The organism is Methylorubrum sp. SL192 (assembly GCF_026672325.1).
GTDB classification, from domain to species: domain Bacteria; phylum Pseudomonadota; class Alphaproteobacteria; order Rhizobiales; family Beijerinckiaceae; genus Methylobacterium; species Methylobacterium extorquens.
In genome coordinates this window covers 3,269,365-3,325,507 of record NZ_JAPPQV010000003.1, presented here as the reverse complement: position 1 = coordinate 3,325,507, position 56,143 = coordinate 3,269,365, and the positions used below count along the sequence as shown (strand labels likewise).

Here is a 56,143-nt window from a genome sequence, read left to right as displayed (position 1 = left end):
GGCCGTGACGTAAAAACGGTCCGCTCGATCGTCTCCGAGGTCGGCGTGCTGCCCCGCGCCCACGGTTCGTCGCTGTTCACCCGCGGCGAGACCCAGGCGCTGGTCGTGGCCACGCTCGGCACCGGCGAGGACGAGCAGTTCATCGACGCGCTGGAGGGGACCTACAAGGAGCGCTTCCTGCTCCACTACAACTTCCCTCCCTACTCCGTCGGCGAGACCGGCCGCATGGGTTCGCCCGGCCGCCGCGAGATCGGCCACGGCAAGCTCGCCTGGCGCGCGATCCGGCCCGTTCTGCCGCCGGCTCACGAGTTCCCGTACACGATCCGCGTGGTCTCCGAGATCACCGAGTCGAACGGCTCGTCCTCGATGGCCTCGGTCTGCGGCGGCTCGCTGTCGCTGATGGATGCGGGCGTGCCCCTGCGCCGTCCGGTTGCCGGCATCGCCATGGGCCTCATCCTCGAAGGTGAGCGCTTCGCGGTGCTGTCCGACATCCTCGGCGACGAGGATCACCTCGGCGACATGGACTTCAAGGTGGCCGGCTCGGAGGAGGGCATCACCTCCCTCCAGATGGACATCAAGATCGCCGGCATCACCGAGGAGATCATGAAGATCGCCCTCGCCCAGGCCAAGGACGGCCGCGCCCACATCCTGGGCGAGATGTCCAAGGCCCTGACCGCGGCCCGTCCGGAGCTCGGCGAATACGCGCCGCGCATCGAGACGATGCAGATCCCCACCGACAAGATCCGTGACGTGATCGGCACCGGCGGCAAGATCATCCGCGAGATCGTCGAGAAGACCGGCGCCAAAATCAACATCGAGGATACCGGCATCGTCAAGATCGCCTCCTCCGACGGCAAGGCGATCAAGGCGGCCTATAACTGGATCCGCTCCATCGTCGCCGAGCCCGAGGCCGGCACGATCTACGACGGCACGATCGTCAAGATCATGGAGTTCGGCGCCTTCGTGAACTTCTTCGGCGCGAAGGACGGCCTCGTCCACATCTCGGAGCTGGCCGCCCAGCGCGTCGCCAAGGTCGGCGACGTCGTGAAGGAGGGCCAGAAGGTCAAGGTGAAGTTCCTCGGTGCCGACGAGCGCGGCAAGATCCGCCTCTCGATGAAGGTCGTCGATCAGGAGACCGGCGAGGACCTCACCGAGAAGCTGAAGGCCGAGCGGGCTGAGCGCGGCGAGCCGGAGCGCGAGGAGCGCAGCGACCGCGGTGATCGTGGTGACCGCGGCCCCCGCCGCGACCGCGGCGAGCGCCGCCGGGAATCGTCGGGCGAATAAGCCCCGTCCCGCACGCCATACCGGACGTTTGAAGAGCGCGGTCCCTCCGGGGGCCGCGCTCTTTGCTTGTGGCCCTCGGCCATTTTGCTCAATGGCAAAGTATCGATTGCCTATTTTCCATATCAAATCGGTAAATACGGAATAATTCAACCTTCGCCAAGCTGAGCCGGATTAGGACCAAGACTTCCCCGTCTATTCTAATAAAATAAGGGGAAGCTTATGAGAAACGCTCGCCAGTGCCGCGCTATGCTGCGGCCGATGCTGCTTGGCTCCGTTGCCTGTACAAGCATCGCTGCGGCTTTCATCCACCCGGCGCGGGCGCAAGTCACAGACATCAATACCGGCCTGCCGACCGCTCAGGCGGTCCATCCGCTCGCCGCGTCTCCCTCGGTCGGCGGCGTCACCCTCGATATGATCAGCGTCGCCGGGTCCGGGGCCGGGCGCGGCCTCGTCGTCGACAGCTCCGGTTCGCAGGTCGGCTACCTCGCCCGGCGCCTGCGCTCCTCGACCAAGACCGATACGCCGCTGATCGACACGCCGCAGGCGATCTCGGTGGTGACGGAGGCGCAGATCCGCGACCAGAACGTGCAGAGCATCGGCGAGGCGCTGCGCTACGTCCCCGGCGTCGCCATCGCCCAGGGCGAGGGCCACCGCGACGAGATCCTGATCCGCGGCCAGCGCACGACGGCCGACTTCTTCGTCAACGGCATCCGCGACGACGCGCGCTACTTCCGCGACCTCTACAACACCCAGCGCATCGAGGTGTTGAAGGGCCCCAATGCGATGATCTTCGGCCGCGGCGGCGGCGGCGGCGTGGTCAACCGCGTGCTCAAGGAGGCCGACGGGGTGCCGATCCGCGAGGTGCTGGTGCAGGGCGGCCAGTTCGGGAACAAGCGCATGGCGGTGGATCTCGGCGACCGCGTCTCCGACAGCGCCTTCTTCCGCCTCAACGGCGTGTTCGAGGATACCGGCACCTATCGCGACTTCATCGACATCCGCCGCTACGGCGTGAACCCGACGATGACCTTCCTGCTCGGGCCGCAGACGACGCTGCGCCTGTCCTACGAGCTCTTCTCCGACAACCGCATCGCCGACCGCGGCATCCCCTCGCAGTTCGGGCGCCCCTGGCGCTATCGCGAGAACACCAGCACGCTGTTCGGCGCGCCCTTGATCTCGAACGGCTTCGTCGATGCCCATATCGGCAACGCGCAGTTGGACCACGTCTTCGAGAGCGGCGTCGTGATGCGCAGCCAGACGCGGATCGCCGACTACGCGAAGTACCATCAGAACGCCTACCCCAACAGTCCGGTCAGTGCCGACGAGACCGCGTTCGTGATGCGCGGCTACGGCAGCCAGACCGACCGCACGAACACCTTCAACCAGACCGACTTCACCTACAAATTCAACACCGGCCCCCTCGCCCACACCGTGGTGGCCGGCCTGGAACTCGGCTTTCAGGAGGGGATCGACTTCCGGCGCGACTTCATCTGGAATTCGACCGGCACCCGCAACCTCCCCGTCAATCCCTTCGCGCCGACCACGACCGAGGGGGCAACGCTGCGGAATCTCGCGTCGGGCCGCAACAACACCTATCGGCTCGGCGTGTTCTCCGCCTTCGCCCAGGACCAGATCGAGATCGACGAGCATCTGCAGTTCATCGTCGGCGCACGCTTCGACCGCTTCGATTTCCAATCGCGCGACCGTCGTCCCGACGCCGCGACCGGCCTCCCTGCCCAACCGAACAGCCGCATCGACAATCTCGTCTCGCCGCGGGTCGGCGTCGTGGTGAAGCCGCTGCCGAATCTCGCCTTCTACGGCAGCTATTCGGTGTCCTTCCTGCCGAGCGCCGGCGATCAGTTCCGCGTGCTGGACCCGACAACCGCCTTGTCCGCACCCGAGCGGTTCGAGAACGCGGAAATCGGCGTGAAATACGAGATCACGCCGGCCCTGATCCTCACCGCTGCGCTGTTCAACCTCGATCGCGACAACCAGCCGATCCCCTCATCCACCGAAGCGGGTTTCTCCGCCGGCCCAGGCAAGACGAACACAAGGGGGGCCGAGATCGGCATTGCCGGCTACGCGACCGATTGGTGGCAGATCTCCGGCGGCTACGCCTATACCGAGCCGCGCATCGTCGCCGACATTGATGACGACGGCGACGTGATCCAGGCCGGCAACCTTGTCGGCGGCGTTCCGCTCAACACCTTCAGCCTGTGGAACAAATTCGACATCGGCGAGCGATTCTCCGTCGGCGTCGGCTACCTCTACCAGGATGCCAGCTTCGCATCGTCGGACAACGCGGTGCGCCTGCCGAGCTTCTCGCGCTTCGATGCCGGCGTGTTCTACGCGTTCAGCGAGACCATGCGCGCTCAGGTCAACATCGAGAATCTGTTCGACCGGCGCTACGTCATCTCCGCGCACAACAACAACAACATCCTGCCCGGCGCGCCTCGGACCGTGCGCTTCCAGCTCATCGCGCGGTTCTGACCTGCGAGGGCGCCCGAGGCTTCCGCGCCCGCGCGCCCTCCCCTAACACCGGGGTGACGCCCGCCGCGCGGGTGCCTCGCCCCGGAGCCCTCATGTCCGACGATCTCGTCTTCTACACCAACCCGATGTCCCGCGGCCGGATCGTCCGCTGGATGCTGGAGGAGGTCGGCGCGCCCTACCGCACCGAGATCCTCGGCTACGGCAGCTCCATGAAGGCGCCGGCCTACCGGGCGATCAACCCGATGGGGAAGGTGCCGGCGCTGCGCCACGGCGAGACGGTGGTGACCGAATGCCCCGCAATCCTCGCCTATCTCGCCGACGCCTTCCCGCAGGCCGGGCTCGCCCCTGAGCCTAGCCACCACGACCGCGGCCCCTATTACCGCTGGCTATTCTTCTGCGCCGGCCCCCTCGAGGCGGCGGTCACGAACGGCGTGCTCAAAGTGAGCGTCCCCGACGACCCGCGCATGCAGGGCATGGTCGGCTATGGCAGCCTGGAAACGGCCCTCGACACGCTCGAAACCGCCGTCTCCGGGGTGGAGTTCGTGGCGGGCGACCGGTTCAGCGCCGCCGACCTCTACGTCGCCGCGCATCTCGGCTGGGGCATGCAGTTCGGTACGATCCCGAAGCGCCCGGCCTTCGAGGCCTATGCCGGGCGCCACCTCGCTCGCGAGGCAGCCGCGCGGGCGCGGGCGATCGATGACGCTTTGCTCGCCGAGGCGCAGGCGGCGTCATAGTCACCGACCGACGGAACGGCCCCGCCCGCCCCGCGTTCGCCCCGCGAAGTCGCACGAGCGTCGAGAAGGAGTGCGTTGACCGTGAACGAGATGATCGAGGACATTTTTTCGGGCGAACCGAACCTGAGCATGACCGAGCGGGCGGTCTCCGTTGCGCTGGGGCTCGGCATCGCCGCCGCGGCGGCTCAGCCCCGGCCGAACAAGCTCCTGAGCCTCGCCGCCCTTGTGGTTGGCGTCGGGCTTGCCGTGCGCGGTGCCACCGGCCATTGCGCGGTCAAGGCGGTCACCGCGGGCGGGCGCGACCTGACCGGCTGATCTCGCGCGTTCCGCGATCGAAGCTGCGTGTGGTCGCGACGCGATCAGGCGCAGCCTCAATCGGCCGAGACGTCGGCCGAAGACCGGGGCGCGAACGCGTCCGGTTTCCCGTCTGGAACGGAGCCGGCCTCGAAACGCTGCCGCGCCTCTTGAATGGCCGCATGGTTCTGCTCGGCCCAGCCGACGAGGTGAGCGAGCGGATCAAGGAGCGCGCTTCCCAACGGCGTCAACCGGTACTCGACACTCGGCGGCTTCGTCGGGAACACCGTCCGTGAAATGAGGCCGTCCCGTTCGAGGTCGCGAAACGTCTGCGTCAGCATCCGCTTGGAGATGTCGGGGATCATGCGGGCAACCGCGCTAAACCGGCCCGGCCCTGCGGCCAATGCGATCAAGATCAGCATCGACCACTTGTCGCCGACCCGATCCAGCACATCGCGGACCGGACATGACGCGATCTCCGTAAAACTGGACTGCCAAACGGCAAATTTCCGTGCCAGCTCGCTTTGACCCGGCCGGAGGGCGGTTCCGTCGCTGTCACCTTGTCCCAAAGAAGTGCCTCCTTCACGGCTCACACGGTCTCAATTAGGTACCTTGTACCGCATGGGAACCGAGTGGGACCACCATGATGAGCACATCCGAACCGCGTCTTTTCGTGACCGGTGCCACCGGCCAGCTCGGCCGGCTGGTGATCGAAGCCTTGCTGAAGCGGGTGCCGGCCGACACCATCGTGGCGGGTGTCCGCTCGCTGAAGAGTGCTGCGGCTGAGGACCTGCGCGCGCAAGGCGTCACGCTCCGCGTGGCCGACTACGCGCGTCCCGAGACATTGGCGGAAGCCTTTCGCGGCATCGACCGCCTGCTGCTCATCTCATCCAGTGAGATCGGCCAGCGCGTTGCCCAGCACCAGAACGTCATCCAAGCCGCCCGGCAATCCGGCGTGAACCTGATCGCCTATACCAGCCTGCTTCGCGCCGACACCTCGCCACTCGCACTAGCGGACGAGCATCGGCGGACGGAAGACGCACTGAAGGCTTCCGGCCTGTCCTTCGCCGTGCTGCGCAATGGCTGGTACACCGAGAACTACGCGGCCTCGATCGCGCCGGCCCTGGCCCATGGGGTCCTTCTGGGCAGTGCGGGCGAGGGCCGGATCGCCTCCGCCGCGCGGGCGGACTTCGCCGAGGCCGCCGCCGTCGTACTGACGACAGATGGCCATGACGGACGCGTCTACGAACTGGCGGGGGATGACGCCTACACCCTGGACGAGTTCGCGGCAGCGGTGAGCGTGCTGTCCGGCCAGACGGCCGTCTACCGGAACCTGACGGAGGCTGAGTTCAAGGCAGCCCTGGTCGCCGCCGGCCTGCCGGAGGACTTCGCGGCGCTGCTCGCCGATTCGGACATGGCAGCGGCCCAGGGCGGACTCAACGATACGAACCGCCAGTTGAGCGGGCTGATCGGCCGACCGACGACCCCGTATCGCACCACAATCGCCGGAACGATCAGCGGGATGGCGGCCCAAGGCTGACGCTTTCGGCGCGCCGGTGGCCGCGGCTTCGGCTTCGGCTTCCGGGCCCAACGAAAAAAAGAGGCGCCCCGCGAGGAGCGCCTCCTTTTTCTTCAAAGCGGGCTGCCGCCTGTCAGAGCGAGCGGCTGCTAGTCCGGCCGGCGATGAAGCCGTAGATCGCCAGCACCACGCAGGCGCCGACGATGGAGCCGATGAAGCGCGCGCCCTCGTTGGGCCCGTACCAGCCGACCGCCTGACCGATGAAGGTCGCGACGAAGGCGCCGACGATGCCGAGGATCGTCGTCAGGATGAAGCCGGACGGCTCCTTGTCACCGGGCATGATGAACTTGGCGATGATGCCGGCCACGAAGCCGATGATGATGGTCCAGAGAATTTCCATGTCGTCCCAACCCCGAAAGTCGTCGTCGATCTGAAGCTCCGGCCGGAAGACCCGGAAGACTTGGCCGTATTCGGATGACAAACGCGCGAGCGACGACGCCGGTTGCCTTGGGAAATGCGGGACCGTCCAAAAAATCCGGGCCTGCGCGACCGGCCCCGCCTCCGGCATTCCGGCGCGCCGCTCGAACCCCTTTACGGGGTACCGCTCCGGGCGGCAGAAGGGTTCGCTTCCTTCACGAATCGAGACCGGCGACCCTACGATGACCATCGAACGCTACGAGACCGGCCCGCGCATGTCCCAGGCGGTCGCCCACGGCGACCTCGTGTTCCTGGCAGGTCAGGTGGCCGCCGACGTGGTCGGCACCGGCGTCACCGCACAGACGCAGCAGATCCTGGAACAGATCGACCGGCTGCTGATGGCGACGGGCAGCGACAAGGCCCGCATCCTCTCGGCGACCGTCTATCTCGCCGATATCGGGAGCTTTGCCGAGATGAACGCCGCCTGGGACGCCTGGGTCGACAAGGGGAACCCGCCCGCCCGCGCCACCGTCGAGGCGCGGCTCGCCGGGCCGGAATACCTCGTCGAGATCGTGGTCACGGCCGTCCGGGGCAAATCGTGATCCGGCGGCTTCTGCTGGGAGGGCTCGCCGCCCTCCCCCTCCTCCTCTGCGCGACCGGCGGGGTGCGGGCCGAGGAGCGGGTCGTCAACATCTACAACTGGTCGGACTACATCGACCCGAAGGTGCTCGACGACTTCACCAAGGAGACGGGGATCAAGGTCGTCTACGACACCTACGACAACAACGAGATCCTCGAGACGAAGCTCTTGGCCGGCAAGTCCGGCTACGACATCGTCGTGCCCTCCGGCCCCTTCCTTCAGCGCCTGATCAAGGCGGGCGTGTTCCTGCCGCTCGACAAGGCGAAGATCCCGAACCTCAAACACGCTTGGCCCGAGATCAGCACCCGGCTTCAAGCCTATGATCCGGGCAACACGTTCGCCGTCGATTACATGTGGGGCACCACCGGCATCGGTGTGAACGTCTCGGCCGTGCGCGAGCGGCTGGGCGCCAACGCCCCCCTCAATAGCTGGAGCCTCGTGCTCAATCCCGGCTCGATCGCGAAGCTGAAGGATTGCGGAGTCATGCTCCTCGACTCCCCCGAGGACCTGATTCCCTCGATCCTGCCCTTCTACGGCTTCAAGTCGGATTCGAAGCGTTGGGATGACATCACCGCGGTGACCGACGCGCTCTACAAGGTCCGCGGCGCGGTGCGGAAATTCCACTCCTCGGAATATGTCAACGGGCTTGCCAACGGCGATGTCTGCCTCGCGGTCGGCTATTCCGGCGACGTGATGCAGGCGAAGAAGCGCGCCGAGGAATCGAAGAACGGCATCGAGATCGCCTACTTCATCCCGAAGGAAGGTGCGCTGATGTGGTTCGACGCCTTCGCGATCCCGAAGGATGCCGCCCACCCGGCCGAGGCGCACGCCTTCATCGACTACATGATGCGCACCGAAGTGGCGGCGGCCAACACCAACTTCGTCTCCTTCGCCAACGGCAACCTCGCCGCGCGCAAGCTCGTGAAGCCGGAGCTTCTCAACAATCCCGGCATCTACCCGGACGAGACGACGATGCAGCGGCTCTCGGTCAACACCGCCTGGAACGACTCGACCCAGCGCTTCGTCACGCGAGCCTGGACGCGGGTGCGCACCGGCCGCTAGAGCATCATCTAGAGCATCATCCGGAAAGGTGGTTGCCGGCTTTCGGAAAAAGATGATGCAAAAACAAAAGCTTAGAGCATCGTCCTGGATCTGATATCCAGGACGATGCTCTAAGCGCCCTTTCGCGGAGCCCGACCCTCCCCTCGGCGGGGGTGCCGAGGCAGCGCCCCGGCCGAACGAGAAAGGCCCCGGCTCTTCCGAGCCGGGGCCTTTCTCATGTCGTGGGTCCGGAAAGGAGCGGCCGATTACTCGGCCGCCGCCGGGGGCAGCTCGCTGAGTTCGGCGGCGTTGGCCGCGTTCTCGGCGGAGCGCTGCTGAAGGATCAGGTTGTCACGGCGGCGCGCGATGGAGCGGATGTCCGCCGCGAGCGAGCCGGTGCCGGCCGGGATGAGCGAACCGACGATGACGTTCTCCTTCAGGCCGTCCAAGGTATCGACCTTGCCGTTGACCGCCGCCTCCGTGAGGACGCGGGTGGTCTCCTGGAACGAGGCCGCCGAGATGAACGACTTGGTCTGCAGCGACGCCTTGGTGATGCCGAGCAGGACGGGCACGCCCTGGATCGGCTTCTTGCCCTCGGCGAGGAGCTTCTCGTTGAAGTCGGCCAGTTCGGTGCGGTCGATCTGATCGCCCGTGAGGATGTCGGAGTCGCCGCCGTCGGTGATTTCCACCTTCTGCAGCATCTGCCGGACGATGACCTCGATGTGCTTGTCGTTGATCGACACGCCCTGGAGCCGGTAGACCTCCTGGATCTCGTTGACGAGGTAGGCGGCAAGCTCCTCCACGCCCTTGATCGCCAGGATGTCGTGCGGCGCCGGGTTGCCGTCGACGATGTAGTCGCCGAGTTCCACCACGTCCCCGTCCTGCAAGTGGATGTGCTTGCCCTTCGGGATCAGGTACTCGACGGCATCGGAGCCGTCATGCGGCGTCAGCGTCAGACGACGCTTGTTCTTGTAGTCGCGGCCGAAGGCGATCGAGCCCGACTTCTCGGCGATGATCGCCGCATCCTTCGGACGACGCGCCTCGAACAGCTCCGCCACCCGCGGCAGACCGCCGGTGATGTCGCGGGTCTTGGCCGAGTCCGTCGAGACACGGGCGAGCACGTCGCCGGCCCGCACCTTCGCACCCGGATCGAGACCGATGATGGCATCGACCGGCAGGTAGTAGCGGGCGTCCGAACCGCGGGCCAGCTTCACCGGCTTGCCGTCCTGATCCAGCACGAGCATGGCCGGCTTCAGGTCGGAGGTGCGGGACGAACCGCGCCAGTCGATGACGACGCGCTTGGCGATGCCGGTCGACTCGTCGGTGGTCTCGGTGATGGACTGGCCATCATAGAGATCCTCGTAGCCGACGATACCGTCCACCTCGGCGACGATCGGACGGGTGTAGGGGTCCCACTCCGCGATCCGCTGGCCGCGCTTGATCGTGTCGCCCTCGTCGACGCGCACACGGGCACCATATTGCAGGCGGTGAACCGCCCGCTCGGTCCCGTCCGGCCCGACGATCACCACCGCGACTGAACGGCCGGTGGCGATGAGGTCGCCATCCGAGTTCTTGGCCAGCGAGCGGTTGCGGATCTTGATCGTGCCCTCGAAGCTCGACTCGACGAAGGACGAATCCGCGATCTGCGCCGCACCGCCGATGTGGAAGGTACGCATGGTGAGCTGGGTGCCCGGCTCGCCGATCGACTGCGCCGCGATGACGCCGACCGCCTCGCCCATGTTGACGGGCGTGCCGCGGGCCAGATCGCGCCCGTAGCAGGTGGCGCAGACGCCGCTCTTGGTCTGGCAGACCAGCACCGAGCGGATCTTCACCTCCTGGATGCCGGCGGCGTTGATCGCCGGCAGGTGACGCTCCTCGATCGTCTCGTTCGTCTTGACGATAACGGTGCCGTCCTGCGCCACCAGATCCTCGGCCGTGGCGCGGCCCAGGATACGGATGGAGAGCGGGGCGACGACCTGGCCGGCATCGATGATGGCGCGCATCTTGATGCCGTTGGTCGTGCCGCAATCGACCTCGCGGATGACCGCGTCCTGCGCCACGTCGACCAGACGACGCGTCAGGTAGCCCGAGTTCGCGGTCTTCAACGCCGTGTCCGCGAGACCCTTACGGGCGCCGTGGGTGGAGTTGAAGTACTCGAGAACGTCGAGGCCTTCCTTGAAGTTCGAGATGATCGGCGTCTCGATGATCTCACCCGACGGCTTGGCCATGAGGCCGCGCATCGCCGCGAGCTGCTTCATCTGCGCGGGCGAACCACGGGCGCCCGAGTGGCTCATCATGTAGATCGAGTTGACCTGCTTGTCGGCCCCGTTCTCGTCCTTCTGGACGGCGGAGATCCGGCCCATCATCTCGGCGGCGAGCTTGTCCGAGCACTTGGCCCAGGCATCGACGACCTTGTTGTACTTCTCGCCCTGGGTGATCAGGCCGTCGTTGTACTGCTGCTCGTAATCCTTCACGAGCGTGCGGGTGTCCTCGACGATCGACCACTTGTTCTCCGGCACGACCATGTCGTCCTTGCCGAACGAGATGCCGGCCTTGAACGCGTGGCTGAAGCCGAGCGCCATGATGCGGTCGCAGAAGATCACCGACTCCTTCTGACCGCAGTGGCGGTAGACGGTGTCGATCATCGCCGAAATTTCCTTCTTGGTCATCAGCTTGTTGACGACGTCGAAGGGCACCTTCGGGTGCATCGGCAGCACGCCGGACAGGATCACGCGGCCCGGCGTGGTGTCGTAGATCCGGGAGACCGGCTCGCCATCGGGACCGAGGCCGCGCCAGCGCCACTTGATCTTCGAGTGCAGCGAGACGGACTTGGCTGCGAGCGCGTGCTCGAGCTGACCGATATCGCCGAACACACCCTGCATCGGGTTGTTCTTGTCGTCGGCCTTGTGCTCGCCGACCGAGCCGTCGGCGACGATCGAGAGGTAGTAGAGGCCCAGCACGATGTCCTGCGACGGCACGATGATCGGCTGACCATTGGCCGGGTGCAGGATGTTGTTGGTCGACATCATCAGGACGCGCGCCTCCAACTGAGCCTCGAGGCTCAGGGGAACGTGCACGGCCATCTGGTCGCCGTCGAAGTCGGCGTTGAACGCGGCGCAGACCAGCGGGTGAAGCTGGATCGCCTTGCCCTCGATCAGCTTCGGCTCGAACGCCTGAATGCCGAGGCGGTGAAGCGTCGGCGCGCGGTTGAGCATGACGGGATGCTCGCGGATGACCTCATCCAGGATATCCCAAACCTCGGGCTTCTCCTTCTCGACGAGCTTCTTCGCCTGCTTGACGGTGGCGGAGAATCCCTTGGCGTCGAGGCGCGCGTAGATGAACGGCTTGAACAGCTCGAGCGCCATCTTCTTCGGAAGGCCGCACTGGTGCAGCTTCAGCTCGGGACCGACCACGATGACCGAACGGCCGGAGTAATCGACGCGCTTGCCGAGCAGGTTCTGGCGGAAGCGGCCCTGCTTGCCCTTCAGCATGTCGGCGAGCGACTTCAGCGGACGCTTGTTGGCACCCGTGATGACGCGGCCGCGGCGGCCGTTGTCGAACAGCGCATCGACCGCTTCCTGAAGCATGCGCTTCTCGTTGCGGATGATGATGTCCGGCGCGCGCAGCTCGATCAGCCGCTTGAGGCGGTTGTTGCGGTTGATGACGCGGCGATAGAGGTCGTTGAGGTCGGACGTGGCGAAGCGGCCGCCGTCCAGCGGGACCAACGGGCGCAGGTCCGGCGGGATGACGGGCACGACCGTCAGGATCATCCACTCGGGCTTGTTGCCCGAGAGCTGGAACGCCTCGATGATCTTGAGGCGCTTCATCAGCTTCTTGGGCTTCAGCTCGGAGGTCGTCGTCGCGATCTCCTCCTTGAGCGACGTCGCGATGCCCTCGAGGTCGAGTTCCATCAGGATGCGCCGGATCGCCTCGGCGCCGATCATCGCCGTGAACGAATCCTCGCCGTACTCCTCCTGCGCGCGCAGGTACTCTTCCTCCGAGAGGAGCTGACGCTCCTTCAGGGGGGTGAGGCCCGGCTCGATGACGACGTAGGACTCGAAGTACAGGATCCGCTCAAGGTCCTTGAGCGCCATGTCGAGCAGCAGGCCGATGCGGCTCGGCAGCGACTTCAGGAACCAAATATGGGCGACGGGGGCGGCCAGCTCGATATGGCCCATGCGGTCGCGACGGACGCGCGCGAGGGTGACCTCGACGCCGCACTTCTCGCAGATGACGCCCTTGTACTTCATGCGCTTGTACTTGCCGCACAAGCACTCGTAATCCTTGATCGGCCCGAAGATGCGCGCACAGAACAGGCCGTCGCGCTCGGGCTTGAAGGTACGGTAGTTGATCGTCTCGGGCTTCTTGATCTCGCCGTAGGACCAAGACAGAATTTTCTCGGGCGACGAGATCGAGATCTTGATCTGGTCGAAGCTCTGCGGCTGGGCCTGCTGATTGAAAAGGTTCATGACCTCTTGGTTCATGATCCGCTCCTTGCTCGCCGGCTGCCCCGCGCCTGGGCAGTCACGGCTTGATCCTCATGGCGCCGCGCTCGTCCGGAGCGCCGCTGGCCGTCGTCGTGCTTGGGAAGGCCCCGCCCCTTCCTGCTCGACCGCGGCGGGGCCTCGGGAAAGGCACCGCCGCGGGAGGTGATGGCTGTCGTTACTCGGCGGCGTCGGCCGGCGGCTCGATCTGGTCGTTGGCCGCCTGCTGCTGCTTGGAGGAGGTGAGCTCGACGTTGAGGCCGAGCGAACGCATCTCCTTGACGAGCACGTTGAAGGATTCGGGGATGCCGGCCTCGAACGTGTCGTCGCCGCGGACGATCGCCTCGTAGACCTTGGTGCGGCCGGCCACGTCGTCCGACTTCACCGTGAGCATCTCCTGCAGCGTGTAGGCCGCGCCATAGGCCTCCAGCGCCCAGACCTCCATCTCACCGAAGCGCTGACCGCCGAACTGCGCCTTACCGCCCAACGGCTGCTGGGTGACGAGCGAGTACGGGCCGATCGAGCGCGCGTGGATCTTGTCGTCCACGAGGTGGTGCAGCTTCAGCATGTAGATGTAGCCCATGGTGACCTTGCGGTCGAAGGGCTCGCCGGTCCGCCCGTCGTAGAGCGTCGACTGCGCCGAGCGATCGAGCCCGGCCATCTCCAGCATCGTCTCGATGTCGGCTTCCTTGGCGCCGTTGAACACCGGGGTGGCCATCGGCACGCCGCGGCGCACGTTGTTGCCCGCCTCGGCCAAAGCCTCGTCGGACAGCCCCTCGAGTTCGGACGGCGAGTAGATCGCTTCCATCTCAGCCCGCAGCGGCGCGATGTCCTGGTTCTTCAGATAGGCATCGACCGCCTTGGAGACCTTGCGACCCAAGCCCGCAGCCGCCCAGCCCAGATGGGTTTCCAGGATCTGGCCGACATTCATGCGCGAAGGCACGCCGAGCGGGTTGAGCACGATGTCGGCATGCGTGCCGTCTTCAAGGAACGGCATGTCCTCGATCGGCACGATGCGCGACACGACACCCTTGTTGCCGTGGCGGCCAGCCATCTTGTCGCCGGGCTGGATCTTGCGCTTCACCGCCACGAAGACCTTGACCATCTTCATGACGCCGGGCGGAAGCTCGTCGCCGCGCTGCAGCTTCTCGACCTTGTCGAGGAAGCGCTGCTCGAGGCGCTTCTTCGACTCGTCGTACTGCTTCTGCATCGCCTCGATTTCCGTCATCATACGGTCGTCGACGACGGCGAACTGCCACCATTGCGAGCGGGGATACTCGCTGATGATCTCGCGGGTCAGCGTGGTGTCCTTGCGGAAGCCCTTCGGGCCGGCGATCGGCGACTGACCGATCAGCACCTCGGCCAAGCGGGCGTAGGTGTTGCGGTCGAGGATGGTCTGCTCGTCGTCGCGGTCCTTGGCGAGACGCTCGATCTCCTCGCGCTCGATCGCCTGGGCGCGCTCGTCCTTGTCGACGCCGTGGCGGTTGAACACCCGCACCTCGACGATCGTGCCGGTCACGCCCGGGGGAACCCGGAGCGAGGTGTCGCGCACGTCCGAGGCCTTCTCGCCGAAGATGGCGCGCAGGAGCTTCTCCTCCGGCGTCATCGGGCTCTCGCCCTTCGGCGTGATCTTGCCGACGAGGATGTCGCCGGCATGCACCTCGGCGCCGATATAGACGATGCCGGCCTCGTCGAGGTTCTTAAGCGCCTCTTCCGAGACGTTCGGGATGTCGCGGGTGATCTCCTCCGGACCCAGCTTGGTGTCGCGGGCCATCACCTCGAATTCTTCGATGTGGATCGAGGTGAACACATCATCCTTCACAATCCGCTCGGAGAGCAGGATCGAGTCCTCGAAGTTGTAGCCGTTCCACGGCATGAACGCGACGAGCACGTTGCGGCCGAGCGCGAGTTCGCCGAACTCGGTCGAGGGACCGTCGGCGATGATCTCGCCCTTCTTCACCGGCTCGCCGACGCGCACCAGCGGCTTCTGCGTGATGCAGGTCGACTGGTTGGAGCGCTGGAACTTCTGCAGGCGGTAGATGTCGACGCCGGGCTTGGTCGGGTCGGTCTCTTCCGAGGCGCGGATGACGATACGGGTGGCGTCCACCTGATCGACGATGCCGGAGCGGCGAGCAGCGATGGCGGCACCCGAGTCGCGGGCGACCACGGCCTCCATGCCGGTGCCGACGAAGGGCGCGTCGGCGCGAACCAGCGGCACCGCCTGGCGCTGCATGTTCGAGCCCATCAGCGCGCGGTTGGCGTCGTCGTTCTCGAGGAACGGGATCAGCGCCGCGGCGACCGAGACGAGCTGCTTCGGCGACACGTCCATGAGATCGACGCGGTCGGGGGCGACCACGATAACCTCACCCGCGCGGCGGCAGACCACGAGGTCGTCCGTCAGCTTGCGGCCCTCGTCCATGCCGGCATTGGCCTGGGCGACGTAGTACTTCGCCTCTTCCATGGCGGAGAGGTAGGCGACCTCGTCGGTCACCACGCCGTCCTTCACCCGGCGGAACGGCGTCTCGATGAAGCCGTACTTGTTCACGCGGGCGAAGGTCGCCAGCGAGTTGATCAGGCCGATATTCGGGCCTTCCGGGGTCTCGATCGGGCAGATGCGGCCGTAATGGGTCGGGTGCACGTCGCGCACCTCGAAGCCGGCGCGCTCGCGGGTCAGACCGCCTGGGCCAAGCGCCGAGAGGCGGCGCTTGTGCGTCACTTCCGACAGCGGGTTGGTCTGGTCCATGAACTGCGAGAGCTGCGACGAGCCGAAGAACTCGCGCACCGCCGCCGCGGCGGGCTTCGCGTTGATGAGATCCTGCGGCATCACCGTGTCGATATCGACCGAGGACATGCGCTCCTTGATGGCGCGCTCCATCCGCAGGAGGCCCAGACGGTACTGGTTCTCCATCAGCTCGCCGACCGAGCGGACGCGGCGGTTGCCGAGGTGGTCGATATCGTCGATCTCACCCTTGCCGTCGCGTAGGTCGACCAGCGCCTTGACGACCGCGAGCATGTCCTCGCGGCGCAGCGTCCGCACGGTGTCGGCGGCGTCGAGGTCGAGGCGCATGTTCATCTTCACGCGGCCGACCGCCGAGAGGTCGTAGCGCTCGGAATCGAAGAACAGCGAGTGGAACATCGCCTCGGCGGTGTCGAGCGTCGGCGGCTCGCCGGGACGCATCACGCGGTAGATGTCGAACAGCGCACCCTCGCGGGCCGAGTTCTTGTCCACCGCCAGCGTGTTGCGGATGTAGGGGCCGACATTGACGTGGTCGATGTCGAGCACGGGCAGCTCGGTGACGCCGACATCGTCGAGGCTCTTGAGGAGCTTCTCGGAGATCTCGTCGCCGGCCTCGGCCCAGATCTCGCCCGTCTTCATGTTGACGAGGTCTTCGGCGATGTACTGGCCGATCAGATCCTCGTCCGCGGCGCGCAGGAACTTGGTGCCCTTCTCGCCGATCAGACGCGCGTTGCGGGCGTTGAGCTTCTTGCCCGCCTCCAGCACGACCTCGCCGGAATCGGCGTCGATGAGATCGACCGAGGCCTTGAAGCCCTTGAGGCGCTCGGCGTCGAACGGCACGCGCCAATCCGCCCCGTCACGCTGGTAGGCGACGCGGTTGTAGAAGGTCGAGAGGATCTCTTCGCCGTCGAGGCCGAGCGCGAACAGCAGCGAGGTGACCGGCAGCTTGCGCTTGCGGTCGATACGCACGTGCACGATGTCCTTGGCGTCGAACTCGACGTCGAGCCAGGAGCCCCGGTAGGGGATGATGCGGGCGGCGAACAGCAGCTTGCCGGACGAGTGGGTCTTGCCCTTGTCGTGGTCGAAGAACACGCCCGGGGAGCGGTGCATCTGCGAGACGATGACGCGCTCGGTGCCGTTGACGATGAAGGTGCCGTTGTCCGTCATGAGCGGCATGTCGCCCATGTAGACATCCTGCTCCTTGATGTCCTTGACCGACTTGGCGCCGGTATCGGGGTCCACATCGAACACGATGAGCCGCAGCGTCACCTTGAGCGGGGCCGCGAAGGTAATGCCGCGCTGGCGGCACTCGTCGACGTCGTATTTCGGCTGTTCGAAGGTGTACCGCACGAACTCGAGCAGCGCCGTCGAGGCGAAGTCGGAGATCGGGAAGACCGACTTGAAGACGCTCTGCAGGCCCTCGTCGGCACGCCCGCCCTCGGGCTCGTCCACCATCAGGAACTGGTCGTAGGACGCCTTTTGAACCTCGATGAGGTTCGGCATCTCGGCGACTTCCCGGATCTTACCGAAGAACTTGCGAATGCGCTTGCGACCGACCAGCGTATTGGCCATGAGACCTCGCTCCACCACCTCAGCGTAGGGTGCCCGGGGAAGGCGGACCGCCTCCCATCACCGGACCCGAAGGGCCGTCCCGCCGGACGATCAGCCCACCCGAACCGAATTTGTCTCCGTTCGCCGCCCATTCCTGCCTTCAGGAACGACGGCCGCCCGAAGCAGCGTTAGCCCGCGAGCCGGAGCCCGCGGGCGTCTGGCCGGCGCGCCCTCGAGGAGAGCGCGCCGGATGCGATGGGCCGGTCTCGGCCCATCGACGGATTACTTGAGCTCGACCTTGGCGCCGGCCTTCTCGAGCTGGGCCTTGAGCTTCTCGGCCTCGTCCTTGGTCGCGCCTTCCTTGACGGGCTTGGGCGCGCCCTCGACGAGGTCCTTGGCTTCCTTGAGGCCGAGGCCGGTGATCGCGCGGACCTCCTTGATGACCTCGATCTTCTTGTCGCCGGCCGAAGCGAGCACGACCGTGAACTCGGTCTGCTCTTCGACGGCAGCGGCGCCAGCACCGGCGGCCGGGCCAGCGGCGACGGCGACGGCGGCAGCAGCCGAGACGCCCCACTTCTCTTCGAGGAGCTTGGCGAGCTCGGCGGCCTCGAGAACGGTCAGCGAGGAGAGGTCCTCGACGATCTTGGCGAGATCAGCCATGTGCGTGTTCCTTTGGTGTATCGGTTTGAACGGGTCGGTTTGTGGGGGAGAAACGGCTCAGGCCGCCTCGTCCTTCTTGGCATAGGCCCCGAACACGCGGGCGAGCTTGGCCGCCGGCGCGTTGACGACCTGGGCGACCTTGGTCGCGGGAGCCTGGATGAGGCCCACGAGCTTGGCGCGCAGTTCGTCGAGGGACGGGAGCGAGGCGAGCGCCTTCACGCCGTCCGGGTTCAGGGCAGTCGTTCCCATGGCGCCGCCGAGAATCACGAGCTTGTCGTTCGTCTTGGCGAAGTCCACCGCAACCTTGGCGGCCGCGACCGGATCGCTCGAGTAAGCGAGCAGGGTCGGGCCCTTCAGGAGGGGCTTGATGGAGGCGACGTCCGTGCCATCGAGAGCGATGCTGGCGAGCCGGTTCTTGGCGACCTTCACGGTGGCGCCGGCCTGCTTCATCTGCGAGCGCAGCTTCTGCATGTCGGCGACCGTGAGGCCTTTGTAGTGGGCCACGACGACCACGGCGTTCGCATTGAACACGCCGTTGAGCGTCGAGACGAGATCAGCTTTAGCTGTCCGGTCCACTGTGCTCTCTCCGGTTGGCGGAACCTGAGACAGGCCCGCCGGTTGCACTTGCCGCCCGGAACGGATCTCGGCGTAGAAGCCGGAACCGTCGCGGACGACGTCTCACGGCCCTGTCCCTTTGAAGCGCCGCTGGGGCCCCTCGCGGGTGAGATTGGTTCAAACCGAGGTCTCCCGCCGGTGCCTGACGGCCCCGGAGGAAGACGTAGAAAAATTCGGTCTTCCCCGTCTGTGCAGGCTGTCGCCGATTAAGCCGGTCGCCCGGCGCCTGCAGTCTCGGACAGGACATAGCCGGAAACGGCGCTCGGAGCAGAAGCTCCAAGACCATCCCGGCCATCACCGTCCGGTTGCCCGAACGGCATCTCGAATGGAAACCGACCGATTGGCCGATCCCTTTCAATGGTTGAAATCGTGGAGCGCGGTCTATAGCGGCGTGCAAGCCGCCTGCCAAGTCCCGCAATGCGACTTTTCCGTCGCAGGCAAGGAAGCAGACGAGGGCCCGAGCGCGTGCGGGCAGGGATGGGCCACGGCCGGAGGCATGCCCTCGCCTTAACCGATCCTTGACTCTGCCCGCGCCGCGTCCGCCGCGGCGCGGAGCCCGTGTGCGCCAGCGCATCCCCGACCACGGGCGGCGGCCTTACACCGCAGCGCACAAAAGCAGGGGATCTCGCGGGCGATGGCCTCGAAGGTGTTGTTGGCGCTGGTGGTGTTCGTGTTCCTCGTGGACGGCCACCTGCCGGGAATGCGCGAGCTGCGCAATCCGGACAGCGAGGGCGGGAAGGGCGCAGGCCGCGCCGCGCTGCTGTCGAAGCGGTCCGAGGCCTGAGCCTCGGACCGCCCGGGGCGGCTCGCGCGGGCCCCGCTCTGGGATCAATAGTTGATCTGGAGCTGTCCGCGGAACAGGTCGCCCTCGGCCCGGCCGAAGCGGCTGCTGCTGGCCTCGCGGCGCTTCATGTTGGCGTAGGCGAGCGTCAGCTCCACCGACTTGATCGGCTGGAACTCGACGCCGAGCTCCACTTCGTCGGTGTCGAGGCGCGGCGCGTTCGTCCCGACCTTCCAGCCGCCATCATAGGTCTGCCAGCGGATGTAGGGCATGAACGGGCCGACCGGCGAATGATCGACCTTGTACATCGCCTGGACGTAGCCGCCCTGGAGCGGCTTGGTCAGGATCGCCCGGGCCACGGGATCGAATTCGGGACCGCGTCCCCAGTTCCACTCCGCCTGAAGGCCGAAGGGCTGCGGGTACAGGATCGCGTGCACGCCGACGCGCTCATCGTCGAAGGCGTTGCCCAGGGTGGTGGTGGACCCGAAGGTCGCTTCGGGCCGGAAGCGGTTGCGGTAGGCCGAGCCGCCGACTTCCACCACCTGCCCCTTGAACGCCTCGCCGAGCCCGTCGAGTTCGAACGGCCAGGTCGCCATCATGACCGTCATCAGGTCGTTGTTGCCCTCGACCCGGTTGATGGTCTGGCCGTTGTAGATGCCGACGCCCAGGGCACCGTAATTGCCGAACAGCTTCTGGCCGCCCTTGGCCAGACGATCCCAGATGCGCTGCACGTGCGCAGGGGTGTAGTAGAACGTGATACCGATATCGCGCTCGCCGGGCACGCCGCTGTTGATCGCGTCGGAACGGTCGAGTGTCAGGCGGTTCTGTGAGGATTGCAGGTTTTCCCAGCCGTAGGGCACCTTCTGCTGGCCGAAGCGCAGTTTGGTGCGGCGCTCGTCGTCGAGGAACACGTCGGCATAGGCGTCGCGCAGCTGCGTGAAGTGCTGGCGGTCGCCCACGCCGACCGCGAAGTCGGGCTGGATGTACAGGAACACCCGCTCGTGGATGTCGCCCTGCAGGACCAAGCGCACCCGGCGGAAGGTGAAGTTGTTGCGGTCGGTGATGCCGCTGTCGTGGACCGAGCGCAGGCGCGAGACGCCGGCGGGCGCCGTATCGTCACCGGACAGGAACTCGTTGCCGCGCAGCTGGGTGTAGCCGCGCAGCGAGAGGCGCTCGAACCAGGTCTTGGGCCGGGCGCTGTGGTTCGGCCCGTCGGCCAGCAGCTGCGGCGCGGGCGGCACCAGCGCATCGTACCACGTCTCCGGCTCGTCGATGGCGAAGCGGTGCGGGACCGGGCCGGGCGCGGCCGGCTGCCCGATCGCGGATTCCTTCGGGCGCCCGGCTGCCGGGAAGGTGCCGGCATCGGTGTTGCGGGCGTTCGCCTGCCGTAGCGGCCCCCGCCCACCTCTGCCCTGCGCCTCCGACTGCGCCTTGATCAGCGCCTTGAGTTCGTTGATCTGCCGCTGAAGCTCAGCGACCGTCTGAGCCTGCGCCTGAGCGCATGGCAGCACCAGAGCGCTCGATAAGAGCAGCGCGGTCAGAAGACGTCGTTTCATCTCTCGAACCCCCTTTGCCGCGTTCCGGGCCGGCGTGATGACGCTCGCCGTGTTGTGTTGGAACGCGCCCAGTCCTCGGTTGCGGATCTTCTGGCGCAGCGCGAACCCCGGACGTCCGATCGAACCACCCGCGCCGACCGGCCCGCAGCATCTGCGGCGCCCGGCGAAGTCGTTAGTCGGCTCAATCGCTTAGCGATCCCGGCGGCCTGCCCCACAGCCATGCTTGGCCGATAGCACCCCGCTGGAAGGATTAAAAGTTATCTTGAATAAAACCCGAGGGATTGCCGGACTCATTACTTATATTACGGCTGCTAGACTGACTTAATCCGATATTTTTCACTATTTTTTCGTCATAAAAGTGACGTGCGTTTGTGTTTTATATAGTCGATTATTCTGAAGCCATCGGTCCGGCCAGGGCCGCCTGCGCCACCCCCTCTCCGTCCGGTGGCAAGGCCTTGCCTTCCCTCAGGGAACGGCGAGGAAGGGCGCAGAATCCTCGCGCCGGCCTCCGGCGCGGCGCCGTCCCCCCGGCCGGAACCGTCGCCCGATGCGCTCACCGCATGGCGGCGTTTCCAGTGTTCCCCGAGATCCTCACTGTGCCCTTCGCGCAACACGCATTGCGGGCCCGCGGAGAGGTCGGCGGCCCCGATACGCGGGAGGGTTCGCAGTCGCTCCGCGCGGACCCGGCGACGTTGCATCGCACGGGGTCTTGAACGCGCTTCGATGCGGAAAGAGGGGACGCCAACGGGCTGGGCTGTGCTAGATAGGAGACCATGCGATGCTCCCTTTCCGTCTCGTCCCGCCGGCGCATCCTGTGCGTCTTTCCCGCCTACACGCCGTCCTTCGGGACGTTCTCCCACGCCTACCCACTGATGGGCGGCGTGAAGGCGTTCATGCCGCCCCAGGGGCTCCTGCTGATCGCGGCCTACATGCCCGAGACCTGGGAATGCCGCTTCGTTGACGAGAACATCCGGCCCGCCTCGGCCAAGGACTTCGCCTGGGCCGATGCCGTGTTCGTCTCGGGCATGCATATCCAGGAGGGCCAGATCCACGACATCGGCCGGCGGGCGCACGCCGCCGGCAAGGTCGCGGCGCTCGGCGGCCCCTCGGTGTCGGGCGCGCCGGAAAAGTACCCGGATTTCGACTACCTGCATGTCGGCGAGATCGGCGACGCCACCGACCGCCTCATCGAGATCCTCGACCGCGACCTGTCGCGGCCGGCGGCGCAGGTCGTGCTCGACACCAAGGAGCGGCTGGCGCTGTCCGACTTCCCGGCCCCGGCCTACGAGGCCGCGCCGCTCAAGCGCTACCTGATCGGCTCGCTCCAGTTCTCCTCGGGCTGCCCGTATCGCTGCGAGTTCTGCGACATCCCGCAGCTCTACGGCCGCCAGCCGCGGCTGAAGAGCCCGGAGCAGATGTGCGCCGAACTCGACGCGATCATCAGCCAGCCGGGCCACCCGGCGGTGGTCTACTTCGTCGACGACAACTTCATCGCCAACCGCAAGGCGACCCGCGAGATGCTGCCGCATCTCGTGGAATGGCAGAAGAAGAACAACTACCCACTCCAGTTCGCCTGCGAGGCGACGCTGAACATGGCCAAGCAGCCCGAGATCCTCGAGCTGATGCGGCAGGCCAACTTCATGACGGTGTTCGTCGGCATCGAGACGCCGGAAGCCGACGCGCTCAAGGGCATCGACAAGACCCACAACGCCGCCGTGCCGATGTACGAGGCGATCGAGACGCTCAACAGCTACGGGCTGGAAGTGACCTCGGGCATCATCCTCGGCCTCGACTCGGATTCCGACAAGTCCGAGCAGAACCTGATCGACTTCATCGACAAGTCCGCGATCCCGGTGCTGACGATCAACCTGCTCCAGGCGCTGCCCAAGACGCCGCTCTGGGACCGGCTACAGCGCGAGGGCCGGCTCCTGCACGATGCGAGCTTGGAATCGAACGTGCTGTTCAAGCGCCCGCACGACACGGTGGTGAGTTCCTGGCGCCGGGCCATCGCCCACGCCTACACCCCCGAGCACCTGTTCGAGCGCTTCAAGCACCAGTGCGACGTGACCTACGGCAACCGCATCGTCACGCCGACCAAGGGCAAGCTCACCAAGACCAACCTGCGCCGCGGCCTGATCCTCGGCTTCAACATCATCACGCGGGTGGGGTTGTTTTCCGATTACCGCCGGCCGTTCTGGCGGGCGGCGGGCCATGCGCTGAAGCGCGGGCAGATCGAGGCGGTGTTCAACATGGGCTTCGTCGCCCACCACCTGATCCGCTTCACCCGCGAGGCCCTGCGCGGCGAGCACAACGCGTCCTTCTACGCCGCCAAGGCGGCGGAAGCGGAGGCGCAGCGTGAGCGGAGCTGGTGGGAGAACGCCCGCCGCCGCATCGCGCCGGAGCGGGAAGCGGCCTGAGCGTTTCCGGCAGGGGGCTCGTCATCGCGCGCCCTGCGGCAAAGCCCCGATCGAAAAGGCCCCAATTGAACTTGGGCGGACCCTCGCGTCCGCCCATCCCTCACGCGTAGGCCCGGGCGGCCTCGTTCGAGAACAAGGCCCTTAGCCGCGCCCGATCCGAGGGGCCGGTCTCCGACAGGTTCGTCATCGGAGCGGGCCGGGCGAACAGGTAGCCCTGCATCTGGTCGCAGCCGAGTTCACGCAGAACCGTGAGCTGCTCTTGCGTCTCCACCCCCTCGACCGTGACCGTGAGGCCGAGATTGTGCCCGAGATGGGTGATCGCGCGCACGATCGTCAGGGCGTCCGCGTGCTGCCCGAGGCCGCGCACGAAGGACCGATCGACCTTGATCTTGTCGAACTGGAACCGCTGCAGGTAGCTCAGGCTCGAATAACCCGTGCCGAAATCGTCCAGCGCGAGGCGCACGCCGAGGGTGCGGAGCGCCGTGAGCACCGTCAGCGCTGTCGCCGCGTCGTGGATGAACACGCTCTCGGTGATCTCTAGAACCAGCCGCCCCGGTGAGAGCCCGTGGCGGCCGAGGACCGCCGCCACGCCCGCGGCGAAGCCCGGCTGGCGGAACTGCTTCGGCGAAACGTTGACCGAGACCCGCCAGGGATGGGGCCAGGCTGCGGCGGCGGCGCAGGCGGTGTCGAGCACCCAGGCGCCGATCCGCCCGATCTGGTCCGTCTGTTCGGCGAGCGGGATGAAGTCCGCGGGGAACACGCAGCCGCGCTCCGGGTGGTGCCAGCGGATCAGCGCCTCGAAGATCTCGATCTCGCCGGTGCGGCCGTTGACGATCGGCTGGTAGTCGAGGGCCAATTCGCCCCGCGCGATCGCCCCGCTCAGCTCGTGCTCGATCCGGCGGCGCGCCTGGAGCTGCTCGTCCATCGCGGCCTCGAAGAAGCGCACCGCGCCGCGGCCCTCGTCCTTGACCCGGTACAGGGCGGTGTCGGCGGCGCGCTTCAAGCTCTCGGCGGTGCTGCCGTCGCTGGGATAGAGAGCGATGCCCACCGAGGCGCCGATCTCGACGCGCAAGCCCTCGACCGGACCCCCGATCTGGCCCTCGATCTGGAACGGGCGGCCGAGCGCCGCGACCAGACGCTCGGCGGTCTCGGCGACCTGCGCGAGGGTGCGGGTATGAGCCAGCACGATGACGAACTCGTCGCCGCCGATCCGGGCGAGGGTGTCGGTCGGGCGCAGCTCGGCCAGCATGCGCTTGGCCGCCTGGACCAGCAGGGCGTCACCCGCGGCGTGGCCGTGGAAGTCGTTGACGGGCTTGAACCGGTCGAGGTCGAGATAGGCCAGGGCCACGCTCGTCCCGTTCTCGGCCGCATTCTCCAGGGCAAGCCCCAGGCGCTCCTCCAGCAGGGTGCGGTTGGGCAGGTCGGTCAGGGCGTCGTGCAGGGCGAGGTGGCGGATGCGCGCCTCGTCGCGGCGGCGCCGGCTGAGGTCGCGCAGGGCCACCGCCGTGGCGGGCCGGCCGAGATACTCGATGGCGCGGCAGGTGAGTTCCACCGGCACGGCGATGCCGGCGGCAGTGCGGACCTCGAACTCCTCCGGGAACAGATCCTCCGGGTGGCATCGGCTGCGCCGCAGCAGAACCGGCGCGTCGGCCTCCGCGAACAGGTCGAGCAGCGGCCGGCCGATGATCTCGGAGGCCGGGGCCCCGAACAGGCGCAGGCCCGCCTGATTGATCTCGACCACCCGGCCCTCGCGGTGGATGAACAGCACCTCGTGGGCGAGGTTGCCGAGCAGGCGCATGCGGCTCAGCTCGTCCATGCGGCGGCGCATGAGATGCTGCTGCATCAGCAGCGCCGTGAGCCCGGCGGCGAGGACGGCGAGGCTGACGAGCCCCACCGCGAGGCCGAGCTGCGTCGAACCGAGGACGGCCCCGCCCCCCGCCACCGGGGCGGCGGGCGCGACGGTGAGCGCCGTCATGCCGGTGAAGTGCAGGCCGCAGATCGCGAGCGCCAGCCACAGGCTGACCTCAATGCGGCGGCCGAGCCCGGCGAGATCGCCGGCCCGGGCGAGGGCGATCACCGCCAGGGTCGCGCAGAGCCCGAGCGAAGCGTGGACAAGGGCCTCCTCGAAGGCGAGCAGGCTGTTGGCCGCCATCGCGCTCACACCCACGTAGTGCATGCCCGAAATCGCCGCCGCCAGCACCAAGCCGGCCGCCGCCACCTTGAGCGGGTCGTGGTCCGCCCGACACCAGATCAGGAAAGCGATCAGCGCCCCGGCGACCGCAATCCCGATCGAGGCTGCGGTGGGAAGAAGACCGTAGGCCGCCTGCGCACCCGGCTGAAACGCCAGCATCGCCACGAAGTGCAGTGACCAGACGCTGCAGCCGAACACGAAAGCGGCCGCGATCAGCCAGGGGGAAACGGACCGGCGCTCGGCCCTGGCGGCCTCGGCCATCAGGGTGACGGTGGAGAAGCAGCCGAGCAGACAGATCCCAGCCGAAACGGCAACAAGGCCGAAATCGTGCTGGCTCGCGACACAGGCGACGATTTTGAGCATGAAGACCGGCAAGCCTGATAACCAAAGGCCGGCTTAGGCTGCGCCGATTAAGGTGATGCTGTTGGTATTCCGCTCAATTTTATCGTTCTTACATTGAAAATGCTCATCGCAACTTGGGTTATATACTGGCGCTGCCTCCACGCTGCGAAACCGAAGATTCCTTTTTCTCACAGCATCATGACGCCACCGTCCGGACGCACGCCGCTTGACGGCGGACTCGCGCCTGCCCTAGAGCCGCGCCATCATGACGGGCTTTTTCCTCTCCGAGTCGTATCGCGCGCCGCTCCCTTAAGCGGCATCGGACTCGTCATGTCTTCAGCCGCTGCGTCGTCGGCGGCTTGAGGATCATGGAACATCCCGCAACGGACCGCCGACCTCGCCCTTCGTCCGAGGTCACAAAGTGTCTGCCCTGCATTCCTCCTCCCCTGCCCCGTCGGTCGGTCTCGTCGGCTTCGGTGCCTTCGGCCGCCTGATCGCCCGCCATCTCGCGCCGCATGCCCGCCTGACGATCCACGACCCGTACCTGCCGGCCGGGATGATCGCGGCGCAGGCGGGGCCGGAGGCGGTCGCAGCCGACCTGCGGCATGTGGCAGCCTGCCCCGTGGTGATCCTCGCGACGCCCGTGGCGCGCCTCGGCGAGGCGGTGCGCGCCCTCGCCCCGCATCTGCGGCCGGGCACGCTGGTGGTCGATGTCGGCTCGGTGAAGACGGAGCCCGCCGCGATCCTGGCGGCGGGATTGCCCGCCGATGTCGAGATCCTCGCGACCCATCCGCTGTTCGGGCCACAGAGCGCGGGCGACGGCATCCGCGGCCTGAAGATCGCGGTCTGCCCGATCCGCGGACGGGGCGCCTTCAGGGCGGCGGCCTTCCTGCGGCGCGGGCTCGGGCTCGATGTGATCTCGACCACCCCGGAGGCGCATGACCGGGCGATGGCTTCGGTCCAGGGGCTGACCCACCTCATCGCCAAGGTGCTGGTGGCGATGGAGCCGCTGCCGACCCGGATGACGACGCGCAGCTTCGATCTGCTGATGCAGGCGGTCGGCATGGTGCGGGACGATGCGCCGGACGTGTTCCACGCCATCGAGCGCGCGAACCCGCACGCGGCGCAGGTGCGGCAGCGCTTCTTCGCGCTTGCCGGGCAACTCGATGCCGAGCTGGCCGGGGAGGCGGTTCCCGCCGCGCCGGTCCGCCTCGCCTCTTAGAGCATCGTCCTGGATACCTGATCCAGGACGATGCTCTAAGCTACTAATTTTGCATCATCTTTTTCCGAAAGCCGGCAACCACCTTTCGGGACGATACTCGAGAATCAAAACGCCCCGCGCCGGGCTGGCGCGGGGCGTGTCGCGTCCGATCAGGCGATCAGAACTTGCGCACCAGCGGGGCCGGGGCGACGGCGGCGGGGGCGTCCCACTGGTAGCGGAACCCGACCGAGACGACGTCGGCGCTGACGTCGGTGGAGGCCGCGAGCGGGATGTTGCCGATGTTGTAGTCGCGCCCGGGGCCCGCCAGGAGAAGGCCGCGGTCGAAGAAGGCGTGGGCGTAGCTGGCCGTCAGCAGCACCTTCTCGCTCCAGCGATAGCTGCCGCCGATCGAGACGACGTAGCGGTCGCTGTCGGGCAGGCGCGCCGAGCGGTTCGAGAAGTCGATCGGCACGTTGTCGTAGCCGAAGCCGGCCCGCAGGGTCAGGTTCGGCGACCAGTCGTACTCGGCACCGATCGAGTAGAAGAACGAGTCCTTGAAGTTGAGCGGCAGGTGGTTGACCGTCACGCCGAGCGCCCGCGAGACGATGCCGACATCGCCGAGCCTCGACCAGTTGTCCCACTCGAAGCCGAGATTGATCCGGGTGACCGGGTTGATCGCCTGGGTCAGGCCGACGCTGACCTTCTCGGGCGTGTTGAGGTTGGCCCGCACCTGCCCCAGGGCGATGGCCTGCCGCGGGTCGGGGAAGCCGATCGAGCCCGCGATGTCGTGGTGGACCGAGGAGCGGTAGCCGACGCCGATCGCCGTGCCGGCGGCGGGGGTGACCAGGACACCGGCGGTGAAGCCCACGCCCCAGGACTCGCCCTTGATGAAGCCCGACGGGTAGAGGCCCGGGAAGGTGCCGGAGACCGGCACGGCCGCGCGCAGGGTCAGGCGGAAATACTCGATGCTCGGGCCGGCGGCGACGGACAGCCAGTCGTTGACCTTGAAGCCGACCACCGGGTTGAAGGCCAGCGAGAAGATCCGCGAGGAGCGGGCATAGACCGCGCCCGCCCAATCCTGGCGCGGCTTGGTCACGAGGCCGTAGGGCGCGCCGGTCTGGATGCCGACCCAGAGACGGTCGGTGAGCTGGTAGGAGGTGGCGCCCGACGGCACCACGGCACCCTGCCCGACCTCGCCGGAGGCGCCGAAGGGCAGCAGGCCCGGCGCGGTCCCCACCGTCGGCGTGATCTCCCCTGACAGGTTGATGAAGCTCAGGCTCTGCTCGCTGGCAAAGCCCGGCCGCATCGTCACCGTCGCCGGGTTCCAGAAGATCGACGAGACGCCTGCCCCGCCCGACGCCGCACCCGCGAAGGCGACGCCCAACCCCTGTGCACTCTGCTCGCGCAGGCCGAAGGCACCGGCCTGCGCCCCGCTCGCGCCCGCCATCGAAACGGCCGCGACAGCCCCCGCGAGCCCGAGCGCGCGGATCGTCCCCCCAGTCATTCGTTTTCTCCGAAGCGTTTTCTTAGCGACCCAAGTCCCATCCGGGATGGAAGAGGATCACGCGCATTCGGTCTAGGGGAAGAAAACCCAAAACTGAATTATATATCAATTGAGGAATTTATGTCACGGAACCAGGGTCCTCCCCTTGTCCGTGCGGTGAATGTGATCGCGCGGTGCCGCTTGCACCCCGGATCGGTCGCGGCCATGCTCGCGCACCTCTAGTTGAGCCTCGAGCAGGACGGAGACGCCGACGATGAAGTTGATCCGGCACGGAGCGAGCGGTGACGAGAAGCCGGGCCTCGTGGACGCGAAGGGCGGCTTGCGCGACCTGTCGGGAACCCTGCGTGATATCGCCGGACCGGGCCTCTCACGGGAATCGCTCGACCGGCTCGCGCGGATCGACCCCGAAAGCCTGCCGCTGCTGCCGCCCGGCACCCGCCTCGGCCCCTGCGTCGGCGGCACCCGCAACTTCGTGGCGATCGGCCTGAACTACGCCGACCACGCCGCCGAGACCGGGGCCGCGATCCCGGCCGAGCCGATCATCTTCAACAAGGCGCCCTCCTGCATCGTCGGCCCCAACGACACGGTGATCCTGCCCAAAGCCTCGGCCAAGACCGACTGGGAGGTGGAACTCGCCGTGGTGATCGGCGCCCGCGCCTCCTACGTCCATGCCAACGAGGCACTGCGCTACGTGGCGGGCGTGTGCATCTGCAACGACCTGTCCGAGCGCGAATTCCAGATGGAGCGCGGCGGCACCTGGACCAAGGGCAAGGGCTGCCCGACCTTCGGCCCGCTCGGCCCCTGGCTCGTCACCCTCGACGAGATTCCGGACCTGAAGAACCTCTCGATGAGCCTCGATCTCAACGGCCGGCGGATGCAGACGGGCTCGACCGCGACGATGATCTTCGACGTGGCGCAGATCGTCGCCTACGTCTCGCATTTCATGATGCTGGAGCCCGGCGACGTCATCACCACCGGCACCCCGCCGGGCGTCGGCCTCGGCATGAAGCCGCCGCGCTACCTCAGAAGCGACGACGAGATGGTGCTGCGCATCGACGGCCTCGGCGAGCAGCGCCAGCGCGTCGTGGCCTTCGACGACTGGACCGCCAAGGTCGCCGCCGGCGAACCGACGAACTGACGCACGGCACAGGCTTCTCTAACGGAGCCGACGAGGCTTTGGCCCCCCGCAGAACCGGCCCGGTCGTCGTCCTCGGCGGCCCCGCCTGCCCGTCGCCACGCCGCGGGCCCGTTGCGCCGTACGGGCGATGCCGCGGGCCGGGGTGCCGTTCTGAAGCGGGAAGGGTTCAAGCCCGCTGCCCGTCTATCCAGGCTGATGCTGCGGGGCCAAGCGGCTTGGCTAAGAGGCTTAGCTAAGTGGGGCTTGGCCTCGTTACTGCCGAAATCGTTCCACGGCTTGGTTCTGCGCCTTCAGGACCCCCTGAATCACGCCGTCGCAATCCGACTTCTTTCCGGCACAGTAGGCCTTCAGCTGGATGAAGATCTCGCCATTCTCCTGCACGACCCTCCGGCAGATATGGGCGCCTGGTGCGGTGCCGCCGGGACGGACGAGCGTCCAGATGATAAAGCGTTTCGGGTCCTCAATCTCGATGACCGAGCCGTTGTCCCGCAGCACCTGGGCCCCTGGCTCTGCTTTGAGGGCTGCCACCATGGCACGGAACGGCAGCACGGTGCGCTCGCAGAGCGACTCAGCCTGCGCCGCCCACGGACAGAGCAGCGCGACGGCCGTTGCGAGGATCAGACGATCGGCCGCGAACATCAGAAGACTCGCCTAAAATCTGCATTTCTCCGATCATGCTGCCTGTGGATGCAATGACGGTCAAGCTTACGCGGTGATCGACGCGCATGCCTGCTGAATCAGGGCGGAGCGACACGCGTGCCGGGCGCTTCGCGACCGGGCTCTCCCGCGGCAAGGCTTGATTTTTTCCGCGCCTTCGCCCTCAAAGAAGCGCATGAGCGACACCGTAGTCTCCCTCACCGCCTCCTCTGCCGCCATCCGGCATGATTGGACCCTGGCCGAGATCCAGGCGATCCACGACATGCCGCTGCTCGATCTCGTGCATCGGGCGGGCGTCGTGCACCGGGCGCATAACGACCCCGCCGACATCCAGCGGGCGGCCCTGCTGTCGATCAAGACCGGCGGCTGCCCCGAGGATTGCGCCTATTGCCCGCAATCGGCCCACCACAAGGGCGCCAACCTGCCCCGCGAGCGGCTGATGCCGGTGGACGCCGTGCTGAAGGAGGCCGCCGCTGCCAAGGCCAACGGCGCGCACCGCTTCTGCATGGGCGCGGCGTGGCGCAAGCCCAAGGATGGGCCGGATTTCGACGCGGTGCTGGAGATGGTGCGCGGCGTGCGCGGGCTGGGCATGGAAGCCTGCGTCACGCTCGGCATGCTGACCCAGAGCCAGGCGCAGCGCCTCGCGGAAGCGGGGCTGACCTCCTACAACCACAACCTCGACACCGGCCCGGAATTCTACGGCGACATCATCTCGACCCGCACCTACGACGACCGGCTCCAGACGCTGGAGCATGTGCGCCAAGCCGGCATCGGCGTCTGCTGCGGCGGCATCGTCGGCATGGGCGAGCGGGTGCGCGACCGGGCCGAGATGCTGCTCGTGCTCGCCAACCACGCCCCTCACCCGGAGAGCGTGCCGATCAACGCGCTGGTGGCCGTCGAGGGCACGCCGCTGGAAGACCGCCCGCCGATCGATCCGCTCGACCTCGTGCGGATGTGCGCCACCGCCCGCATCGTCATGCCCAAGGCCCGCGTGCGCCTCAGCGCCGGCCGCAAGAGCCTGACCCGCGAGGCGCAGATCCTGTGCTTCCTGGCCGGTGCCAACTCGATCTTCTACGGCGAGCGCCTGCTCACCACCGCCAACAACGAGGCGGATGCCGACGCCGAGCTGCTGCGCGACATCGGCGTGCCGGTGCCCGAGGTGACGCTGGCCGCCGCGGAGTAGGGGCACGGCAAGGGGCACGGTAAGGGGCACGGCAAGCCGGCCCTCACCTTGACTTGAAACGCCTCCCGTGAATGGTGCCGGCTCATTCTCAAGAGCCCGCCATGCACCGTTACCGTACCCATACCTGCGGGGCGATCCGCCCGTCCGATGTCGGGCAGACCGTCCGCCTGTCCGGCTGGTGCCACCGCATCCGCGACCATGGCGGCGTGCTCTTCATCGACCTGCGCGACCATTACGGCCTGACGCAGTGCGTGATCGATTCCGACTCGAAGGCCTTCAAGGCGGCCGAGACCGCCCGCTCCGAGTGGGTGATCCGCATCGATGGCCGCGTGCGCACGCGGCCCGCCGGCACCGAGAACGCGGAGCTGCCGACCGGTAGCGTCGAGGTCTATATCGACGACCTCGAAGTGCTCGGGCCCGCGGGCGAGCTGCCGCTGCCCGTCTTCGGCGACCAGGAATACCCGGAAGAGACCCGGCTCAAGTACCGCTTCCTCGATCTGCGCCGGGAGAAGCTGCACGCCAACATCATGAAGCGCGGCGCGATCGTGGATTCGCTCCGCCGCCGCATGCGCGAGGGCGGGTTCTTCGAGTTCCAGACGCCGATTCTGACCGCCTCCTCGCCGGAGGGCGCGCGCGACTACCTCGTGCCGTCCCGCGTGCATCCGGGCAAGTTCTACGCGCTGCCGCAGGCGCCGCAGCAGTTCAAGCAGCTCACGATGATCGCGGGCTTCGATCGCTACTTCCAGATCGCGCCCTGCTTCCGCGATGAGGATGCCCGCGCCGACCGCTCACCGGGCGAGTTCTACCAGCTCGATATCGAGATGAGCTTCGTCACGCAGGAGGACGTGTTCCAGGCGGTGGAGCCGGTGCTGCGCGGCGTGTTCGAGGAATTCGCCGGCGGCAAGCGCGTGACGAAGGAGTTCCCGCGCATCACCTACGCCGACGCGATGCTGAAATACGGCGTCGACAAGCCGGACCTGCGCAACCCACTGATCATCGCCGACGTCACCGACGAGTTCGCCGACGACGCGGTGGAGTTCAAGGCGTTCAAGGGCGTCATCAAGTCGGGCGGCGTGGTGCGCGCCATCCCCGCCACCGGCGCCGCCGGCCAGCCGCGCTCGTTCTTCGACAAGCTCAACGACTGGGCCCGCTCGGAAGGCGCGCCGGGGCTCGGCTACATCGTGTTCGAGGAAGAGGGCGGGGCGCTCACCGGCAAGGGGCCGATCGCCAAGTTCATCCCCGCCGCGATCCAGGCGCGGATTGCCGAGAAGGCCGGCGCCAAGGCGGGCGACGCGGTGTTCTTCGCCGCCGGCACCGAGGCGAAGGCAGCCGGGCTCGCGGGCAAGGCGCGCATCCGCATCGGCGACGAGCTGAAGCTCTCCGACACGGACCAGTTCGCCTTCTGCTGGGTCGTCGATTTCCCGATGTACGAGTGGAACGAAGAAGACAAGAAGATCGACTTCTCCCACAACCCGTTCTCGATGCCGAACTTCGATCGGGACGAGTTCCTCGCTCTGGGCGAGGCGGATTCCGAAAAGATCCTTGGGATCAAGGCGTTCCAGTACGACATCGTCTGCAACGGCATCGAACTGTCCTCGGGCGCGATCCGGAACCACCGTCCCGACGTGATGGAGAAGGCGTTTGCCATTGCCGGCTACGGCCGAGACGTGCTGGAGGAGAAGTTCGGCGGCATGCTGAACGCCCTGCGCCTCGGCGCCCCGCCGCACGGCGGCATCGCGCCGGGTGTCGACCGCATCGTCATGCTGCTGTGCGAGGAGCCGAACATCCGTGAGGTCGTGCTGTTCCCGATGAACCAGCGCGCCGAGGATCTGATGATGGGCGCGCCCGCCGAGGCGACCCCGAAGCAGCTGCGCGAGCTGCACATCCGGCTCAACCTGCCCGAGAAGAAGGCGTAGCGCCTAAACCCTCTCCCGCCGCGGGGGAGGGTGCCTGCGGAGCAGGCGGGTGAGGGGCCGGTTCCGCTTTGTCGGAAACGGCGCTCCCCTCGCCCGCCCCCTTCAAGGCCACCCGCCACCGAAGGGGAGGGAAGCCGCGCAGGACCTGATGCCGCCCCATCCCGCTCCCCTCACCGCCATCGTCGTCAGCCACGACAGCGCAGACGCCCTGCCCGCCTGCCTCGCGGCGCTGGCCCGCGAAGGCGTTCCGGCGATCGTGGTCGACAACGCCAGCCGCGACGGCTCGGTGGCGGTGGCGGAAGCCCACGGCGCGCGGGTGATCGCCCATCCCCGCAACGAGGGCTATGGCCGGGCCAACAATATCGGCGTGCGCGCCGCCGAGGGGGCCCGGCACGTCCTCATCCTCAATCCCGATCTCGTGCTGCAACCGGGCGCCGCCGCCGCGCTGCTGGCCGCGGCGCGGGCCTGGTCTGACGCCGGCCTCCTGGCGCCGCGCATCCACGAGCCGGACGGGCGCTTCTTCTACCAGCCGCGCTCGCTGCTCGCGCCCTACCTCACCAACCCGAAGGGCCGGCGTGATCTCCCCGAGGGCGACGCCTGCGCGCCGTTCCTGTCGGGCGCCTGCCTGATGATCGAGCGCGCCCTCTTCCTCGACCTCGGCGGCTTCGACGAGAATATCTTCTTGTTCTACGAGGACGACGACCTCTGCCGCCGGGTGGCCGATGCGGGGCGCGCGCTGGTCCACGTCCACGGCGCGGTGGCCCTGCACGGGCGAGGGCGCTCCTCGGCCCCGTCGCCGGGCCGGGTGTTTCGGACGCGCTGGCATCAGGCGTGGTCGCGGGCCTACGTCTCGCGGAAATACGGCCTGCCCGATCCGAGCCCGGGAATGCTCGCCACCAACGCCCCGAAGGCGGCGCTCGCCGCCCTCGCCTTCCGCCGCTCGGGGCTGGAGCGCTACGGCGGCTCGGCGGCCGGCGCACTCGCCGCCCTGCGCGGGCAGAGCGCGCTGGCCCGCGAGGGGCTGGCACCGTGAGCCTGCTCTCGGGACCGACGATCGCGGAGGCGCTGGCGCGCCCGCACAACGCCTTCTCCTCCTTACGGCTGGCGCTCGCCCTGATGGTGGTGGTCTCCCACGCCTTCAGCGTCGTCTCCGGCCACGCGCTCGACGAGCCGCTGGCCCGCACCACCGGCTTCTCGCTGGGCGAGCACGCGGTGAACGGCTTCTTCGCCGTCTCGGGCTTCCTCGTCACCATGAGCTACGACCGGCGCGGCTGGCGCGACTACGTCATCGCCCGGAGCTTGCGCATCGGACCGGGCCTCGTCGCTGCGACCCTGGCGGTCTCGCTGCTGCTCGGCGGCGCCCTCACCCGGCTGCCGCTCGCCGAGTACTACGCCTCGCCCGAGCTGTGGCGCTTCGCGCGCGGCACGCTCCTCTCCTTCAAGAGCAATGCCAGCCTGCCCGGCCTGTTCGAGACCAACCCGTTCCGAAGCCCGCTCGGCACGGTCTGGACCCTGAAATACGAGACGATCTGCTACGCCGGCGTTCTCGCCATCGGGCTTCTCGGGCTCCTGCGGCGGCGCTGGGCCGTGCCGGCGCTCACCGCCGCCCTGGCCCTGAGCCTGGGCCTTCTCGAAGCGGTCCGGCCCGAGATGTCCAAGGGCACCGAGACGGCCCTGCGCCTGCCGCTGATCTTCGCCGCCGGGGCCTGCCTCTACCTGTGGCGCGATTCCATCCGCCTCACGCCGTGGCCGCTGCTCGTCCTGGCCGCGGGCCTCCTGCTGCAGGGCCACGCGCCCGCCCGGACGCTGCTCTTCCTCGGCGAGAGCTACGCGGCGATCTGGCTTGGCCTCCTGCCGGCACTGGCCCGCCCTGCCCTCGATCCGCCCGCCGACCTCTCCTACGGGGTCTATCTCTACGGCTGGCCGATCCAGCAGAGCCTGCACGCGCTCTGGCCCACGGCCTCCGCCCTGGCCCTGCTGGTGCCGGCCCTCCTGCTCGCTGGGCTCGTCGCCGCCGCGTCCTGGTATGCAGTCGAGAAGCCGGCCCTGCGCCTCAAGGCGCGGGCCCTCGGGCGGCGCACGCTGGGGACGATCGAACCCGCGGGCCCCTGAAGCGAATTTGATCCTCTCGCACCGCCCGTGCGTTTGAGACCCGCAGGGCGTGTCGACGCGCCGCCGTGGTGGGGCGCCCTGCCCGCCCTAGCTACGGTGCCGGGTCCGTATCCCCGGCCCATTCCTCTCCCGGAAGCCCGGATCACTGCCCACCATGAAGGTCGTCGTGGATCTCAACCGCTGCCAAGCCTACGCGCAGTGCATCTACGCGGCGCCGGGGCATTTCGCCCTGCACGGCCGGGAAGCGCTGGTCTACGACCCCTCCCCGGACGAGACCGCACGGGGCGAGATCGAGCGGGCCATCCATGCCTGCCCGGTGCGGGCGATCACCGCCTACCCCGATGCCGCCGACGCGGCGGCCGGAGAGGCGCGGTGACGACACACCCTGAACGCATCGTCGTCGTCGGCGCCTCGCTGGCGGGCCTTGCCGCCGCCCATGCCCTGCGTGAACGAGGCTATGCCGGCCGCCTGACCCTAGTCGGCGCCGAGCCCCACCGACCCTACGACCGGCCGCCGCTCTCCAAGCAGGTACTGCGCGGGCTCTACTCCGCCGACACCACCCTACCCTGCCATCCCGATCTGCGCGCGGAGTTCCGCCTCGGGCAGCCGGCGACCCGGCTCGACCTGACCGGGCGCGTCGTCGAATGCGAAGACGGCAGCCGCCTGCCCTACGACCGCCTGCTGATCGCCACCGGCACCCGGGCGCGGCCCTGGCCCAACCCGGAGGAGGCCGCCCTCGCCGGTGTCTTCACCCTGCGCGACCGCGATGACGCCGAGCGGCTCGGCGCGCATCTGCGGACCAAGCCGCACCGCGTCGTCCTCGTCGGCGGCGGCTTCATCGGCTTCGAGGTCGCCTCGACCTGCCGCGATCTCGACATGCCCGTCACCCTGCTGGTGCGCGATGCCGTGCCGCTGGCCGCGGCGCTCGGCCCCCGCCTCGGTGGCTTGATCGGCGAGGTCGCCCGCGAGAAGGGCGTCGATCTGCGCCTCGAATCCGAGATCGAGCGGATGGAGGGGGCCGGCGGGAACCTCGCCGCCGTGATCCTGAAGGACGGCACGCGGATCGAGACCGACTGCCTCGTCGCGGCGATCGGCACGTTGCGCAACGTCGAATGGCTCGACGGCTCGGGGCTTGAGGCCGATGCGGGGGGCCTGCGCTGCGATGCCTTCTGCCGTGCGCTCCGCGCGGACGGCCACGTCGCCGAGGGCGTTTTTTGCGCGGGCGACGTGGCGCGCTGGCCGAACCCGCACGACGACGACGCCCTCGTGGCGGTCGAGCATTGGGGCAACGCTCGGGCGCAAGCCGAGACTGCCGCCGCCAACATGCTGGCGGGCGATGCCTCGGCGATGCGCCGCCACGACCACCTGCCCGATTTCTGGTCGCAGCAATTCGGCCTGACGATCAAGCTCGTCGGCCTGACCGAGGGCGCCGACGCCCTCGCGGTGGTGCACGGCTCGCTCGAGGAGCGGCGCCTCGTGGCCGCCTTCGGCAAGGCGGGCCGCACCGTCGCCGCCGCCGCCATCGACAGCGCCCGCTGGCTGCCCGCCTACAAGGCCGCGATCCGCGAGCGCGCCCCGTTCCCGCCGATCGAGGACGCCGTCGATCAGCCCCGCATCCGTGTGCAGGAGCCCTAGTCCCGTGAGCGGAAGCACGCTGTTCGACCAGATCCTCGATCCCGCCAACCGGGCGAACCCCTACCCGCTCTACGCCGAGCTGCGCAAAACCCCCGTCGCGCGGCAGGAGGACGGCACCTACGTCGTCAGCGGCCATGCCGAGCTGGCGCGGCTGATCTCCGATCCGCGGATCAGCTCGGACGATCTGCCCGACCCGCAGAAATTCCGCTGGACCGGCAACCCCGTCACCGATCTGCTGGTGCGGCCGGTGCGGGCCGAGATCCGCAAGCGGCACCGCCCCTTTATCTTCCGCGATCCCCCCGATCACGACCGCCTGCGGGGGCAGGTGATGCGCTGCTTCACGCCCGAGCGGGTGCGCGGCATGCGTGCGAAGACGCAGGAGATCACCGACGACCTGATCGGCAAGATGCGGGGCAAGACCCAGATCGATCTCGTCGACGAGTTCTCCTACCCGCTCCCCGTCACCGTGATCTGCGAGCTGCTCGGCGTGCCGCCGGAGGACGAGGCGCAGTTCCACGGCTGGGCGACGCAGCTCGCGACCGCGCTGGAGCCAAACCAGCGTGGCGACGAGGAGACGCAAGCCAAGAACGAGGTCTGCTTCACCGAAATCGCCGACTACCTCCAGGGGCTGATCAAGGAGAAGCGCAAGGACCCGCAGCAGGACATCCTCTCCGACCTTGCGACCGATAAGGAGGGGATGAACGATTTCGACCTGATCGCCACCGCGGTGCTGCTGCTGGTGGCGGGCCACGAGACCACGGTGAACCTGATCACCAACGGGATGCTGACGCTGGTGCGCTTCCCCGAGCATGGGGAGCGCCTGCGCGCCGAGCCGGACCTCGCCCCGCGCCTGATCGAGGAATTGCTGCGCTACGAGCCGCCGGTCCATTACCGCACGCGCGTAGCGCTCACCGACATCCCGGTGGCAGGGATCACCATCCCGAAGGATGCGCCGGTGATTTTCCTGCTCGCCGCCGCCAACCGCGATCCGGCGCGCTTTCCCGACCCAGACCGCTTCGATCCCGACCGGCCCGACAACCGCCATCTCGGCTTCGGCGGCGGGCTGCATTACTGCGTCGGCGCCCCGCTCGCGCGAATCGAGGCGGAGGTGGCCCTGGTCAGCCTCGTGCGGCGGCTGAAGGGCGTGTCCCTGATGGAGGACCCGCCGCCCTACCGGCCCGGCGCCTCGCTGCGGGGGCCGCGGCACCTGAGGCTGGCGCTGGAGGGTGTGGTAGAGGATTAATCCTCTACCCGAGTGCCGCTGGGATCCCCTCTCCCCGCGCGCGGGGAGAGGACCGCGACGACCCTGTCGTCGGCGCGGTGAGCCCGAAGGGCGACGGTGAGGGGGCGCATCCGAGAGAAACTCCTTCGGCCAAGCCCCCTCACCCTTGGCTGCCGCCTCGCTTTGCCGACGACGAGGTCGGCAAAGCCCTCTCCCCGCGCGGGGAGAGGGGGATGTGCACGTGACGTGCCGCATCATCGAAGAAGGCAACAGCCAAAAGAAAAGCGCCCGACCTTTCGGCCGGGCGCTCCTCCAAAAACATCCGTTCGGACGATCGCTTACGCGGTCAGAACCGTGGACGGCTCGACCTTCACGCCCGGGCCCATCGTCGAGGTGACGGCGATGCGCTGGATGTAGGTGCCCTTGGCGCCCGTGGGCTTCGCCTTGGCGACCGCGTCGGCGAAGGCCTTGATGTTCTCGACGAGCTTCTGCTCGTCGAAGGACACCTTGCCGACGCCGGCGTGGATGATGCCGGCCTTCTCGACGCGGAACTCGACCGCGCCGCCCTTGGCGGCGGCAACGGCACCCTTCACGTCCATGGTGACGGTGCCGACCTTCGGGTTCGGCATCAGGCCGCGCGGGCCCAGCACCTTACCGAGACGGCCGACGAGCGGCATCAGGTCCGGGGTCGCGATGCAGCGATCGAACTCGATCTTGCCGCCCTGGACGATCTCAAGGAGATCCTCGGCGCCGACGATGTCGGCACCCGCTGCGCGGGCGTCGTCCGCCTTGGCGCCACGGGCGAAGACCGCCACGCGAACCGTCCGGCCGGAGCCGTTCGGCAGGTTGCAGACGCCGCGGACCATCTGGTCGGCGTGGCGCGGATCGACGCCGAGATTCATCGAGATCTCGACGGTTTCGTCGAACTTGGCCGAAGCCTTCGACTTCACCAGCTTGATCGCCTCGTCGATGGCGTAGAGCTTCATCGGCTCCAGACCCTCGCGGGCGGCGCGGATGCGCTTTCCTTCGCGTGCCATATCGCCCTCCCTTACGCGACGACTTCGAGGCCCATGGCTCGCGCGGAGCCACGGATCATCGCGACCGCCGCATCGACGGAGTCGCAGTTCAGGTCGGGCATCTTCTTCTCGGCGATCTCGCGAAGCTGGGCTTCGGTGATCTTGCCGACGGTCGGGCCCTTGCCCGGGGTCTTGGAGCCGGAGGCCGGCTTCTTGCCGATCTTCAGGCCAACCGCCTTCTTCAGGAAGAAGGTGACCGGGGGCTGCTTCATCTCGAAGGTGAAGGAGCGGTCCTGATACGCGGTGATGATCACCGGGATCGGGGTGCCCTTCTCCATCTGCGCGGTCTTCGCGTTGAAGGCCTTGCAGAATTCCATGATGTTGAGGCCGCGCTGACCGAGCGCGGGACCGATCGGCGGCGACGGGTTGGCGGCGCCGGCCGGGACTTGAAGCTTCACGTAGCCCGTGATCTTCTTCGCCATGGGACTGCTCCCAAGAATTGCGCGTCGCCGGGCTGCCGAGGCACGGACGGACGGGCGGTTGCAGGTCGCGGTGCGATCCGTGGATCCCGGAGGCGAAGCCGGGCAGATCTCCCGCGGGGTTGTGGCGGTGCTCTCATGAAAGCATCGCCGTTTCCGGGCCGCGGCAGAGCCGCCAGCCGGGAAAATCGGAGATCAGTCAGTGCCGACTGATCGCGAATTGCGTAGAAATCAGACCTTCTCGACCTGACCGTATTCCAGCTCGACCGGGGTGGCGCGTCCGAAGATCGACACCGCCACCTTGAGGCGCGAGCGGGCGTCGTCGATTTCCTCGACGGTGCCGTTGAAGGAGGCGAAGGGGCCGTCGGAGACGCGCACGGTCTCGCCGATCTCGAAGGAGACGGTGTGCTTCGGGCGATCCACGCCCTCCTGCACCTGCCCCTTGATGCGCTCGGCCTCGGCGTCCGGGATCGGCACGGGCTTGGCCTTGTCGGCGCCCAGGAAGCCGGTCACCTTCGGGGTGTTCTTGATGAGGTGGTAGACCTCGTCGGTCAGGTCGCACTTCACGAGCACGTAGCCCGGGAAGAACTTGCGCTCGGCATCGACCTTGCGGCCGCGGCGCACCTCGGTGACCTTCTCGGTCGGCACCATGACCTCGTCGAACAGTTCGGTCAGCCCACGCTGGGCCGCCTGATCCTTGATGGACTGGGCGACCTTATTCTCGAAGTTCGAGTAGGCGTGGACGATGTACCAGCGCTTCGACACGGGTCTCTCAACTCCTCGGCGTCCGTAAGACGCCTGCGATGACTCAGGCGCCGATCCCGAGGACCAGGCTGACGGCGAAGCGCATCACCTGATCGACGGCGACGAAGAACAGGCTCGCGACGACGACCATGATGAACACCATGATGGTGGTCACGGTGGTTTCCTTGCGGGTCGGCCACGTGACCTTGCGGCCCTCGTCGCGCACCTCGCCCAGGAACTCCACCGGGCCCACCCGCTTCGGCGCGGGGCGCGCGGGCGGGGTCGGGCGCTGGGGCGCGACGGGGGCCGTGCCGCGTTTGGGTCCGCGGGCCGCGTCGGCTTTCTTGGTCGCTTCGTTCGATGCCATGGCGCAACTGAAACCGGACAGGGCTCCGGGAACCACCGATCGCGGTGCGGGGACAATCGCGTCCCACACCGACAGCATCTGAGGATCTCGGAATGCGCCCGCTCTAGCGCAAGTGATCCGGCTTGTCGATGGGTTCGGGACGGGGTGCCGCCGGTCGGATGCCAAGTCGGTCTCGGCGTCGGGCTCGGTGGGCGCCGTGGCAGGAGTGGAGGGACTCGAACCCCCAACCCCCGGTTTTGGAGACCGGTGCTCTGACCAGTTGAGCTACACTCCTACGGCGCGCGCGGCGCGGCTCGCGTCATGCCGCAACCTGCGGCCCAAAGCAAGGGCAGGACGTCAGCAAGCAGAGTCATCGCCCGAAGGATGATCTGCCGCCTTGCGGGCGCGAAGAGCGCCCCGCGGAGCGAGTTCGAGGACCGGAACGGTCGCTCGAACACAAAAGCGGAGCGAAAGCCTGAGGCCGCGGAGGCGGCCGCCGGCACTTGAGGCCCAGCGAAAAACAGAGCAATCGCTATTCGTCGTCCAGCTCGAAATCCGCGTCCGCGAAGGGATAGGCCGCCTCGACGAGGTAGGGCCCGCCGCCGCGCGAGGTGCGGGCGGAGAACAGGGCGGCGCGGCGCGCCGTGAAGGTCAGGCGGGGAAACACCCCCGCTTCCGTCAGCCTTCGCGCCACGGCCTCCGGGGAGGCCTCGCGGTTGAGGCGGGCCAGCGTCACGTGCGGCGTGAACTTGCGCCGCTCCGGCGCGGCACCGGCGCGGCGGGCGATGCGCTCGTGCTCTTCCTGCAAATCGATGAGTTCCGGCGTGGGGACGACCGAGGCGTAGAGCGCCCGAGGCCGGTCGCCGCCGAAGCTCGCGAGCCCGTCCAGCGTCACGGTGAGCGGCGCGCGCACCCGCGCCTCCCGCAGGCCGGCATCGACATCGGCAGCGATCATGTCGTCGATCTCGCCGAGGAAGCGCAGGGTGACGTGGTAGTCGCTCGGCTCGATCCAGCGCGCGCCGGGCAGGCCGCCGCGGAAGAACGACAGCCGCTCGGCGATGTCCGGCGGAATCTCGATGCCGGTGAACAGGCGCGGCATGGTTCGCTACCCCTTCTTCTCCGGATTCTGGCCCAGGCGGCCCAGGAAGGTCTCGACGCTCGGCAGGATGCCCTCGACGATCCGCTCGACGCCCTTGGCGGTGGGGTGCAGCCCGTCATCCATGGTGTTGGCGCGTTGGCCCGTCACGCCGTCAAGAAAGAACGGGTAGAGCACGAGGCCGTGCGCCTTGGCCAAGTCGGGATAGATCGCGTCGAACCGGGCGCGGTACGCCGTGCCGAGATTCGGCGCGGCCAGCATGCCGGCCAGCAGCACCGGAATGTTGCGCTCCTTCAGCCGCGCGATGATCGTCTCGAGCGCCTTGCGGGTCACCGCCGGATCGGTGCCGCGCAGCATATCGTTGGCGCCGAGTTCGAGGATCACGCCTTGCGTGCCGTCCGGCACCGACCAGTCGAGCCGGTCGAGCCCGCCGGTGCTGGTGTCGCCCGACACGCCGGCATTGGCAATCTCGACCCGGTACCCCTTGGCCTTCAGCGCCCGCTCCAGCACCGCGGGAAAGGCGGCGTCGGCCGGCAGGCGGTAGCCCGCGGTGAGGCTGTCGCCGAAGGCCACGAGCTTGAGCGGCGCCGGCTCGGCACGGGCCGAGCCGGGCAGCAGGCCCGCGGCACCGACGAGCGTGGCTGCGGCGAAGAGGAGCATCAGCGCGGCCCTGCGCCGGAGGCGGCGCGGCCCCACATCGGGTGCGTCCGCCTCGCGCCGGGCGCCCAAGCATGACACAAGCCTGCCGGGTCCGGCGTCCGCTTCGTTCGCGTGGTGCAAGACCGTATCCTTTCGCTCGGACATGTCCGGGTGGTTGCCAAGCTGCTCGCCAACTTCCCTGCCAAGATCGGTCGGTGCCTGATGTCGAACAAGGCCGTCTCCCTGTCGCAGATCGAGCTGAGCCTCGGCCGCGGCCCCGCGCGGGTGCATGTCCTGCGCGGCATCTCGCTCGATGTCGAGCGCGGCGAGGCGGTCGGACTCGTCGGCCCGTCGGGTTCGGGAAAATCGACCCTGCTCACCGTCATGGCCGGGCTGGAGCGGCCTGATACCGGCCGCGTCACCATCGCCGGCACGGATCTCGGTGGGCTCGATGAGGACGGGCTCGCGCGTTTCCGCGGCCGCAACATCGGCATCGTGTTCCAGGCCTTCCACCTCGTGCCGACCATGACCGCGCTGGAGAACGTGGCGCTGCCGCTCGAACTCGCCAACGCATCCGATCCGCACGGACGGGCGGCCGCGGAACTCGAGGCAGTGGGGCTCGGCCACCGGCTGCGGCACTACCCGGCGCAGCTCTCCGGCGGCGAGCAGCAGCGGGTGGCGATCGCCCGTGCGCTCGCGCCCGATCCGGCGATCCTGGTCGCCGACGAGCCGACGGGAAACCTCGACGAGGCGACGGGACGGCAGATCGTGGACCTATTGTTCGGGCTCAAGCGCGACCGCGGCGCGACCCTGGTGCTGGTAACGCACGATCCCGGCCTCGCCCGGCTGTGCGACCGCACCGTGCGCCTGCGCGCCGGCCGGATCGAAGCGCCGGCCGAGGCGCAAGAGGCCTGAACGAACAAGAGGCCTGAACGAACACGAGGCCCGAACAAACACAGGGCCTGAAAAACGATGCCTTCCGGTGCCGGTCGGGCGCCGAAAGGCAAGCTCGTGTCGGGTGTTGAAGCCGTCTGCTCGCGCGTCGCGTCAGGCGACGCGGCAAACAGAAAGATCAGGCGCTCAGCGGGGCGCCGATCCGGGCGCGGAGCTGAGCCCGCAGGTTCTGGTTGGCCGCGCTACGGTCGGCGTCGAGGGCCCACATCAGGCGCAGGAGCCGGCTGATCGGCAGAGCCCGGTCCTCAATGGCCTCGGCAACCTGCTGCTGGATCGATTTCGAGGTCGCCATGAACGTCTCGGCCGTGGTCTGCATGAGTCGCATCCGGAAACGGGCTCGCCCCCCGCGGGGCGGGCTCTTAAACGGTTCCAAATCGCAAGGCCATAGGTTTGCCGGCTTGCAGTTAGCGGTTCCTTCGAGCGCCCGCGCCGCACCTCACAGCTTTGTGAAGCCGGCGCGTTGTCAGGCGAGCGGCGAGCGCGCGTAGCCGTCGAGCAGATCCTGTGGATCGCGGTAGATCGCGATGCATCCCGCCGCCGACAGCTCGGCCTCCGGGAAGCCGCCGCAGAGGACGCCGATCGTCGAAAGCCCAGCCCCGGCAGCAGCTTGCGCATCGTAGGGAGTATCCCCGATCACCATCACCGCGTCTTTGGGGAGGCCGTGAAGCTTCTTCAGCACCGCCTCGAAGATGTCCGGATGCGGCTTGGATCGGTCGGCGTCGTCGGAGGTCGTGACCACGTCGACGAGATCGGTGATGCCCAGGATTTTCTGGTAGTTTTCCACCTCGTCCGCCTTGCCGGAGGACGCGAGCGCGACGGTCTGGTCTGCATTCCGCACATGGCTGAGCAGGGCCTTCACGGCGGGAAACGGCTTCGCTTGCGCGAGATAGGATCGCTTGAACAGATCGGAGCGGTAGGCCTCGATCGCTTCGCCCTCGCGGGCGAGCCGGTCCGCGTCCACGAAGACGGGCAGGAGCTGGTCGCCGCCCTTCCCGATCTGGCGGCGGACCTCGGCCTCCTTCGTCTCGATCCCGAAATGCGCAAAGGCCTCGACCCAGGCGCGGGCGTGCAGATCGACGCTGTCGAGCAGCGTGCCGTCGATGTCGAAGACGACGGCTTTGATGCGAGCGGACATCGAATCAGGCCCTCTCAGCGCGGAAACAGCTGGAGGCCGTCATCGGGGAGGAGATTGCGGGCGGGCCCGCCGGTCTGCTGGCCGCGGCCCTGCTGGTAGTAGGGCAGCTCGGGGCGACGGTCGTTGCCGCTGCCGGAATCGTATTCCCAGGGCGCGTTCCAGGGCGCCCGGCCGCTCACCGCCGGCACGGCGGGGCCGGTGTAGAACGAGTCGCCTGGCCGCATGGGTCCCGCTGCCGCGGCGCTGGCCGCCAGCATCGTGCCGAGGAAGACGGCGGCAGCACCTCGTCCGATCAACGTGCGCATCGCTTGTCATCCCCCGATCGTGGCCGCGCTCCGCCCGCAGAGCGCGAAGGGAAACGGCCGAGCCTGGTCCGCGTTCCGGGGCCTCGGGCTCGCTCGCCCCGACTTTTGCCCCGACTTTCCCCGGATGGGCCCTAAAAAGCGAAGCCCGCCGGCCCCAGGGGGCGGCGGGCTCTCGAACCGCGTCTCGTTCAGTGGCGGCTCAGTGGAGGACGACCGCCTCGGCTCCGGCGCGGCTGGCGGCCGACTTGGACCGGGGTGCCGCCTTCACCGCCTTGGCGGCGGGCTTCTCGGCGGCCTTCGCGGAGGTCTTGGCAGGCGTCTTAGCAGGCGTCTTGGCCGGTGCCTTGGCCTTGGCAGCCTTGGCGACGCTCGCCAGAGCCTCGGCGGGGGCCTGCACCGCCGCCTTGGCGCGGGCGGTGCGGGGCTTGGCGACCTTGGCCGGCGCAGCGGACGCCTCGGCTTCGATCAGCGCCGCAGCCGGGGCCTGAAGCAGTTCGGATTCGGCCTGAAGCCAGTGGGCCTCGGCCCGGCCGAAAACCCGGCCTTCACCTTCCCAGATGTAGTAGGCGCGCTCGCGCACGCTTTTCTCGCACAGCACCATAACGCTCTCCCGAAATCGTCCGACGTGAGTTCGAACGATGGAAGCGCATGGTTAAGGGGCGGTTAACCGCGTTCCGCAGCGCGGGAAAGACGGCGGTGGTTCGCGCGCACCTTGCGGCGGTAGCCGGCCACGACCGCGCCGTGCGAGGCGCCCGTCGCGAGCTGCATCGCCGCCTCGCCGGCCGCGAGCAGCTTCTCGCTCACCATGCGCTGCGCCTCCACCTGCGCACCGCTGCCCCCGGCCGCGAGTTTGGCCATCCGCAGGGCGATCACCGACTGCGCCTCGAAGGCGAGCAGGGTCGTGTCGAGGCCGAGCTTCCACCACGTCGCATACATCGAACCTGCCCTCTCGTCGTCACACGGCATCGATCTGATCAGGTCACGACGCCCCGCAACGGCGCAGGGCCGGGCTCGGGAACGGGGCGCTGAGACACAGGTTCGAGCGCCATTCCCGGCCGCCTCCGGTGGTTGGGCGGTCGGGAACGGCATCGCGGCTCAATCGAAGCTGCGCCCCTTGGCGGCCGAACCGCCCAGGCTGATCTTGACCTTCTTCGGCGGGGCGGCCTGCCCCCCCTTGCCGCGCCCGGCCGGCACCTCGACCTCCGGCGCCGCCTGAGCGGGCTTCAACCGGGACTGGCCGTAGATCACCGAGCCGATTTCGCCCACCGCCTGGACCAGGTCGTCGCGCTCGCAGGCGCGGGCCACCTTAAGGCCGAGCTGGTGCATGTGGCTCTTGCCGTAGAGATAGGCGGCGAGCTTGGCGCGGGTCAGCGCCGGAATCTCCTCGAGGATGTAGGGCAGATCGTAGTCGTCGGCGCGGTAGACCTCACCGAGTCGTTCGAGGGAGACCGGGCATTCCGGATCGACGGTCGCGCCGGTGGTCGGATGGGCCTGGGTCATGGATCACCTGCTGTCGGTGCAAAGGGCGATGGAGAGGGTGACGAAAGCGGCGAAGGCATGTCGGCGGTCGCAGCCTCCGCCACGGGGGACGGCCTGACTGCAATCGGGTCGGAACGCGCGGGAAGGCATCCGGTGCAAACCGAGGCGATCGCGATCCGGGCGCGCCGGTCGCTGCGCTCCCAGACGGATTCGCGCGCCGTCGCCGCGGCGGCCGGCCCGGAGGCCGCAGTTCCAGAGGTCGAAGTCCCGGCGAGCCGGGCGTCCGGGTTCGCGCGGATCCGCAGATAGAGCGGCTCCTCCGCTCGGACAGCGGAGATCGGACCGCACGGGAACCCACACAGGGCCATCCCGTACACGGCCGCGCCGAGGAGCGCGAGCCGGCCCGGACGTGCCGATGCCGTGCGCCGCGCGGCGCCTCGTGCCGTGCAGCCCGATGTCATGCCGGTTGTCATGCGGATGCGCGGGTCTCGCCATGGCGGTTGCGGGCGCCGGTTCCCGCTTCGCGGGCTTCCGGGCCGAACAGGATCGGCCGGGATGGTCAACAAGACCTTAACCGCGGCATCCATGCGAGGCGAGCCACCCCACGCGAAAAAGCCCGGCGCGAGGCCGGGCTCTTCTGGGGGAGGTCCGGCGGTCCGGTGAGGGACCGCCGGAGATCCGGGTCCTAGTACGAGCCGAACTTGTAGTTCAGGCCGGCGCGGACGACGGCGAACTCGGTGTCGCGGACCTGCTGGCCACCGCTGACGAGCACGGTGCCCGGGCTGCCGATGGAGACCGTACGGCCCTGGTTGTCCGTCGCGAAGGCGCCACGGCCGCCGGTGCCGCGATCGAGGTTCACGTACAGACCTTCGACCTTCAGCGTCACGGCCGAAGACTTGAAGAAGTTCAGGAACGAGTCGGTCGGGAGAGCGTACTCGATACCACCGCCGGCGGCCCAGCCGGTCTGGAAGTCGTTGCTCGACACGCCGGTGCCGAACTCACGACCGCCGCCGGAGCCGTAGGCGAAGCCGCCGGTGCCGTACACGAGGGTGCGGTCGAAGGCGTAGCCGAGGCGACCGCGGACGGTGCCGAAGAAGTCGAGGCCGGACAGACCACCCGGGTTGAACACCTGCTGGGCGGCCAGCGGGCTGGTCGAGAGGAAGCGGTTCCGGTCACGGCCGAAATCGGCGTACTGGGCGTCGGCCTCGACACCGATCACGACACCGGAGCCCGGGGTGAACTGGTAGTTGTAGCCGATCTGACCGCCGCCGACGAAGCCTTCGTTGGACTCACGGTTGCTGAAGGCGACCACGGCGGTGGTGCCCGGGGGCACGAGCAGGGAGGCCGGGCCGACGCCGATCACGGTCGGGACGCGGTCATCCTGGGTGCCGAAGCCGTAACCGGCGTTGAAACCGGCGTAGAAGCCCGTCCAGGTGAACACCGGCACCGGCTGGAACACCGGCGGCGGAGCCGCGCGGCGCGGGAGGTCGGCGGCCGAGGCGGCGACGGTGGCGGCAACGAGCGCGCTCGAAGCAAGAAGCAGGATTTTCATCGTGTCGTGTCCTGATTTGGCGGGAGCCGGTGTTGGTGTGAAGTGGCCCGGGGAGCTCCCCGGTATCCGTCGCCCTCCAGCGATGAAGCGATCAATGCACCTGAATCCGTCAACGAAAGGTGAAGCTTACCCAGCCGTAAGCGCTCGATCAGGCCCGACGTGTCTTTGCGCACATCGTTGCCTCGTCTTGTCGAAAACCAGCAACAGTCAAACCATTCAGCACAAGCTGAAGACAATACGGTTAACGGTCGGTGTCTCCCGCCGTGCAAGGCCGCGTTAACCACGCTCGGGCGATCATTCCCCCGCGCCGGCGCCCGATCCCGGATCCGGCCGGCCCGATGGATTGCGCTGCCCATGTCCTTCGATTCCGGCTCGCCCAGACCGCGCGGCCCCCTCGCATGGTCGATCAAGACCGCGCTGTTCGTCGGCCTCGGCGCCACCGCCCTTGCCCACCACATCGCCCAGCCGGTCGGCAAGCCGGTTCACCGGGGCAGCGACCCGGAGGTGACGGGCTCGATCGGCCTCAAGGCGCAGTCGCTGCGGCTCGACCCCTGCGCGCTCCGCGGCGCCCTCGGCACGAGCGCGCGCGACTGACCTTCGCGGCGGGACTCGAGACGACCGCCCAGGCGAGGCCGGCAAGCCGAGGCCGGAGACGTCGGCCTTACGCGAGCACGGGTTTGAGACGGTCTCGGGATGCCGTCGACGCAACCGTACCCCGCCCGCGCGGGAGGAGGCTGTGCTGTCTCGGTCGATTGACAAGCAGGCACAGGGGTCTAAGTGTCGCGCGCGTTCGGACGCGTGATGGCGTACCGCGCACGGCTCTCGCGATCCGCCGCCGGCGCGAGCTTTCGAGCCCCTGATCGGCCCACTTCACGCGCACAATGGTTTTCCCTACCCGATGTCTTTCGCCGATCTTGGACTGAGCGACAAGGTACTCCAAGCCGTCACCACGGCCGGCTACACCGAGCCGACGCCGATCCAGGCCCAGGCGATCCCGCATGTGCTCGCCCGGCGCGACGTGCTCGGCATCGCCCAGACCGGCACCGGCAAGACCGCCGCCTTCACCCTGCCGATGCTGACCATGCTGGAGACCGGCCGCGCCCGGGCTCGCATGCCGCGCACGCTCATCCTGGAGCCGACCCGCGAACTCGCGGCGCAGGTCGAGGAGAATTTCGAGCGCTACGGCACCAACCACAAGCTCAACGTGGCGCTCATCATCGGCGGCGTCTCCTTCGCCGACCAGGATGCCAAGCTCACCCGCGGCACCGACGTGCTGATCGCGACGCCGGGGCGCCTGCTCGACCATTTCGAGCGCGGCAAGCTGCTGCTGACCGGCGTCGAGCTTCTCGTCATCGACGAGGCCGACCGGATGCTCGACATGGGGTTCATTCCCGACATCGAGCGCATCGTGAAGATGGTGCCCTTCACGCGCCAGACGCTGTTCTTCTCCGCGACCATGCCGCCGGAGATCGAGCGGCTGGCCGACATGTTCCTGCACAACCCGCAGCGGGTCGAGGTGGCGCGTCCCGCCTCCACCGCCACGACCATCGAGCAGCGCCTCGTGGCGACGGGCGCGGAGGGCCATGAGAAGCGCAAGGTGCTGCGCCACCTCATCCGCTCGGCGAGCGAGCTGCAGAACGGCATCATCTTCTGCAACCGCAAGCGCGACGTCGCCCAGCTTCAGCGCTCGCTGACCAGCCACGGCTTCAACGCGGCAGCACTCCACGGCGACATGGACCAGCGCGCCCGCATGGCCGCCCTCGACGGCTTCCGCAGCGGCGAGGTTCCGCTGCTGGTGGCCTCGGACGTCGCCGCGCGCGGCCTCGATATCCCCGCCGTCAGCCACGTCTTCAACTTCGACGTGCCGCACCACCCGGAGGATTACGTCCACCGGATCGGACGCACCGGCCGTGCCGGCCGCTCGGGCCAGGCCTTCACCCTCGCGAGCCGAAGCGACGAGCGCTCGCTCTCGGCGATCGAAAGCCTGATCGGTCAGCCGATCGCTTGGCTCGACGGCGATCTTGCCAGCGTCTCCGACGAGGTGGAGGGCGACGAGCCGCGCCGCCGCCGCGGCAGCCGCCGGGCCAAGGAAACCAAGGGGGGCGAGGAAACCAAGAGCGGCGGGCGCAGCACCGAGCGGAGTGCCGCCCCGGCGAGCGAAAGCCCCCGCAGCGAGAACCGCTCCCGCGGAGGTCGCCGTCCGGCCGCCGAGCGCAGCCGCGCCGACGCGCCCCGGCGAGACCCGGTGCGTGAGCCGGAACCGGTTGCGGTTGCCCCTTCCGCTCCCCCTGCCCCTCCCCGCGAGTTGGCCCGCGAGCCCGTCCGGAGCGCCCCCGAACGCGCGCGCGGCGAGCGTCGTCCCCCGCGTCGCGACGAGGACGGCGAGACGCCGGTCGGCCTCGGCTCGCACGTCCCGGCCTTCCTGCTGAAGCCGACCGGGTTCGGGAAGAGCAAGTAGCTCCTCGACCCAATCCCGCGGATCCCATCGCGCTAGCGCGATGGGTGCCTTCCTCGAGCGCCGCGCGGGTGGGGTGATCCGGTCCCTGCTTCGATCAAAACGCCCGCGCGGCGAACGGCCCGCGCTCGGGCGCTTTGTGAGACGCTCTTAACGTCCTGGCGAGATTCTGAGACGACACTTCGGCGGAGCGGACGATGTGGGCGGCGTGCCCCGTCCGCAGGAGCCTACGTCACCGGATGAGCCTCGATCCCGATCGTGATCGCAGTTTCGTGCTCGCGCAGCGCAGCTTCGAGCTGATGCGCGACTACTGTGCCTGCGCGACGCCGCGGGCCTACGCCGTGTGGTATCTCTACGTCTCCGGCACGCAGCCGCTGATGAACGATGCGGTCAAGCGGCTCACGACGCAGAACGGCACGCTGACCAGCGCCGACATCGAGGGGCTCCACGACACCTACATCGACGGCCGCCGCATGGCCGTGGAGGTGGATCGGATGAACTCGAGCCTCATCGCCGAGGTCGAGGGCATCATGGAAATGATCGAGGTGTCGATCCGCTCCACCGCCCAGTACGGCGAGTCGCTTCAGGCCCTGTCCCACGACATCGCCAACACGGCCACGAGCCGGGCGCGTCTGCGCGAGGTCGTGACGACGATCATCGCCAACACCCGCGACGTGACCGCCAACAACCGCACCCTCGAAGCGCGGATGCGCGAGAGCCGCAGCGAGATCGAGGCCTTGCGCGAGACGCTGGAGGCGGCCCGTCTGGAGAGCCTGACCGATGCCCTGACGGGGCTGGGCAACCGCAAGAGTTTCGAGGAGTCGCTCCGCAAGAGCATCGATCTGCAGTCTGCCTCGGCGCAGCAGGGCAAGCCGGCGAGCCTGATCGTGATCGACATCGATTCGTTCAAGCGCTTCAACGACCTCTACGGCCACCTGACCGGGGATCAGGTGCTGCGCCTCGTCGCCATCGTGATGCGCGAGCATATCGGTCAGAGAAACGCGACGCTCGCCCGGTTCGGCGGCGAGGAATTCGGCATCGTCCTGCCGGAAACCGACCGGGTCGAGGCGCGCGCCATCGCCGAGCGGGTGCGCATCGGCGTCACCGGCCGCGAACTGGTGAAGCGCTCCACCGGCGAATCGCTCGGCAAGGTCACGGTCTCGCTCGGCGTCGCGACCCAGCGCGAGGACGACAACGCGGTCTCCCTGCTGGAACGAGCCGACGCCTGCCTGTTCGCCGCCAAGCGCGCCGGCCGCAACCGCACCCTCGACGAGAGCGAAGTCGAGAACCTGCGCGACGTCGCCTGAGACGGAAGAGAGCCTCGTCCCGAAAGGCGGCCTCCGGGACGAGGCGAGAGCCATGCGCTCAAGCCTCGTCCGGTCTGCGAGACGAGGCAGCGCCGATCAGGCCGTAGCGCCGGCCGTGAGCCGCTCGGGATTGACCGGCGTGATCGCCACGGATTCGCCGCAGCCGCAGGCCGACGTCTGGTTCGGGTTGTTGAACACGAACTGGGACGACAGCTTGGTCGTCTGGAAATCCATCTCGGTGCCGAGCAGGAACAGCACCGCCTTGGGATCGATGAACACGGTTACGCCCCGGTCCTCGATCACGTCCTCGCCGGCTTTCCGCTCCTCGGCATATTCCATCGTGTAGGACATGCCGGCGCAGCCGCCGTTCTTCACGCCGACGCGCAAACCGGCGATCGGCGTCTCCGCATCGGCCATGATCGCCTTGAGCCGGTCCGCGGCGCGGTCGGTCAGCGTGATCACCTTGAAACTGGACATTGGGGTCTCTCTCCTGCGGCCGGGTTCAAGGCCCGGGCGGGTGAGGGGTTTTCGTACACCTGCAAAGATAAGCACTCCCCCGGCGCCGGTCCACCAGGAGACCCGGCACACCGGACGATTGCAGCCGTGCTATGCTGAATCGGTGGGAGAGCTTCGAGACGCTCGACGCCGTGATCGGCCTGCCCGCCATCGGAGCGCGGCTCGCGCTCGCCGACATTTACGAGGACGTGGCCTTCGAGCCGGGCCGGTCGGTCCGCTGAGGCGCTGCTACCACATGTCCAGCGCGACGCGGGCCTCGTCGGACATCCGGCTCTGGTCCCACGGCGGATCGAACACCATCGTGACGGAGCAGGATTGGACGCCCTGAACCGCCGAGACCGCGTTCTCGACCCAGCCCGGCATCTCGCCGGCCACCGGGCAGCCGGGGGCGGTCAGCGTCATGTCGATCAGCACGCGCCGGTCGTCCTCGATCTGCACCCGGTAGATCAGGCCGAGTTCGTAGATGTCGGCGGGGATCTCCGGATCGTAGACGCTCTTGAGCGCCACGACGATGTCGTCGGTCAGGCGATCGATTTCCTCGGCCGGGATCGCGGAGGCGGCCGCGAGGGCGGGGGTGTTGGTGCCGCCGGTGATGGTGGCGTCGGTGCTCATCGGGTCTCTCCCTCGGCCGCCGCGGGCGACGGCCGAAATTCCCAAAAGTATCAGGCGAACAGCATCTCGGCCTTGGCCAGAGCCGCGGCCAGGACATCGATTTCCTGCGTCGTATTATACAGACCGAACGAGGCGCGACAGGTCGAGGTGACACCGAAGCGCGTCAGCAGCGGCATCGCGCAGTGGGTGCCGGCCCGCACCGCGACGCCCTGGTGGTCGATCACGGTGGCGATGTCGTGGGCGTGCGCGCCCTTCACCTCGAAGGCGATGACGCCGCCCTTGTCGCGGGAATTGCCGATCTGGCGGATCGAATTCATCGCGCCGAGCCGTTCCTGGGCGTAGGCGGTCAGCATCGCCTCGTGCGCAGCGATCTTGTCGCGGCCGAGCTTCATCATGAATTCCAGCGCCGCGCCGAGGCCGACCGCCTCGATGATCGCCGGCGTGCCCGCCTCGAAGCGGTGGGGCGGATCGTTGTAGGTGATCGCGTCCTGGCTCACCGTGCGGATCATCTCGCCGCCGCCCTGGTAGGGCGGAAGCCGGTCGAGCCACTCCTTCTTGCCGTAGAGCACGCCGATGCCGGTCGGCCCGTAGACCTTGTGGCCGGTGAAGACGAAGAAGTCGCAATCGAGCGCGCGCACATCGACCGGGCGGTGCACCGCGCTCTGCGCCCCGTCGAGCAGCACCGGCACGCCGTGGGCATGGGCGATGCGCACGATCTCTTCGGCCGGCGTGACCGTGCCGAGCACGTTCGACATGTGGGTGATCGCCACCATCTTGGTGCGCGGCGTGAAGAGCTTCTCGTATTCCTCGACCAGGAAGTTGCCGTCGTCATCGACCGGCGCCCACTTGATGACGGCGCCGCGCCGCTCGCGCAGGAAATGCCAGGGCACGATGTTGGAGTGGTGCTCCATGATCGAGAGGATGATCTCGTCCCCCTCCCCGATCAGCCCGGCCCAGCCCATGGAGGAGGCCACGAGGTTGTAGGCCTCGGTCGCGTTGCGGGTGAAGATGATCTCGTCGGTCGAGGCCGCGTTGAGGAACTGACGCGTGGTCTCGCGCGCGCCCTCGAACCCCTCGGTCGCGGCATTGGCCATGTAGTGCAGGCCACGGTGCACGTTGGCGTAGCCGGTCTCCATGCAGGAGACCATCGCGTCGATCACGGCCCGCGGCTTCTGCGTCGAGGCGGCGTTGTCGAGATAGACGAGCGGTTTGCCGTAGACCTTTTCCGACAGGATCGGGAATTCCTTCCGGATCGCTTCGACGTCGTAAGACGAGTCCTGGGCAGTGGTACGGACGGGTGCGTTCATCGTCTCGACCTCGAAGCAGCGCGGCCCGTCATAGAGCCGTCTTTCCCTTCACTCCCCTCATCCTGAGGTGCTGGAGCGAAGCGGAGGCCTCGAAGGAGACCTCCCGATTTCGTCGGCATCCCCTGAGACCTCCTTCGGGGCCCGCTGACGCGGCCCCTTCGGGATGAGGCTCAGGGTGGGGGTGCCCGACCTGGGCAGGGACCCGCGGATCCCCGGCAGGCCGGCGATCCGCGGGTCGGGTTGTGGGCGGCGCCCTACCCTCTCGACGCCAGCCACGCCTCGATCCCGCCGATCAGCACCGCGCGGGCGCCCTCATGCGTGACCGTCTCCACTGCCTCGCCGACGAAGGCCTGGACCAGCAGGCTCTCGGCGGTGGCGCGCGGCAGGCCGCGGGCCATGAGGTAGAACAGCAGATCCTCGTCCGGCGCGCCGCAGGTGGCGCCATGGCCGCAAGCGACGTCGTCGGCGAAGATTTCCAGCTCCGGCTTGTTCATCATCTGACCGTCGTCGGTCAGGAGTAGGCAGTCGGACTTCATCTTGCCGTCGGTCTGCTGCGCGACTTGGCGGACGATAATCTTGCCCTGGAACACGCCGGTGGAATCGCCGTCGATCACCGTCTTGAACATCTCGCGGCCGACGCCCCCGGTCGCCGCATGGTCGGCGAGCAGGGTCGAATCCGCGAGCTGGCCGTGGCCGAGCAGCGTCGCGCCGTTGACCACGGCGTTGGCGTCCTCGCCCGCGACGTGCAGGTAGATCTGGTGACGCGAGAGCTTGGCGCCGGTGACGAGGTTGACGGTCTCGAGCTGCGCCCGCGCGTCGAGGCGCACCGAGAGCGTCGAGAGGGCGACGGCCGCATCCCCTTCCCGGTTGAGCCGGGTGTGGCGGAAGGCAGCCTCGGCGCCGATATGCACGTCGAGCGCGTCGTTGGGCTGGTAGGTCAGCCCGGCCGGCCCCTCGTGGCTCTCCAGCAGGAAGAATTCCGCCTCAGCGCCGACATCGACCAGAACGCGGGTCGCGGTCGAGAAGGCGGCCTCACCCGTGCCGACGAAGCGCAGGTGGATCGGCGTCGCCGGCTTGGCGCCGGGGGCGACCGAGATCAGCGCGCCATCCGCCAGGAAGGCGGTGTTGAGCTGATAGATCGGGTTCTCGCGCACCTGCTCGACGGGGGCGAGGAGCTTCAGGCGGGCGTCGCCCTTGCCCATCGCCTCGTTGAGCGGCGTGACCGTCACGCCCTCGGGCACCCGGTCGAGATCCGACAGGGACGCGACGAGATGGCCGTTGACGAAGGTGAGGCGGACGGCCTCGACCTCGTTGAAGCCCGAGGTCCCGGCGACGGCGGCCCGGGCCGCGTCCTCGCTCGGCGCCTCGGCGGGCGGGGCGGCCTCGGTGATGGCGGCGCGCAGGTCGGTATACTTGAACGCCTCGACCCGGCGGCTCGGCAGGCCGGTCGCCTCGAAGAAGCGGAACGCCTCCTCGCGGCTGATCGCCTGCTCGCTGGCGAAGCCTTTGCGCGCGGACTCGAACAGCTTGGAGAGGCCGGCCTCGGCGGGGGAGCGGAGATTGGTGACGTCGGCCATCACGCAGCCTCGCTCGTGCGGTACTCGGCGTAGCCGGAGGCCTCGAGTTCCAGCGCCAGCTCCTTGCCGCCGGTCTTCACGATCTGGCCCTTCGACATGACGTGCACGGTGTCGGGCACAATGTGGTTGAGGAGCCGCTGGTAGTGGGTGATGACGAGGAACGAGCGCCCCTGCGCGCGCAGCGCGTTCACACCCTCGGAGACGATGCGCAGCGCGTCGATGTCGAGGCCAGAATCGGTCTCGTCGAGCACGCAGAACTTCGGCTGCAGCAGCGCCATCTGGAGGATCTCCATGCGCTTCTTCTCG

51 protein-coding genes and 1 tRNA gene (2 of these 52 running past the window's edge) are annotated in these 56,143 nt (G+C 68.1%); 23 read left to right on the top strand and 29 right to left on the bottom strand.

Annotated elements, in window-relative coordinates; all coding sequences use genetic code 11:
- From pnp to OVA30_RS16400, 4 genes are all read left to right on the top strand, one after another.
- On the top strand, nt 1–1,284 hold the 3' portion of the coding sequence (gene pnp / locus OVA30_RS16415) for a polyribonucleotide nucleotidyltransferase (RefSeq protein ID WP_003597551.1). 954 nt of this gene lie to the left of the window's left edge; the window shows 1,284 of its 2,238 coding nt (coding positions 955–2,238); its start codon lies off the left edge, out of view; its stop codon occupies nt 1,282–1,284.
- 219 nt (nt 1,285–1,503) lie between these two features.
- Nucleotides 1,504–3,771, top strand: coding sequence for a TonB-dependent receptor (locus tag OVA30_RS16410; protein WP_268176080.1), 2,268 nt, complete (start codon nt 1,504–1,506; stop codon nt 3,769–3,771).
- A 92-nt stretch (nt 3,772–3,863) separates the two neighbouring features.
- Nucleotides 3,864–4,505 carry a glutathione S-transferase family protein gene (locus OVA30_RS16405; protein WP_268176079.1) on the top strand — a complete coding sequence of 214 codons (642 nt, stop codon included), beginning with the start codon at nt 3,864–3,866 and terminating at the stop codon, nt 4,503–4,505.
- 90 nt (nt 4,506–4,595) lie between these two features.
- Entirely contained in the window at nt 4,596–4,820 is a 225-nt protein-coding gene (locus OVA30_RS16400) for a YgaP-like transmembrane domain (protein WP_210279257.1), read from the top strand.
- A gap of 56 nt (nt 4,821–4,876) precedes the next feature.
- On the opposite strand, the gene OVA30_RS16395 is transcribed toward OVA30_RS16400, so the two are convergent.
- Nucleotides 4,877–5,368: a winged helix-turn-helix transcriptional regulator gene (locus tag OVA30_RS16395; RefSeq protein WP_268176078.1), complete on the bottom strand. Its 492-nt coding sequence runs from the start codon at nt 5,366–5,368 to the stop codon at nt 4,877–4,879.
- Between the two features lie 77 nt (nt 5,369–5,445).
- On the opposite strand from OVA30_RS16395, the gene OVA30_RS16390 reads away from it, so the two are divergent.
- A complete protein-coding gene (locus tag OVA30_RS16390) occupies nt 5,446–6,339 on the top strand; it encodes an SDR family oxidoreductase (protein ID WP_268176077.1) in 894 nt (297 codons plus the stop codon).
- A gap of 112 nt (nt 6,340–6,451) precedes the next feature.
- Here OVA30_RS16390 and OVA30_RS16385 read toward each other — a convergent pair whose 3' ends face one another.
- Complete coding sequence (locus tag OVA30_RS16385; protein ID WP_012255174.1) at nt 6,452–6,718, bottom strand: GlsB/YeaQ/YmgE family stress response membrane protein; 267 nt, start codon at nt 6,716–6,718, stop codon at nt 6,452–6,454.
- A 259-nt stretch (nt 6,719–6,977) separates the two neighbouring features.
- Here OVA30_RS16385 and OVA30_RS16380 point away from each other — a divergent pair, with 259 nt between their 5' ends.
- Nucleotides 6,978–7,337, top strand: a complete 360-nt coding sequence (locus OVA30_RS16380) for a RidA family protein (RefSeq protein WP_003597543.1) — start codon at nt 6,978–6,980, stop codon at nt 7,335–7,337.
- Nucleotides 7,334–8,437 (top strand): polyamine ABC transporter substrate-binding protein, encoded by a 1,104-nt coding sequence (locus OVA30_RS16375; RefSeq protein WP_268176076.1) that lies wholly within the window; start codon nt 7,334–7,336, stop codon nt 8,435–8,437. The genes OVA30_RS16380 and OVA30_RS16375 overlap by 4 nt, the downstream gene beginning before the upstream one ends.
- Nucleotides 8,438–8,682: 245 nt before the next feature.
- Here OVA30_RS16375 and rpoC read toward each other — a convergent pair whose 3' ends face one another.
- The 4 genes from rpoC to rplJ form a co-directional block, all read right to left on the bottom strand.
- Nucleotides 8,683–12,900 carry a DNA-directed RNA polymerase subunit beta' gene (gene rpoC / locus OVA30_RS16370; protein ID WP_012255172.1) on the bottom strand — a complete coding sequence of 1,406 codons (4,218 nt, stop codon included), beginning with the start codon at nt 12,898–12,900 and terminating at the stop codon, nt 8,683–8,685.
- 178 nt (nt 12,901–13,078) lie between these two features.
- Complete coding sequence (gene rpoB, locus OVA30_RS16365) at nt 13,079–17,209, bottom strand: DNA-directed RNA polymerase subunit beta (RefSeq protein WP_003597540.1); 4,131 nt, start codon at nt 17,207–17,209, stop codon at nt 13,079–13,081.
- Nucleotides 17,210–17,470: 261 nt separating this feature from the next.
- On the bottom strand, nt 17,471–17,848 hold the full coding sequence (gene rplL, locus OVA30_RS16360) for a 50S ribosomal protein L7/L12 (RefSeq protein WP_003597539.1): 378 nt from the start codon (nt 17,846–17,848) through the stop codon (nt 17,471–17,473).
- 57 nt (nt 17,849–17,905) lie between these two features.
- Nucleotides 17,906–18,424: a 50S ribosomal protein L10 gene (gene rplJ, locus OVA30_RS16355; protein ID WP_003597538.1), complete on the bottom strand. Its 519-nt coding sequence runs from the start codon at nt 18,422–18,424 to the stop codon at nt 17,906–17,908.
- 673 nt (nt 18,425–19,097) lie between these two features.
- On the opposite strand from rplJ, the gene OVA30_RS16350 reads away from it, so the two are divergent.
- Nucleotides 19,098–19,247 (top strand): hypothetical protein, encoded by a 150-nt coding sequence (locus OVA30_RS16350; protein ID WP_015824166.1) that lies wholly within the window; start codon nt 19,098–19,100, stop codon nt 19,245–19,247.
- A gap of 44 nt (nt 19,248–19,291) precedes the next feature.
- Here the strand turns inward: OVA30_RS16350 and OVA30_RS16345 are convergent, their stop codons facing one another.
- The gene (locus OVA30_RS16345) at nt 19,292–20,800 is read right to left on the bottom strand and encodes a porin (protein ID WP_268176075.1); all 1,509 of its coding nucleotides are present in this window, start codon (nt 20,798–20,800) and stop codon (nt 19,292–19,294) included.
- A gap of 773 nt (nt 20,801–21,573) precedes the next feature.
- Here OVA30_RS16345 and OVA30_RS16340 point away from each other — a divergent pair.
- The gene (locus OVA30_RS16340; protein WP_268176074.1) at nt 21,574–23,217 is read left to right on the top strand and encodes a B12-binding domain-containing radical SAM protein; all 1,644 of its coding nucleotides are present in this window, start codon (nt 21,574–21,576) and stop codon (nt 23,215–23,217) included.
- 100 nt (nt 23,218–23,317) lie between these two features.
- Here the strand turns inward: OVA30_RS16340 and OVA30_RS16335 are convergent, their stop codons facing one another.
- Entirely contained in the window at nt 23,318–25,771 is a 2,454-nt protein-coding gene (locus OVA30_RS16335; protein WP_268176073.1) for a bifunctional diguanylate cyclase/phosphodiesterase, read from the bottom strand.
- A gap of 400 nt (nt 25,772–26,171) precedes the next feature.
- On the opposite strand from OVA30_RS16335, the gene OVA30_RS16330 reads away from it, so the two are divergent.
- Nucleotides 26,172–26,972 (top strand): prephenate dehydrogenase, encoded by an 801-nt coding sequence (locus OVA30_RS16330; RefSeq protein ID WP_268176072.1) that lies wholly within the window; start codon nt 26,172–26,174, stop codon nt 26,970–26,972.
- 157 nt (nt 26,973–27,129) lie between these two features.
- On the opposite strand, the gene OVA30_RS16325 is transcribed toward OVA30_RS16330, so the two are convergent.
- Nucleotides 27,130–28,455, bottom strand: coding sequence for an OmpP1/FadL family transporter (locus OVA30_RS16325; RefSeq protein WP_268176071.1), 1,326 nt, complete (start codon nt 28,453–28,455; stop codon nt 27,130–27,132).
- Between the two features lie 253 nt (nt 28,456–28,708).
- Here OVA30_RS16325 and OVA30_RS16320 point away from each other — a divergent pair, with 253 nt between their 5' ends.
- On the top strand, nt 28,709–29,593 hold the full coding sequence (locus OVA30_RS16320) for a fumarylacetoacetate hydrolase family protein (RefSeq protein ID WP_238507119.1): 885 nt from the start codon (nt 28,709–28,711) through the stop codon (nt 29,591–29,593).
- Nucleotides 29,594–29,845: 252 nt separating this feature from the next.
- Here the strand turns inward: OVA30_RS16320 and OVA30_RS16315 are convergent, their stop codons facing one another.
- Nucleotides 29,846–30,232: a hypothetical protein gene (locus OVA30_RS16315; RefSeq protein ID WP_268176070.1), complete on the bottom strand. Its 387-nt coding sequence runs from the start codon at nt 30,230–30,232 to the stop codon at nt 29,846–29,848.
- A gap of 193 nt (nt 30,233–30,425) precedes the next feature.
- On the opposite strand from OVA30_RS16315, the gene bioB reads away from it, so the two are divergent.
- The 7 genes from bioB (at nt 30,426) to OVA30_RS16280 (ending at nt 38,339) form a co-directional block, all read left to right on the top strand.
- Nucleotides 30,426–31,433, top strand: a complete 1,008-nt coding sequence (gene bioB, locus OVA30_RS16310; RefSeq protein ID WP_147017101.1) for a biotin synthase BioB — start codon at nt 30,426–30,428, stop codon at nt 31,431–31,433.
- 101 nt (nt 31,434–31,534) lie between these two features.
- Complete coding sequence (aspS, locus tag OVA30_RS16305; protein ID WP_015824160.1) at nt 31,535–33,349, top strand: aspartate--tRNA ligase; 1,815 nt, start codon at nt 31,535–31,537, stop codon at nt 33,347–33,349.
- Nucleotides 33,350–33,497: 148 nt separating this feature from the next.
- Nucleotides 33,498–34,382 (top strand): glycosyltransferase family 2 protein, encoded by an 885-nt coding sequence (locus OVA30_RS16300; RefSeq protein ID WP_268176069.1) that lies wholly within the window; start codon nt 33,498–33,500, stop codon nt 34,380–34,382.
- Entirely contained in the window at nt 34,379–35,461 is a 1,083-nt protein-coding gene (locus OVA30_RS16295; RefSeq protein ID WP_056115540.1) for an acyltransferase family protein, read from the top strand. The genes OVA30_RS16300 and OVA30_RS16295 overlap by 4 nt, the downstream gene beginning before the upstream one ends.
- Nucleotides 35,462–35,615: 154 nt before the next feature.
- Nucleotides 35,616–35,837, top strand: coding sequence for a ferredoxin (locus OVA30_RS16290; RefSeq protein ID WP_003597514.1), 222 nt, complete (start codon nt 35,616–35,618; stop codon nt 35,835–35,837).
- A complete protein-coding gene (locus tag OVA30_RS16285; protein WP_268176068.1) occupies nt 35,834–37,096 on the top strand; it encodes an NAD(P)/FAD-dependent oxidoreductase in 1,263 nt (420 codons plus the stop codon). The genes OVA30_RS16290 and OVA30_RS16285 overlap by 4 nt, the downstream gene beginning before the upstream one ends.
- Before the next feature lie 4 nt (nt 37,097–37,100).
- Nucleotides 37,101–38,339, top strand: a complete 1,239-nt coding sequence (locus OVA30_RS16280; protein ID WP_268176067.1) for a cytochrome P450 — start codon at nt 37,101–37,103, stop codon at nt 38,337–38,339.
- A 317-nt stretch (nt 38,340–38,656) separates the two neighbouring features.
- On the opposite strand, the gene rplA is transcribed toward OVA30_RS16280, so the two are convergent.
- The 7 genes from rplA to OVA30_RS16245 form a co-directional block, all read right to left on the bottom strand.
- Nucleotides 38,657–39,355, bottom strand: coding sequence for a 50S ribosomal protein L1 (gene rplA / locus OVA30_RS16275; RefSeq protein WP_003597509.1), 699 nt, complete (start codon nt 39,353–39,355; stop codon nt 38,657–38,659).
- Between the two features lie 11 nt (nt 39,356–39,366).
- Complete coding sequence (gene rplK, locus OVA30_RS16270; RefSeq protein ID WP_003597508.1) at nt 39,367–39,816, bottom strand: 50S ribosomal protein L11; 450 nt, start codon at nt 39,814–39,816, stop codon at nt 39,367–39,369.
- Between the two features lie 228 nt (nt 39,817–40,044).
- Nucleotides 40,045–40,578 (bottom strand): transcription termination/antitermination protein NusG, encoded by a 534-nt coding sequence (nusG, locus tag OVA30_RS16265; RefSeq protein WP_003597503.1) that lies wholly within the window; start codon nt 40,576–40,578, stop codon nt 40,045–40,047.
- Nucleotides 40,579–40,621: 43 nt separating this feature from the next.
- Entirely contained in the window at nt 40,622–40,924 is a 303-nt protein-coding gene (gene secE / locus OVA30_RS16260) for a preprotein translocase subunit SecE (RefSeq protein ID WP_015824155.1), read from the bottom strand.
- Nucleotides 40,925–41,121: 197 nt separating this feature from the next.
- Nucleotides 41,122–41,198, bottom strand: a tRNA-Trp gene (locus OVA30_RS16255).
- Nucleotides 41,199–41,435: 237 nt separating this feature from the next.
- Nucleotides 41,436–42,002, bottom strand: a complete 567-nt coding sequence (gene thpR / locus OVA30_RS16250) for an RNA 2',3'-cyclic phosphodiesterase (RefSeq protein WP_056499902.1) — start codon at nt 42,000–42,002, stop codon at nt 41,436–41,438.
- 6 nt (nt 42,003–42,008) lie between these two features.
- The gene (locus OVA30_RS16245; RefSeq protein WP_056116055.1) at nt 42,009–42,659 is read right to left on the bottom strand and encodes an arylesterase; all 651 of its coding nucleotides are present in this window, start codon (nt 42,657–42,659) and stop codon (nt 42,009–42,011) included.
- Nucleotides 42,660–42,860: 201 nt separating this feature from the next.
- On the opposite strand from OVA30_RS16245, the gene OVA30_RS16240 reads away from it, so the two are divergent.
- The gene (locus OVA30_RS16240) at nt 42,861–43,553 is read left to right on the top strand and encodes an ABC transporter ATP-binding protein (protein ID WP_056499903.1); all 693 of its coding nucleotides are present in this window, start codon (nt 42,861–42,863) and stop codon (nt 43,551–43,553) included.
- A 157-nt stretch (nt 43,554–43,710) separates the two neighbouring features.
- On the opposite strand, the gene OVA30_RS16235 is transcribed toward OVA30_RS16240, so the two are convergent.
- The 7 genes from OVA30_RS16235 to OVA30_RS16205 form a co-directional block, all read right to left on the bottom strand.
- Complete coding sequence (locus OVA30_RS16235; RefSeq protein ID WP_003605893.1) at nt 43,711–43,908, bottom strand: hypothetical protein; 198 nt, start codon at nt 43,906–43,908, stop codon at nt 43,711–43,713.
- A gap of 147 nt (nt 43,909–44,055) precedes the next feature.
- Nucleotides 44,056–44,727, bottom strand: a complete 672-nt coding sequence (locus OVA30_RS16230) for an HAD family hydrolase (RefSeq protein WP_268176066.1) — start codon at nt 44,725–44,727, stop codon at nt 44,056–44,058.
- Nucleotides 44,728–44,741: 14 nt separating this feature from the next.
- Nucleotides 44,742–45,032 (bottom strand): hypothetical protein, encoded by a 291-nt coding sequence (locus tag OVA30_RS16225; RefSeq protein WP_182568939.1) that lies wholly within the window; start codon nt 45,030–45,032, stop codon nt 44,742–44,744.
- Nucleotides 45,033–45,231: 199 nt separating this feature from the next.
- Complete coding sequence (locus OVA30_RS16220) at nt 45,232–45,633, bottom strand: DUF2934 domain-containing protein (RefSeq protein WP_268176065.1); 402 nt, start codon at nt 45,631–45,633, stop codon at nt 45,232–45,234.
- Between the two features lie 62 nt (nt 45,634–45,695).
- Entirely contained in the window at nt 45,696–45,968 is a 273-nt protein-coding gene (locus OVA30_RS16215) for a hypothetical protein (RefSeq protein ID WP_182568941.1), read from the bottom strand.
- Nucleotides 45,969–46,127: 159 nt separating this feature from the next.
- The gene (locus OVA30_RS16210; RefSeq protein ID WP_003605903.1) at nt 46,128–46,532 is read right to left on the bottom strand and encodes a hypothetical protein; all 405 of its coding nucleotides are present in this window, start codon (nt 46,530–46,532) and stop codon (nt 46,128–46,130) included.
- A 664-nt stretch (nt 46,533–47,196) separates the two neighbouring features.
- Nucleotides 47,197–48,063 carry an outer membrane protein gene (locus tag OVA30_RS16205; protein ID WP_003606597.1) on the bottom strand — a complete coding sequence of 289 codons (867 nt, stop codon included), beginning with the start codon at nt 48,061–48,063 and terminating at the stop codon, nt 47,197–47,199.
- Between the two features lie 354 nt (nt 48,064–48,417).
- Between OVA30_RS16205 and OVA30_RS16200 the strand changes: the two genes are divergently transcribed.
- The 3 genes from OVA30_RS16200 (at nt 48,418) to OVA30_RS16190 (ending at nt 51,825) form a co-directional block, all read left to right on the top strand.
- Nucleotides 48,418–48,657, top strand: coding sequence for a hypothetical protein (locus tag OVA30_RS16200; protein WP_268176064.1), 240 nt, complete (start codon nt 48,418–48,420; stop codon nt 48,655–48,657).
- 304 nt (nt 48,658–48,961) lie between these two features.
- Entirely contained in the window at nt 48,962–50,521 is a 1,560-nt protein-coding gene (locus OVA30_RS16195; protein ID WP_015857349.1) for a DEAD/DEAH box helicase, read from the top strand.
- Nucleotides 50,522–50,715: 194 nt separating this feature from the next.
- Entirely contained in the window at nt 50,716–51,825 is a 1,110-nt protein-coding gene (locus OVA30_RS16190; protein WP_436277959.1) for a GGDEF domain-containing protein, read from the top strand.
- A gap of 96 nt (nt 51,826–51,921) precedes the next feature.
- Here OVA30_RS16190 and OVA30_RS16185 read toward each other — a convergent pair whose 3' ends face one another.
- Nucleotides 51,922–52,302 carry a HesB/IscA family protein gene (locus tag OVA30_RS16185; protein WP_004446373.1) on the bottom strand — a complete coding sequence of 127 codons (381 nt, stop codon included), beginning with the start codon at nt 52,300–52,302 and terminating at the stop codon, nt 51,922–51,924.
- A gap of 131 nt (nt 52,303–52,433) precedes the next feature.
- On the opposite strand from OVA30_RS16185, the gene OVA30_RS16180 reads away from it, so the two are divergent.
- On the top strand, nt 52,434–52,562 hold the full coding sequence (locus tag OVA30_RS16180; RefSeq protein ID WP_268176063.1) for a hypothetical protein: 129 nt from the start codon (nt 52,434–52,436) through the stop codon (nt 52,560–52,562).
- Between the two features lie 7 nt (nt 52,563–52,569).
- On the opposite strand, the gene OVA30_RS16175 is transcribed toward OVA30_RS16180, so the two are convergent.
- The 4 genes from OVA30_RS16175 to sufC all read right to left on the bottom strand — a co-directional run.
- The gene (locus OVA30_RS16175) at nt 52,570–52,953 is read right to left on the bottom strand and encodes an SUF system Fe-S cluster assembly protein (protein WP_004446369.1); all 384 of its coding nucleotides are present in this window, start codon (nt 52,951–52,953) and stop codon (nt 52,570–52,572) included.
- A gap of 50 nt (nt 52,954–53,003) precedes the next feature.
- A complete protein-coding gene (locus OVA30_RS16170; protein ID WP_004446367.1) occupies nt 53,004–54,260 on the bottom strand; it encodes a cysteine desulfurase in 1,257 nt (418 codons plus the stop codon).
- Between the two features lie 254 nt (nt 54,261–54,514).
- The gene (locus OVA30_RS16165) at nt 54,515–55,837 is read right to left on the bottom strand and encodes a SufB/SufD family protein (RefSeq protein ID WP_056456402.1); all 1,323 of its coding nucleotides are present in this window, start codon (nt 55,835–55,837) and stop codon (nt 54,515–54,517) included.
- On the bottom strand, nt 55,837–56,143 hold the final stretch of the coding sequence (gene sufC, locus OVA30_RS16160; protein ID WP_004446364.1) for a Fe-S cluster assembly ATPase SufC. The gene runs 446 nt beyond the window's last position; the window shows 307 of its 753 coding nt (coding positions 447–753); its start codon lies off the right edge, out of view — the gene reads right to left on this strand; its stop codon occupies nt 55,837–55,839. The genes OVA30_RS16165 and sufC overlap by 1 nt, the downstream gene beginning before the upstream one ends.

What these genes read in the sequence shown, in the direction of transcription:
- OVA30_RS16410 (WP_268176080.1), top strand. Translation starts at nt 1,504, where the DNA reads ATGAGAAACGCTCGCCAGTGCCGCGCTATGCTGCGGCCGATGCTGCTT.
- OVA30_RS16405 (WP_268176079.1), top strand. Translation starts at nt 3,864, where the DNA reads ATGTCCGACGATCTCGTCTTCTACACCAACCCGATGTCCCGCGGCCGG.
- OVA30_RS16400 (WP_210279257.1), top strand. Translation starts at nt 4,596, where the DNA reads ATGATCGAGGACATTTTTTCGGGCGAACCGAACCTGAGCATGACCGAG.
- OVA30_RS16390 (WP_268176077.1), top strand. Translation starts at nt 5,446, where the DNA reads ATGAGCACATCCGAACCGCGTCTTTTCGTGACCGGTGCCACCGGCCAG.
- OVA30_RS16385 (WP_012255174.1), bottom strand. Translation starts at nt 6,718, where the DNA reads ATGGAAATTCTCTGGACCATCATCATCGGCTTCGTGGCCGGCATCATC.
- OVA30_RS16380 (WP_003597543.1), top strand. Translation starts at nt 6,978, where the DNA reads ATGACCATCGAACGCTACGAGACCGGCCCGCGCATGTCCCAGGCGGTC.
- rpoC (WP_012255172.1), bottom strand. Translation starts at nt 12,900, where the DNA reads ATGAACCAAGAGGTCATGAACCTTTTCAATCAGCAGGCCCAGCCGCAG.
- rpoB (WP_003597540.1), bottom strand. Translation starts at nt 17,209, where the DNA reads ATGGCCAATACGCTGGTCGGTCGCAAGCGCATTCGCAAGTTCTTCGGT.
- rplL (WP_003597539.1), bottom strand. Translation starts at nt 17,848, where the DNA reads ATGGCTGATCTCGCCAAGATCGTCGAGGACCTCTCCTCGCTGACCGTT.
- OVA30_RS16350 (WP_015824166.1), top strand. Translation starts at nt 19,098, where the DNA reads ATGGCCTCGAAGGTGTTGTTGGCGCTGGTGGTGTTCGTGTTCCTCGTG.
- OVA30_RS16345 (WP_268176075.1), bottom strand. Translation starts at nt 20,800, where the DNA reads ATGAAACGACGTCTTCTGACCGCGCTGCTCTTATCGAGCGCTCTGGTG.
- OVA30_RS16340 (WP_268176074.1), top strand. Translation starts at nt 21,574, where the DNA reads ATGCGATGCTCCCTTTCCGTCTCGTCCCGCCGGCGCATCCTGTGCGTC.
- OVA30_RS16335 (WP_268176073.1), bottom strand. Translation starts at nt 25,771, where the DNA reads ATGCTCAAAATCGTCGCCTGTGTCGCGAGCCAGCACGATTTCGGCCTT.
- OVA30_RS16325 (WP_268176071.1), bottom strand. Translation starts at nt 28,455, where the DNA reads ATGACTGGGGGGACGATCCGCGCGCTCGGGCTCGCGGGGGCTGTCGCG.
- OVA30_RS16320 (WP_238507119.1), top strand. Translation starts at nt 28,709, where the DNA reads ATGAAGTTGATCCGGCACGGAGCGAGCGGTGACGAGAAGCCGGGCCTC.
- OVA30_RS16315 (WP_268176070.1), bottom strand. Translation starts at nt 30,232, where the DNA reads ATGTTCGCGGCCGATCGTCTGATCCTCGCAACGGCCGTCGCGCTGCTC.
- bioB (WP_147017101.1), top strand. Translation starts at nt 30,426, where the DNA reads ATGAGCGACACCGTAGTCTCCCTCACCGCCTCCTCTGCCGCCATCCGG.
- aspS (WP_015824160.1), top strand. Translation starts at nt 31,535, where the DNA reads ATGCACCGTTACCGTACCCATACCTGCGGGGCGATCCGCCCGTCCGAT.
- OVA30_RS16300 (WP_268176069.1), top strand. Translation starts at nt 33,498, where the DNA reads ATGCCGCCCCATCCCGCTCCCCTCACCGCCATCGTCGTCAGCCACGAC.
- OVA30_RS16290 (WP_003597514.1), top strand. Translation starts at nt 35,616, where the DNA reads ATGAAGGTCGTCGTGGATCTCAACCGCTGCCAAGCCTACGCGCAGTGC.
- rplA (WP_003597509.1), bottom strand. Translation starts at nt 39,355, where the DNA reads ATGGCACGCGAAGGAAAGCGCATCCGCGCCGCCCGCGAGGGTCTGGAG.
- rplK (WP_003597508.1), bottom strand. Translation starts at nt 39,816, where the DNA reads ATGGCGAAGAAGATCACGGGCTACGTGAAGCTTCAAGTCCCGGCCGGC.
- secE (WP_015824155.1), bottom strand. Translation starts at nt 40,924, where the DNA reads ATGGCATCGAACGAAGCGACCAAGAAAGCCGACGCGGCCCGCGGACCC.
- thpR (WP_056499902.1), bottom strand. Translation starts at nt 42,002, where the DNA reads ATGCCGCGCCTGTTCACCGGCATCGAGATTCCGCCGGACATCGCCGAG.
- OVA30_RS16245 (WP_056116055.1), bottom strand. Translation starts at nt 42,659, where the DNA reads ATGCTCCTCTTCGCCGCAGCCACGCTCGTCGGTGCCGCGGGCCTGCTG.
- OVA30_RS16240 (WP_056499903.1), top strand. Translation starts at nt 42,861, where the DNA reads ATGTCGAACAAGGCCGTCTCCCTGTCGCAGATCGAGCTGAGCCTCGGC.
- OVA30_RS16235 (WP_003605893.1), bottom strand. Translation starts at nt 43,908, where the DNA reads ATGCAGACCACGGCCGAGACGTTCATGGCGACCTCGAAATCGATCCAG.
- OVA30_RS16230 (WP_268176066.1), bottom strand. Translation starts at nt 44,727, where the DNA reads ATGTCCGCTCGCATCAAAGCCGTCGTCTTCGACATCGACGGCACGCTG.
- OVA30_RS16225 (WP_182568939.1), bottom strand. Translation starts at nt 45,032, where the DNA reads ATGCGCACGTTGATCGGACGAGGTGCTGCCGCCGTCTTCCTCGGCACG.
- OVA30_RS16220 (WP_268176065.1), bottom strand. Translation starts at nt 45,633, where the DNA reads ATGGTGCTGTGCGAGAAAAGCGTGCGCGAGCGCGCCTACTACATCTGG.
- OVA30_RS16215 (WP_182568941.1), bottom strand. Translation starts at nt 45,968, where the DNA reads ATGTATGCGACGTGGTGGAAGCTCGGCCTCGACACGACCCTGCTCGCC.
- OVA30_RS16210 (WP_003605903.1), bottom strand. Translation starts at nt 46,532, where the DNA reads ATGACCCAGGCCCATCCGACCACCGGCGCGACCGTCGATCCGGAATGC.
- OVA30_RS16205 (WP_003606597.1), bottom strand. Translation starts at nt 48,063, where the DNA reads ATGAAAATCCTGCTTCTTGCTTCGAGCGCGCTCGTTGCCGCCACCGTC.
- OVA30_RS16200 (WP_268176064.1), top strand. Translation starts at nt 48,418, where the DNA reads ATGTCCTTCGATTCCGGCTCGCCCAGACCGCGCGGCCCCCTCGCATGG.
- OVA30_RS16195 (WP_015857349.1), top strand. Translation starts at nt 48,962, where the DNA reads ATGTCTTTCGCCGATCTTGGACTGAGCGACAAGGTACTCCAAGCCGTC.
- OVA30_RS16190 (WP_436277959.1), top strand. Translation starts at nt 50,716, where the DNA reads ATGTGGGCGGCGTGCCCCGTCCGCAGGAGCCTACGTCACCGGATGAGC.
- OVA30_RS16185 (WP_004446373.1), bottom strand. Translation starts at nt 52,302, where the DNA reads ATGTCCAGTTTCAAGGTGATCACGCTGACCGACCGCGCCGCGGACCGG.
- OVA30_RS16180 (WP_268176063.1), top strand. Translation starts at nt 52,434, where the DNA reads ATGCTGAATCGGTGGGAGAGCTTCGAGACGCTCGACGCCGTGATCGGC.
- OVA30_RS16175 (WP_004446369.1), bottom strand. Translation starts at nt 52,953, where the DNA reads ATGAGCACCGACGCCACCATCACCGGCGGCACCAACACCCCCGCCCTC.
- OVA30_RS16170 (WP_004446367.1), bottom strand. Translation starts at nt 54,260, where the DNA reads ATGAACGCACCCGTCCGTACCACTGCCCAGGACTCGTCTTACGACGTC.
- OVA30_RS16165 (WP_056456402.1), bottom strand. Translation starts at nt 55,837, where the DNA reads ATGGCCGACGTCACCAATCTCCGCTCCCCCGCCGAGGCCGGCCTCTCC.